General features: G+C 61.5%; 55 protein-coding genes, 1 tRNA gene and 2 pseudogenes (2 of these 58 only partly in view). 38 read left to right on the forward strand and 20 right to left on the reverse strand.

Annotation, left to right across the window (positions count from 1 at the left end; translation table 11 throughout):
- From sseA to NKH80_RS10605, 4 genes are all read left to right on the forward strand, one after another.
- Positions 1-838 carry the 3' portion of a 3-mercaptopyruvate sulfurtransferase gene (gene sseA / locus NKH80_RS10590; RefSeq protein ID WP_352751726.1) on the forward strand. 14 nt of this gene lie to the left of the window's left edge, so only the last 838 of its 852 coding nucleotides appear in the window; its start codon lies off the left edge, out of view; it ends in the stop codon at positions 836-838.
- Positions 839-843: 5 nt separating this feature from the next.
- Positions 844-1,407: a GNAT family N-acetyltransferase gene (locus NKH80_RS10595; protein ID WP_292655364.1), complete on the forward strand. Its 564-nt coding sequence runs from the start codon at positions 844-846 to the stop codon at positions 1,405-1,407.
- Between the two features lie 145 nt (positions 1,408-1,552).
- Entirely contained in the window at positions 1,553-2,359 is an 807-nt protein-coding gene (gene dapB / locus NKH80_RS10600; protein WP_352876837.1) for a 4-hydroxy-tetrahydrodipicolinate reductase, read from the forward strand.
- A 77-nt stretch (positions 2,360-2,436) separates the two neighbouring features.
- A complete protein-coding gene (locus NKH80_RS10605) occupies positions 2,437-2,904 on the forward strand; it encodes a DUF1203 domain-containing protein (RefSeq protein ID WP_352876834.1) in 468 nt (155 codons plus the stop codon).
- 218 nt (positions 2,905-3,122) lie between these two features.
- On the opposite strand, the gene NKH80_RS10610 is transcribed toward NKH80_RS10605, so the two are convergent.
- Together NKH80_RS10610 and ald are read right to left on the reverse strand one after the other, a co-directional pair.
- The gene (locus NKH80_RS10610) at positions 3,123-4,424 is read right to left on the reverse strand and encodes an outer membrane protein (RefSeq protein WP_352478814.1); all 1,302 of its coding nucleotides are present in this window, start codon (positions 4,422-4,424) and stop codon (positions 3,123-3,125) included.
- A gap of 197 nt (positions 4,425-4,621) precedes the next feature.
- Positions 4,622-5,737, reverse strand: a complete 1,116-nt coding sequence (gene ald, locus NKH80_RS10615; RefSeq protein ID WP_352645808.1) for an alanine dehydrogenase — start codon at positions 5,735-5,737, stop codon at positions 4,622-4,624.
- Positions 5,738-5,894: 157 nt separating this feature from the next.
- On the opposite strand from ald, the gene NKH80_RS10620 reads away from it, so the two are divergent.
- Positions 5,895-6,368 (forward strand): Lrp/AsnC family transcriptional regulator, encoded by a 474-nt coding sequence (locus tag NKH80_RS10620; protein ID WP_023675099.1) that lies wholly within the window; start codon positions 5,895-5,897, stop codon positions 6,366-6,368.
- A gap of 12 nt (positions 6,369-6,380) precedes the next feature.
- On the opposite strand, the gene NKH80_RS10625 is transcribed toward NKH80_RS10620, so the two are convergent.
- The gene (locus tag NKH80_RS10625; RefSeq protein ID WP_352876830.1) at positions 6,381-7,037 is read right to left on the reverse strand and encodes a 5-formyltetrahydrofolate cyclo-ligase; all 657 of its coding nucleotides are present in this window, start codon (positions 7,035-7,037) and stop codon (positions 6,381-6,383) included.
- Between the two features lie 180 nt (positions 7,038-7,217).
- On the opposite strand from NKH80_RS10625, the gene NKH80_RS10630 reads away from it, so the two are divergent.
- Both NKH80_RS10630 and NKH80_RS10635 read left to right on the forward strand, forming a co-directional pair.
- Complete coding sequence (locus tag NKH80_RS10630) at positions 7,218-8,483, forward strand: NAD(P)/FAD-dependent oxidoreductase (RefSeq protein ID WP_352689290.1); 1,266 nt, start codon at positions 7,218-7,220, stop codon at positions 8,481-8,483.
- Positions 8,484-8,614: 131 nt separating this feature from the next.
- Positions 8,615-10,467: pseudogene (locus tag NKH80_RS10635) on the forward strand (bifunctional 2',3'-cyclic-nucleotide 2'-phosphodiesterase/3'-nucleotidase).
- A gap of 85 nt (positions 10,468-10,552) precedes the next feature.
- Here NKH80_RS10635 and NKH80_RS10640 read toward each other — a convergent pair.
- The gene (locus NKH80_RS10640) at positions 10,553-11,542 is read right to left on the reverse strand and encodes a glycerophosphodiester phosphodiesterase family protein (protein ID WP_352507425.1); all 990 of its coding nucleotides are present in this window, start codon (positions 11,540-11,542) and stop codon (positions 10,553-10,555) included.
- 159 nt (positions 11,543-11,701) lie between these two features.
- On the opposite strand from NKH80_RS10640, the gene NKH80_RS10645 reads away from it, so the two are divergent.
- The 5 genes from NKH80_RS10645 to NKH80_RS10665 all read left to right on the forward strand — a co-directional run bounded on the left by NKH80_RS10645 (position 11,702) and on the right by NKH80_RS10665 (position 14,545).
- Positions 11,702-11,836, forward strand: a complete 135-nt coding sequence (locus NKH80_RS10645; RefSeq protein ID WP_292655342.1) for a hypothetical protein — start codon at positions 11,702-11,704, stop codon at positions 11,834-11,836.
- Between the two features lie 103 nt (positions 11,837-11,939).
- Positions 11,940-12,227: a Dabb family protein gene (locus tag NKH80_RS10650; RefSeq protein ID WP_254817185.1), complete on the forward strand. Its 288-nt coding sequence runs from the start codon at positions 11,940-11,942 to the stop codon at positions 12,225-12,227.
- 97 nt (positions 12,228-12,324) lie between these two features.
- A complete protein-coding gene (locus NKH80_RS10655; protein WP_352991449.1) occupies positions 12,325-13,209 on the forward strand; it encodes a VOC family protein in 885 nt (294 codons plus the stop codon).
- Complete coding sequence (gene kdsA / locus NKH80_RS10660; RefSeq protein WP_352736438.1) at positions 13,206-14,057, forward strand: 3-deoxy-8-phosphooctulonate synthase; 852 nt, start codon at positions 13,206-13,208, stop codon at positions 14,055-14,057. The genes NKH80_RS10655 and kdsA overlap by 4 nt, the downstream gene beginning before the upstream one ends.
- A 122-nt stretch (positions 14,058-14,179) precedes the next feature.
- Entirely contained in the window at positions 14,180-14,545 is a 366-nt protein-coding gene (locus NKH80_RS10665; protein WP_023675091.1) for a PRC-barrel domain-containing protein, read from the forward strand.
- A gap of 78 nt (positions 14,546-14,623) precedes the next feature.
- Here the strand turns inward: NKH80_RS10665 and NKH80_RS10670 are convergent, their stop codons facing one another.
- Positions 14,624-14,746: a hypothetical protein gene (locus tag NKH80_RS10670; RefSeq protein WP_084642452.1), complete on the reverse strand. Its 123-nt coding sequence runs from the start codon at positions 14,744-14,746 to the stop codon at positions 14,624-14,626.
- Positions 14,747-14,959: 213 nt separating this feature from the next.
- On the opposite strand from NKH80_RS10670, the gene eno reads away from it, so the two are divergent.
- The 10 genes from eno to NKH80_RS10720 all read left to right on the forward strand — a co-directional run bounded on the left by eno (position 14,960) and on the right by NKH80_RS10720 (position 24,880).
- The gene (eno, locus tag NKH80_RS10675; RefSeq protein ID WP_352507421.1) at positions 14,960-16,234 is read left to right on the forward strand and encodes a phosphopyruvate hydratase; all 1,275 of its coding nucleotides are present in this window, start codon (positions 14,960-14,962) and stop codon (positions 16,232-16,234) included.
- 134 nt (positions 16,235-16,368) lie between these two features.
- Positions 16,369-16,689: an FtsB family cell division protein gene (locus NKH80_RS10680; protein WP_352507420.1), complete on the forward strand. Its 321-nt coding sequence runs from the start codon at positions 16,369-16,371 to the stop codon at positions 16,687-16,689.
- A gap of 171 nt (positions 16,690-16,860) precedes the next feature.
- Positions 16,861-17,901 (forward strand): pyruvate dehydrogenase (acetyl-transferring) E1 component subunit alpha, encoded by a 1,041-nt coding sequence (gene pdhA / locus NKH80_RS10685; RefSeq protein WP_352507419.1) that lies wholly within the window; start codon positions 16,861-16,863, stop codon positions 17,899-17,901.
- A gap of 15 nt (positions 17,902-17,916) precedes the next feature.
- Complete coding sequence (locus NKH80_RS10690; protein WP_352991453.1) at positions 17,917-19,320, forward strand: pyruvate dehydrogenase complex E1 component subunit beta; 1,404 nt, start codon at positions 17,917-17,919, stop codon at positions 19,318-19,320.
- Positions 19,321-19,337: 17 nt separating this feature from the next.
- On the forward strand, positions 19,338-20,714 hold the full coding sequence (locus tag NKH80_RS10695; RefSeq protein WP_352507417.1) for a pyruvate dehydrogenase complex dihydrolipoamide acetyltransferase: 1,377 nt from the start codon (positions 19,338-19,340) through the stop codon (positions 20,712-20,714).
- Between the two features lie 137 nt (positions 20,715-20,851).
- Positions 20,852-21,490 (forward strand): SGNH/GDSL hydrolase family protein, encoded by a 639-nt coding sequence (locus tag NKH80_RS10700; RefSeq protein ID WP_254817192.1) that lies wholly within the window; start codon positions 20,852-20,854, stop codon positions 21,488-21,490.
- Between the two features lie 11 nt (positions 21,491-21,501).
- Positions 21,502-22,947, forward strand: a complete 1,446-nt coding sequence (lpdA, locus tag NKH80_RS10705) for a dihydrolipoyl dehydrogenase (protein ID WP_352991456.1) — start codon at positions 21,502-21,504, stop codon at positions 22,945-22,947.
- A 98-nt stretch (positions 22,948-23,045) separates the two neighbouring features.
- Positions 23,046-23,303 (forward strand): GlsB/YeaQ/YmgE family stress response membrane protein, encoded by a 258-nt coding sequence (locus NKH80_RS10710; protein ID WP_023675081.1) that lies wholly within the window; start codon positions 23,046-23,048, stop codon positions 23,301-23,303.
- A gap of 137 nt (positions 23,304-23,440) precedes the next feature.
- Positions 23,441-24,406, forward strand: coding sequence for a lipoyl synthase (lipA, locus tag NKH80_RS10715; protein ID WP_254817194.1), 966 nt, complete (start codon positions 23,441-23,443; stop codon positions 24,404-24,406).
- A gap of 12 nt (positions 24,407-24,418) precedes the next feature.
- Positions 24,419-24,880, forward strand: a complete 462-nt coding sequence (locus NKH80_RS10720) for a type II toxin-antitoxin system RatA family toxin (RefSeq protein ID WP_254817195.1) — start codon at positions 24,419-24,421, stop codon at positions 24,878-24,880.
- On the opposite strand, the gene NKH80_RS10725 is transcribed toward NKH80_RS10720, so the two are convergent.
- Both NKH80_RS10725 and NKH80_RS10730 read right to left on the reverse strand, forming a co-directional pair.
- A complete protein-coding gene (locus NKH80_RS10725; protein ID WP_254817196.1) occupies positions 24,856-25,365 on the reverse strand; it encodes a CinA family protein in 510 nt (169 codons plus the stop codon). The genes NKH80_RS10720 and NKH80_RS10725 overlap by 25 nt on opposite strands.
- The gene (locus NKH80_RS10730; protein ID WP_352991461.1) at positions 25,362-26,582 is read right to left on the reverse strand and encodes a bifunctional 2-C-methyl-D-erythritol 4-phosphate cytidylyltransferase/2-C-methyl-D-erythritol 2,4-cyclodiphosphate synthase; all 1,221 of its coding nucleotides are present in this window, start codon (positions 26,580-26,582) and stop codon (positions 25,362-25,364) included. The genes NKH80_RS10725 and NKH80_RS10730 overlap by 4 nt, the downstream gene beginning before the upstream one ends.
- Positions 26,583-26,762: 180 nt before the next feature.
- Here NKH80_RS10730 and dusB point away from each other — a divergent pair, with 180 nt between their 5' ends.
- The 8 genes from dusB (at position 26,763) to hflX (ending at position 36,889) form a co-directional block, all read left to right on the forward strand.
- Positions 26,763-27,791: a tRNA dihydrouridine synthase DusB gene (gene dusB / locus NKH80_RS10735; protein ID WP_352991464.1), complete on the forward strand. Its 1,029-nt coding sequence runs from the start codon at positions 26,763-26,765 to the stop codon at positions 27,789-27,791.
- Positions 27,788-28,930 carry a two-component system sensor histidine kinase NtrB gene (locus NKH80_RS10740; RefSeq protein ID WP_352991467.1) on the forward strand — a complete coding sequence of 381 codons (1,143 nt, stop codon included), beginning with the start codon at positions 27,788-27,790 and terminating at the stop codon, positions 28,928-28,930. Before dusB ends, NKH80_RS10740 begins: the two co-directional genes overlap by 4 nt.
- Complete coding sequence (gene ntrC, locus NKH80_RS10745) at positions 28,927-30,387, forward strand: nitrogen regulation protein NR(I) (protein ID WP_254817199.1); 1,461 nt, start codon at positions 28,927-28,929, stop codon at positions 30,385-30,387. Before NKH80_RS10740 ends, ntrC begins: the two co-directional genes overlap by 4 nt.
- A gap of 128 nt (positions 30,388-30,515) precedes the next feature.
- A complete protein-coding gene (locus tag NKH80_RS10750) occupies positions 30,516-32,801 on the forward strand; it encodes a sensor histidine kinase NtrY-like (RefSeq protein ID WP_352991470.1) in 2,286 nt (761 codons plus the stop codon).
- On the forward strand, positions 32,791-34,152 hold the full coding sequence (ntrX, locus tag NKH80_RS10755; protein ID WP_254817201.1) for a nitrogen assimilation response regulator NtrX: 1,362 nt from the start codon (positions 32,791-32,793) through the stop codon (positions 34,150-34,152). The genes NKH80_RS10750 and ntrX overlap by 11 nt, the downstream gene beginning before the upstream one ends.
- A 90-nt stretch (positions 34,153-34,242) precedes the next feature.
- Positions 34,243-35,106: a D-amino-acid transaminase gene (locus NKH80_RS10760; RefSeq protein ID WP_352991473.1), complete on the forward strand. Its 864-nt coding sequence runs from the start codon at positions 34,243-34,245 to the stop codon at positions 35,104-35,106.
- Positions 35,107-35,251: 145 nt separating this feature from the next.
- Complete coding sequence (hfq, locus tag NKH80_RS10765; protein WP_006202172.1) at positions 35,252-35,497, forward strand: RNA chaperone Hfq; 246 nt, start codon at positions 35,252-35,254, stop codon at positions 35,495-35,497.
- On the forward strand, positions 35,498-36,889 hold the full coding sequence (gene hflX, locus NKH80_RS10770; RefSeq protein ID WP_352991476.1) for a GTPase HflX: 1,392 nt from the start codon (positions 35,498-35,500) through the stop codon (positions 36,887-36,889).
- Between the two features lie 5 nt (positions 36,890-36,894).
- On the opposite strand, the gene mazG is transcribed toward hflX, so the two are convergent.
- A complete protein-coding gene (mazG, locus tag NKH80_RS10775; protein ID WP_352991479.1) occupies positions 36,895-37,719 on the reverse strand; it encodes a nucleoside triphosphate pyrophosphohydrolase in 825 nt (274 codons plus the stop codon).
- Between the two features lie 136 nt (positions 37,720-37,855).
- Positions 37,856-39,040, reverse strand: coding sequence for an amino acid aminotransferase (locus tag NKH80_RS10780; protein ID WP_352991482.1), 1,185 nt, complete (start codon positions 39,038-39,040; stop codon positions 37,856-37,858).
- 209 nt (positions 39,041-39,249) lie between these two features.
- Here NKH80_RS10780 and NKH80_RS10785 point away from each other — a divergent pair, with 209 nt between their 5' ends.
- The 4 genes from NKH80_RS10785 to NKH80_RS10800 are packed head-to-tail and all read left to right on the forward strand — an operon-like array spanning position 39,250 to position 41,872.
- Positions 39,250-39,780, forward strand: a complete 531-nt coding sequence (locus NKH80_RS10785) for a sigma-70 family RNA polymerase sigma factor (protein ID WP_502900934.1) — start codon at positions 39,250-39,252, stop codon at positions 39,778-39,780.
- Positions 39,780-40,553 carry an anti-sigma factor family protein gene (locus NKH80_RS10790; protein ID WP_352703972.1) on the forward strand — a complete coding sequence of 258 codons (774 nt, stop codon included), beginning with the start codon at positions 39,780-39,782 and terminating at the stop codon, positions 40,551-40,553. Before NKH80_RS10785 ends, NKH80_RS10790 begins: the two co-directional genes overlap by 1 nt.
- Positions 40,554-40,577: 24 nt before the next feature.
- Positions 40,578-41,285, forward strand: coding sequence for a Bax inhibitor-1/YccA family protein (locus NKH80_RS10795; protein ID WP_254817208.1), 708 nt, complete (start codon positions 40,578-40,580; stop codon positions 41,283-41,285).
- Between the two features lie 32 nt (positions 41,286-41,317).
- Positions 41,318-41,872, forward strand: a complete 555-nt coding sequence (locus tag NKH80_RS10800; RefSeq protein ID WP_352876794.1) for a DUF2076 domain-containing protein — start codon at positions 41,318-41,320, stop codon at positions 41,870-41,872.
- Positions 41,873-41,974: 102 nt separating this feature from the next.
- Here the strand turns inward: NKH80_RS10800 and NKH80_RS10805 are convergent, their stop codons facing one another.
- The 9 genes from NKH80_RS10805 to NKH80_RS10845 all read right to left on the reverse strand — a co-directional run bounded on the left by NKH80_RS10805 (position 41,975) and on the right by NKH80_RS10845 (position 51,541).
- Complete coding sequence (locus tag NKH80_RS10805) at positions 41,975-42,565, reverse strand: hypothetical protein (RefSeq protein WP_352703968.1); 591 nt, start codon at positions 42,563-42,565, stop codon at positions 41,975-41,977.
- A gap of 216 nt (positions 42,566-42,781) precedes the next feature.
- Positions 42,782-43,600 carry an MBL fold metallo-hydrolase gene (locus tag NKH80_RS10810; RefSeq protein ID WP_352801542.1) on the reverse strand — a complete coding sequence of 273 codons (819 nt, stop codon included), beginning with the start codon at positions 43,598-43,600 and terminating at the stop codon, positions 42,782-42,784.
- A 3-nt stretch (positions 43,601-43,603) separates the two neighbouring features.
- On the reverse strand, positions 43,604-44,398 hold the full coding sequence (locus NKH80_RS10815; protein ID WP_352991489.1) for a TatD family hydrolase: 795 nt from the start codon (positions 44,396-44,398) through the stop codon (positions 43,604-43,606).
- Positions 44,398-45,984 (reverse strand): methionine--tRNA ligase, encoded by a 1,587-nt coding sequence (metG, locus tag NKH80_RS10820; protein ID WP_352991602.1) that lies wholly within the window; start codon positions 45,982-45,984, stop codon positions 44,398-44,400. Before metG ends, NKH80_RS10815 begins: the two co-directional genes overlap by 1 nt.
- Before the next feature lie 122 nt (positions 45,985-46,106).
- The gene (locus NKH80_RS10825; protein ID WP_352991492.1) at positions 46,107-47,162 is read right to left on the reverse strand and encodes a DNA polymerase III subunit delta'; all 1,056 of its coding nucleotides are present in this window, start codon (positions 47,160-47,162) and stop codon (positions 46,107-46,109) included.
- The gene (gene tmk, locus NKH80_RS10830) at positions 47,159-47,833 is read right to left on the reverse strand and encodes a dTMP kinase (protein ID WP_352991495.1); all 675 of its coding nucleotides are present in this window, start codon (positions 47,831-47,833) and stop codon (positions 47,159-47,161) included. The genes NKH80_RS10825 and tmk overlap by 4 nt, the downstream gene beginning before the upstream one ends.
- A 64-nt stretch (positions 47,834-47,897) precedes the next feature.
- A complete protein-coding gene (locus NKH80_RS10835; RefSeq protein ID WP_352991604.1) occupies positions 47,898-49,031 on the reverse strand; it encodes a D-alanyl-D-alanine carboxypeptidase family protein in 1,134 nt (377 codons plus the stop codon).
- Positions 49,032-49,161: 130 nt separating this feature from the next.
- A complete protein-coding gene (locus NKH80_RS10840; protein WP_352689315.1) occupies positions 49,162-50,385 on the reverse strand; it encodes a septal ring lytic transglycosylase RlpA family protein in 1,224 nt (407 codons plus the stop codon).
- Between the two features lie 271 nt (positions 50,386-50,656).
- Positions 50,657-51,541, reverse strand: a complete 885-nt coding sequence (locus NKH80_RS10845) for a GNAT family N-acetyltransferase (protein WP_254817218.1) — start codon at positions 51,539-51,541, stop codon at positions 50,657-50,659.
- Positions 51,542-51,848: 307 nt separating this feature from the next.
- Between NKH80_RS10845 and NKH80_RS10850 the strand changes: the two genes are divergently transcribed.
- The 4 genes and pseudogenes from NKH80_RS10850 (at position 51,849) to rimO (ending at position 54,556) form a co-directional block, all read left to right on the forward strand.
- Positions 51,849-51,938, forward strand: a tRNA-Ser gene (locus tag NKH80_RS10850).
- Positions 51,939-52,106: 168 nt separating this feature from the next.
- Positions 52,107-52,262, forward strand: a pseudogene (locus NKH80_RS10855) (DUF930 domain-containing protein); the annotation flags it as partial.
- A 171-nt stretch (positions 52,263-52,433) separates the two neighbouring features.
- Complete coding sequence (locus tag NKH80_RS10860) at positions 52,434-53,093, forward strand: TerC family protein (RefSeq protein WP_352689318.1); 660 nt, start codon at positions 52,434-52,436, stop codon at positions 53,091-53,093.
- A 149-nt stretch (positions 53,094-53,242) separates the two neighbouring features.
- The gene (gene rimO / locus NKH80_RS10865; protein ID WP_352508442.1) at positions 53,243-54,556 is read left to right on the forward strand and encodes a 30S ribosomal protein S12 methylthiotransferase RimO; all 1,314 of its coding nucleotides are present in this window, start codon (positions 53,243-53,245) and stop codon (positions 54,554-54,556) included.
- A gap of 61 nt (positions 54,557-54,617) precedes the next feature.
- On the opposite strand, the gene NKH80_RS10870 is transcribed toward rimO, so the two are convergent.
- Together NKH80_RS10870 and NKH80_RS10875 are read right to left on the reverse strand one after the other, a co-directional pair.
- A complete protein-coding gene (locus NKH80_RS10870; RefSeq protein ID WP_352508441.1) occupies positions 54,618-55,685 on the reverse strand; it encodes a BMP family ABC transporter substrate-binding protein in 1,068 nt (355 codons plus the stop codon).
- Between the two features lie 47 nt (positions 55,686-55,732).
- A protein-coding gene (locus NKH80_RS10875) for an ABC transporter permease (protein WP_352508440.1) crosses the window boundary here: on the reverse strand, positions 55,733-55,961 show its end. The gene runs 692 nt beyond the window's last position; only the last 229 of its 921 coding nucleotides appear in the window; its start codon lies beyond the right edge, outside the window — the gene reads right to left on this strand; its stop codon occupies positions 55,733-55,735.

Below are 55,961 nucleotides of genomic sequence, written 5' to 3' on the forward strand. Positions count from 1 at the left end.
TCCTTTCACCATCGATGCCGATTGGTTGCAGAAGCGGCTCGGCAAGCCCGGCCTGACGATTGTCGACGCGTCCTGGTATCTGCCGGCACAAAAGCGCGACGCGCGCGCCGAGTATGGCGCAGCGCATATTCCAGGCGCCCGCTTCCTTGACCAGGATGCGGTTTCGGACCCCGACGCGGCTCTGCCGCACACGCTGCCGTCGCCGCAGCATTTCGCGCAATATGTCGGCGCGATGGGTATTTCGGCCGATGACACGATTGTTGTCTATGACGGGCCAGGGTTCTTTTCTGCACCGCGCGTCTGGTGGTTGTTTCGCGTCATGGGCGTATTCCAGGTCTATGTTCTCGACGGCGGCTTCGACCGTTGGAAAGCCGCCGGACGGCCGGTGACGGCGGAGCCGACGAAGATCGCCCCTTGCGTGTTTTATGCCAACTTTGATGCCGCCCGCGTCGCCAGCCTTGCCGACATGCGCCGGATCGTCGAGACGGGGGAGAGCCAGATCGCCGACGCGCGCTCGCCTGGCCGTTTTGCCGGCACCGAGCCGGAGCCGCGCCCCGGCATCCGCTCCGGTCATATGCCGGGCGCGCACAACGTGCCGTTTTCGGCGCTTTCGGAAAACGGCGAATTGTTGCCAAAGGACAGGCTACGCAACGTGATCGAAGGAGCGGGCATCGACCTGTCGAAGCCGGTCGTCACCTCCTGCGGCTCGGGCGTCACCGCGGCAGCCATCACGCTAGCTTTGGAGACGCTTGGCCATACCGACAACAGGCTTTATGACGGTTCGTGGACCGAATGGGGCGGGCTTTCCGACACGCCCGTCGTGACGGGCAAGGACTGACGGGAATGGAAGACGGATCGCTGGAAGACATCGACGTCACCGTGACGTTTCTCGAAATGCATGTGCCGCCTGCCTATTCGCCCCCTCTGCCGTACAACCGCCAGATCGCGCTGCTCAAGACCAAAGACATTCCGCTGCATTTCTACCGCTATTTGATGGATCGGGTCGGCCGCAAATGGCACTGGGTCAATGTGCTGAGGCTGAGCGACGAGGAGCTTGCGGCGGGCATTCACCGCGAGGACCGCGACATCAGGGTGCTTTATCTGGATGGTGCGCCGGCCGGCTTCTTCGACCTCAAACCGCATTTGCCGGAGGAAGTGGAACTCGCTTATTTCGGAATGATGGAGCACGCGACCGGGCAAGGCATCGGCCGCTGGTTCCTCGGTGCGGCAATCGCCGCGGCGTGGTCGCACGGGCCAAGGCGGGTAACCGTGCAAACCTGTACCCTCGATCACCCGGCAGCACTGCCGCTCTATCAAAAACTAGGCTTTACGCCAGTGGCGCAAAAAAAAGAGGTCGTACATCCGATGTCTTTCGCCGAGCGCGCGGCCAGCGTCATGCGGCCGTGATTTCAGGCCCGTTCATCCAGGCTTCAGCTTGTCGTTGCCACGCCCAGGGTCTGGATCAACACTCAAAGGTGTGTCCGACTTGTATGAGCCTGGCACTTTCCATATCGCTGTCGTCTAAAAACCGATGGTGATGGAGGATCGCACGATGACAATACGGGTGGTAATGGCCGGCGCGACGGGCTGGGTCGGCAAGGCGCTGGTTCCGGCGATCGGGGCGCAAGGCGACATGGCGCTGGCCGGGGCCGTGTCACGTAGCGGCGCTGGGCAGGATTCCGGTCTGCTGGTTGGCATGCCGGCTAATGGTATTGTCGTTTCGGCTTCGCTGGCCGAGGCGCTGGAGGCGCCGTCGGACGTACTGGTCGACTTCACCAAGCCGCATGTCGTGAAAGACCATGTGCTGCTCGCCATCGACAAGGGACGGCACGCTGTGATCGGCACATCGGGACTGGGTGCTGCCGACTATGCCGACATCGATGCCGCGGCGCGCGCCAACGGCGTCGGCGTCGTTGCCGCCGGCAACTTTTCCATCACCGCGACGCTGATGAAGCGGTTTGCACTTATGGCGGCAAAATACGTGCCGGATGTCGAGGTCATCGATTATGCCGGTGCAAAGAAACCCGACGCGCCCTCCGGTACAGCACGGGAGCTTGCTGAGGCGCTGGCCGACATCCGCAAGGCCTCAACGGCAAAGCCGGTCTCCGAGGTCTCTGGCGTGCCGGCTACACGCGGCGGTGCGGTCGGCGCAGGCGAGGGGGTGCAAGTGCACGCGCTTCGCCTGCCGTCCTACATCCTGTCCTGCGAGGCGCTGTTCGGCCTGCCAGACGAGCGGCTGACCATCCGCCATGACGCCGGCTCGTCCGCGGCGCCTTACGTGGCGGGCACCCTGCTCGCCATCAGGCGGGTACAGCAGATCAAGGGTCTGGTTCGCGGTCTCGACGCGCTGATGGACTGACCCATTTCGGCAGGAATCGGGTGGGAAGCTCTGTCTTGCGAGCATAATTTCCGCTCAACGACACCGGAGATTTTGCCATGACGATAAGATTCAAGGCCTTGCCAACCGACGCGGTCCGGGCACTTCAGCGCGGCGGGGCGGATGCTTATGGCCTGAAGCCAGAGCGGCAGATTTCGGACGGCGACGGCGTGCCTTGCCGTCATTGCTTGAAGAATGTTGCTGCGGGGGAAGCCTATCTTGTTCTGGCCTATCGGCCTTTTCCGGAGCTGCAGCCTTATGCCGAAACCGGGCCGATCTTTCTGCATGCGGAAGAATGCGAACGCGCTGCCGAGGTTGAGTTGCTTCCCGAAATGCTCGAAAGCAGCGATTACATCGTGCGCGGTTATGGCAAGGACGACCGTATTGTTTACGGTAGCGGCGGCGTCATTCCGACCGACGCCATTGCCGCACGGGCAGAGACGTTGTTCAGACGCGACGACATTGACTACGTCCACATCCGCTCGGCCCGCAACAATTGCTATCAGTGCCGGATCGACCGCGCGTAACCGAACAGGCTGCACCGGCTTGGGCCTGTCGCACTCCCGTCGCATACAAGCGGTAGAAAGAGACTGTCGATCGATTTGCCGACCGCGGATGAACCGGCGGAAATCTCGATAACCGAGGAAGCGGGGCTTTGGCTCCGCTTTTTTGTGCCTGCATTGTTCGCAAAACAAAAAACCCGCCGGGATTAGCCGGCGGGCTTGAACGATTTGCCTGGAGGGCCTTAGTTGAACTTATACTTCGCACCGATACGGACGGTGTGGAAAGAAGGAGTGGTGGTGAGGACATCGCTCGGCCCTCCAAACTCCTCCAGAATATCCTTCTCGGCAAACTGCGAATAACGATATTCGAGACCGACAGTTACGTTGTTGGTCACGGCCGCTTCCAAACCACCACCGACCGAGAAGCCGCTCGAGCCCCAATCGATGATGTCGCCGATGGGTGAAGATGCGTTCAGATCGAAATGTTGCCAGCTGTAACCGCCAAGCACATAGGCGAGGGTTGATTCGTTGACCTTCAAACCGACCCGGCCCAGCACATCGAAACCATAGTCGGTGTCCAGATTAATGGACCCGCCGGGCACTTCCAGCTCCGAGGTCATGCCGGAGTAGCGAGCATCAACCATAACGCCGGCAACCCAGCTGCCGAAGTCATGATCGTAGCCGGCGTTCAATTCGCCAAACACGCCTTCGCCGCCGATACCGTTGAACTCCAGGTCGCCAAGCGGCGGAACATTGATCTGATGCACCGACGCACCCGCGCCGCCCGCACCGCCGATATAGAAGCCGGTCCAGTTGTAGGTAGGTGCCTCAAAGGAAGAGACACCGCCATTCTGGGCGCCAAAACGATAATTGGCTGCTACCTGGAACGTGTGACGCGATGTATCGAGGTTGATTGCGCCATCCGGTACACCGAACTCGGAAAGGACATCATCGTTGGTGCTGAATTGCGTAAAACGATATTCGGTTTTGATGGTCCAGTTGCTGTTGATGGCCGTCTCGACGCCGGCTCCGACGAAGTAGCCGCTCTGGTCCCAGTCGAAGTCAAAACCTGCGCTCGTGTCAAATTTGTATTTCTGCCATGAATAGCCACCAAGGACATAGCCCAAAGTGTTTGGCGTGAAGAGGTAGCCTGCCCGCAAGCCAGCGTCGAAACCATAGGTCTCTTTGACCGATGCGTCGAATCCAGCAACGTCGAGGGAGGTTTCGATGTTGCCGGCATGAGCGTCCAGAAGTCCGCCGATCAGGAACCGCGGCGCCACCATATAGTCATACCCAACGGTGAGTTCACCGTACAGGCCTTCGCCACCAATACCGTTGAACGACACCCCAGGAATGAAGTCGCTGCTCAACTCGTGGACGTTCGCCCCGGCGCCAACGCCAAAGCCGACGTAGATGCCACTCCAGTTGAAGCCCGCCGTCTCTACGACCGGTTCGACAACGTCGGCGGCATGAGAGACCGACCCAAGCGCCAGAACAGAAACTGCGCCGAGAAGAAGAGATTTCGTGAATTTTCTGCTGATCATTACCCTGCCCCTGGTGAACCCGGCATCTACGTAGCATCGGCTCATTGTGGCGGCTGTAACAAAAAAGCCACAGAAAGAGCACATTGCATCAAACGGGCACCAGATGCGGGCAAGACCGGCTGTAGACCGAGAAAATTGCCTGTGAACAAGCAGCCGCCGACAGCATCGGCGACTCATCAGGAACAAACGGTTGGAAATCAGGCCGCGAGAACGGCCTTCGGCTCGACCAGTTCGTAACCGAGCGCTTCGGCCACCGCGCGATTCGTTATCTTGCCCTTGTGGACGTTCAGTCCGTTGCGCAGATGGTGGTCGTCTACCAGCGCCTTGAGGCCCTTGTCGGCGAGCTGCAGGCCATAGTGCAGCGTAGCATTGTTGAGCGCGTGGGCCGAGGTGACCGGCACCGCACCCGGCATGTTGGCGACGCAATAATGGATGATGCCGTCGACTTCATAGGTCGGCTCGGCATGGGTGGTGGCGTGCGAGGTCTCGAAACAGCCGCCCTGGTCGATGGCGACGTCGACCAGCACGGCACCTTTCTTCATGCCCGACAGCATTTCGCGCGTCACCAGCTTGGGCGCTGCTGCCCCCGGGATCAGCACGGCGCCGACGACTATGTCAGCCGAAAAACATTCTTCCTCCAGCGCCTCGACGGTCGAGTAGCGGGTGTGAACGCGGCCGCCAAAGATGTCGTCGAGCTGACGCAGGCGCGGGATCGAGCGGTCGATAATAGTGACGTCGGCGCCGAGGCCGGCCGCCATCCGTGCGGCATGCAGGCCGACAACGCCGCCGCCGAGCACGGTGACCTTGCCGGGGAGCACGCCGGGCACGCCGCCAAGTAGCACGCCGCGGCCGCCATTGGCCTTTTGCAGCGCCGTGGCGCCCGCCTGGATCGACAGGCGGCCGGCAACTTCCGACATCGGCGCCAAGAGCGGCAGGCCGCCGCGCTCGTCGGTGACCGTCTCGTAAGCTATCGCGGTCACGCCGGAGGCCAACAGGCCCTTGGTTTGCTCCGGATCCGGGGCAAGATGTAGATAGGTATAGAGGATCTGGCCGTCGCGGAGCTGAACCCATTCGTTGGGCTGCGGCTCCTTGACCTTCACGATCATGTCGGACTTGGCAAACACGTCGGCTGCCGTCTTGGCGATCGTGGCGCCGGCAGCGCGATACGCGTTGTCATCGGCGCCGATGCCTGCACCGGCGCCGGTCTCGACCAGCACTTCATGGCCATGCGCGACATATTCGCGGACCGAGCCCGGTGTCAGGCCGACGCGGTATTCGTGATTCTTGATTTCCCGGGGGCAACCGACGCGCATCTTTTTTCTCCTGATCCGGCCCTTTGGGGCTCGTTCCCTGTCTAGAAATAGTGAACCACGAATCGCTCGATAAGTGTTTGCGAATGCGCTTGCCTGAGAGGCGACTCTTCGATAATCGTTGCGCAAAACATTGCAATTGTCGCAGGAACTCGCAAAAATGCCGCTCGACAGGATTGATATTGCCATTCTTGAGACGTTGCAGAAGGATGGGCGGATACCCAATGCAGCGCTCGCCGAGAAGGTCGGCCTATCGCAGTCGGCCTGTTCGCGGCGGCTGGACAATCTGGAGAAATCCGGAACCATCCGCGGCTATCACGCCCGGCTGTCCAACGCTGCACTTGGGCACCAGATGACGGCGATCGTGCATATATCGCTGTCCGGGCAATTCGAGAAGACGTTGTCGGATTTCGAGGCGGCGATAAAGCGCTGCCCGAACGTCCTATCCTGCCATTTGATGTCGGGCGAATATGACTACATCCTGCGCATAGCGGCAAAGGATCTCGTCGACTACGAACGTATCCACAAGGAGTGGCTGTCGGCAATGCCGCATGTGACGAAGATCAATTCGTCTTTTGCCTTGCGCGAAATCGTCGATCGCACGGCGGTGGGAATGAAACCTGAACTCGCCTAGGCCCGAACTCGCCTAGGTGTTGACTGCCTCGGTCACGACACGGTCCATCGGAATGTCGTGTGGCTGCGGGTAGATGGTGACGATGCGCTGCAGTTCGTAGCCGACGCCGATGACCAGCGGCTTGAAGGGCATCGCGGCAAGCGTACGATCGAAGAAGCCGCCGCCATAGCCCAGGCGAAACTGCTCAGGATCGATGCCGACAATCGGCGAAATGACTATGTCGGGTAACACCGGATCGCCGTCAGCCGGTATCGGGATATTCCAGACGCCCTTCTCTAGCCGGTCTCCGTGGGTATAGGCGCGAAAGACAAGCGGCCGGTCTTTCTCGACGACGACGGGCAACGCCGTGCGCCCGCCCCGCGCGTTGACGGTTTCCATCCACGGGCGCAGGTCCGGCTCGCCGCGAAACGGCCAATAGAGGCTGACCACGCGGCCGGCGACGTCACCGATCACCGCGTCGAGCCCTTCGGCAATGCGCTGCGACATGGCTGCGCGCGTGTCGGCTGAAACGGCAAGGCGGGATGCGATCAATCGCTGGCGCTCGGCCTTGCGCCAGCGCCTTACGTCGGTCCAGTCGGATAGCGGAGCTTGGAACTCCGGGTCGAGCTCGTGCATAAAACAAGGCGGCGAGGCGTACTGCGCTGAGCCTTCGTCTTCATCCCTAGCCATGCTTCACCTGCAATATACAGTTCCAACCAAGTCGTATCGTGGACGCAGGCTATATCTGGGAACGAGTCTGCAGCATGCGTATTCACGACATCAAGAGACGACTCCCAGTTAGTTGCAGCGCAGGCATTGCTGCACTGCACAAGGACACTTACATCAGCCTTGGCGAGAGGGATGAGCGAGATGAACACAACCAACCATCACGTCGTCGTCGTGGGCGCCGGATTCGGCGGTCTCGAATTCACCCGCGCACTTGCCGGCGCGCCGGCGCGCATCACCATGATCGACAGGCGTAATCATCACCTCTTTCAGCCACTACTCTACCAGGTGGCGACGACGGCGCTGGCCACCTCCGAAGTGGCCTGGCCGATCCGCCATCTCCTGCGCAAGCGCGATGATGTGACGACGCTGCTCGCCACCGTTACCGGCATCGACCGCACCGGCAAGCGCGTGCTGCTGCAGGACGGTGGCACGGTCGCTTACGACACGCTTGTGCTGGCGACCGGCGCGCGGCACGCCTATTTCGGCCATGACGAGTGGGAACCGTTCGCCCCGGGCCTGAAGACGCTGGAGGACGCCACCACCATTCGACGGCGTATTCTTTTGGCTTTCGAGCGGGCCGAACGGGAAACCGATCCCGCCAAGCGTCAGGCATTGCTGACGCTGGCGATCGTCGGCGGCGGGCCGACCGGCGTGGAACTGGCCGGCACCATTGCTGAGCTGGCGCACGACACGCTGCGCGGTGAGTTCCGCAACATCGACACGCGGCAGACGCGTGTGGTGCTGATTGAGGCCGGCGACCGCATCCTCTCCAATTTCGCTCCCGAACTCTCCGGTTATGCAACGAAGGCGCTCGAAAGGCTCGGCGTGACCGTCGAACTCGGCCGGGCGGTTACGCGCTGCGATGCCGAGGGTGTCGTCTTCGGCGACACACACTTGCCGGCCAGGACAATCCTGTGGGCGGCGGGCGTCGCCGCTTCGCCGGCCGCCGAATGGCTCGGCGCGGCAGCGGACCGCGCGGGCAGGGTGCTTGTCGAGCCCGACCTGAGTGTGCCGGGAAACCCGGAGATTTTCGTCATCGGTGACGCAGCGCACGTCCTGCGGCCGGATGGCCGGCTGGTGCCGGGCGTCGCGCCCGCCGCCAAGCAGCAGGGACGGCACGTCGCCGCGACGATCAAGGCAAGGCTTGCCGGTGACGCGACACCGCGTCCTTTCAGCTACAGGCATGACGGCGATCTGGCGACGATCGGCAAGCGCGCCGCGGCCATCGATTTCGGCTGGATCAAGCTCACCGGCCGGCTTGCCTGGTGGCTGTGGGGCTTGGCGCATATCTACTTCCTGATCGGCTTTCGTAACCGGCTTGCGGTTTCCCTGAGCTGGCTATGGATCTACTTCACCGGTCAGCGCAGCGCGCGGTTGATCACCCAGGGCGACGACGATAAGGGCTGATTGTTCGCTGCCGGACATTCATCGGCGCGTCACCTCCTCTTGATGGAATCGGCTTCTGGACTCGGCTGGATTTCGGCGCGAAGCTTTGCTTCGGGCAGGACTTGTCACGTCGTGGAAGAAAGAGAAAACGAATGTCCCAACTGCGCCACCTCGTCTCACGCCGCGATTTCCTCGCCGGCGTTGCCGCCAGCGGAGCGCTGATCATGCTGCACCCGTTCTCCGCCCGGGCTCAAGCCAATCAGGCGCATCTGAGGATTATGGAGACGACCGACATCCACGTGAATGTGCTGCCTTACGATTACTACGCCGACAAAGCCAACGACACGATGGGGCTGTCGCGAACGGCATCGTTGATTGAAGCCGTGCGCAAGGAAGCAACCAACGCGATGCTGGTCGATAATGGCGACCTTCTACAAGGCAACCCGATGGGCGACTACATCGCCTACGAGAGAGGGATGAAGGATGGCGATCTGCATCCGGTCATGAAGGGCATGAACCTGCTCGGCTACGAATGCTCGACGCTCGGCAACCACGAGTTCAACTATGGCCTGTCGTTCATGGACAAGGTGCTGGCCGGTGCCAATTTTCCGTTCGTCTGCGCGAACCTGATCCGCGGCACCGAGCTCGCCGCGAACCCGCGCGACGACAAGCTCTATCTCAAGCCGTATGTCATCCTCGACAGGAAGATCAAAGACGGATCGGGCGCCGAGCAACCGATCAGGATCGGCATCATTGGCTTCGTGCCGCCGCAGATCATGGTCTGGGACCTGAAAAATCTCGAAGGCAGTGTCAAGACGCGCGACATCGTCGAGGCGGCCAAGGCGTGGGTGCCGCAAATGAAGGAAGAAGGCGCCGACATCGTCATTGCGCTCTCCCATTCCGGCATCGACGTGAAGCAAAGCGACATGATGGAGAATGCCTCCGTCTTCGTGGCAGGTGTCGAAGGCATCGATGCGGTGTTCACCGGCCACCAGCACCTCGTCTTCCCTGGCAAGAAGGACTTTCAGTTGCTGGAAGCCGTCGATCCGGCGAAAGGCACGCTGCAAGGCAAGCCCGCCGTTATGGCCGGCTTCTGGGGCTCGCATATGGGGCTGATCGATCTGTTGCTGGAGCGCGACGGATCGACATGGAAAATCGTCTCGGCGACCTCTGAGGCCAGGCCGATCTTTGAGCGGGTCGACAAGACGAACAAGCCGACCGTCGCGGACGACCAGCGCATCGTCGACGCGCTCAAACAGGATCACGAGGCGACGCTCGCCTATGTGCGCCGGCCTGTCGGCAAAACCTCGGCGCCGCTCTATTCCTATTTTGCGCTGGTCGCCGACGATCCATCGGTCCAGATCGTCAGTCAGGCGCAGACCTGGTACTTGAAGGACATCCTGAAGAACACCGAGTGGAAGGATATGCCGCTGCTGTCGGCAGCGGCACCTTCAAGGCGGGTGGGCGCAACGGCGCCGACTACTACACCGACGTGCCGGTGGGCGATATCGCCATCAAGAACGTCGCCGACCTCTACCTCTATCCAAACACGGTGCGCGCCGTCGAAATCACCGGAGCGGAGGTGAAGGAATGGCTGGAAATGTCGGCCGGCATCTTCAACCGGATCGAACCGGGCAAAGCCGACCAGGCGCTCATTGACTTGATGTTCAACGGCAATCCAATTGATCCCAAGCGGAAATTCGTCGTCGCCACCAACAACTACCGAGCCGGCGGCGGAGGCAATTTCCCGCAGATCAATGCCTCGAAGATCATCTACGAAGCGCCCGACACCAACCGCGATGTGATCGTGCGTTATATCGTCAGCAAAGGCACCATCAATCCGTCGGCGGACGCCAACTGGTCGTTTGCGCCACTACCGGGAACCAGCGTCGTATTCCAGACCGGCGCCAGGGCAAAGGATTTCATTGCGCAAGTGACGTCGCTGAAGATCGAGCCGGCGGGCGAGGGCGAAGCAGGGTTTGCCAAGTACCGCATCACTCTCTAGGTGAGGATTTGAGCGTCGACTCGAAACTGTCTCAGCGCTAAGATACTGTCCGGTATGGCAAACCTTTTTCCAGCAGATGGCCTTGTCACCCACGTGGTGCGAAACGCCGCTTGATGGCAGGCATGACCAGATCCAGTGCGTCCGTCGAAATCCCACCGGAATAATCGTCCGGCAGTTGGTCGATCGAGGCTGGGTCGTCGAGGCCTTGTGAAAAGCCGCCGCCGGAATAGGGACCGAGCAGGTAGACATGGCTGCCGACACCGTCCATACGGTCGAGAAAACGGTCCGGCCAGCCCCACATCCACTTTGCGATATTGACGGGGATGAGCAAAGTGCCCTGGCGGCAGGCATCAGGAACGTAGCCGCTCCAGCCGAGCGCAGTGTAGCGAAGAATGCAGCGCGTCAGGGATGCGCGGCTCAGCGTGTGCGTATCCGGCAACGCTGCCTTGACCGCGTCCATAGGCCTGTCGCCGCCATAGACCGTCAGATTGGCGCGCTCGGCCGGCGTCAATGTGGCGAGCCAGGCAGCCAGCATCTCGCCTTCCTTGGGATCGTTGCTTTTGACGTTGATGTTGAAGCGTCGGTTCGGGAAGCGCTGCAAGACTTCATCCAGCGACGGCATCATGCCGACACCCTTGCCGCGAAACGGAAAGGTCTTGCCGCCATCGGCAGTGTAGCCATAACCAATATCGAGCGCCTTCAATTCGGACATTGCATGGCTGCGCGTTTGACCCTTGCCGTCGGTGCGACAATCCAGCGTCCAATCGTGGAAGACGGCGAACTTGCCGTCCGTGGTAGGATGGACATCAAGTTCGAGCGCGTCCGCACCGAGCGCGAAGGCGGCTTCCATCGACGGTATCGTGTTCTCGAGGAGGGAATGGCGCGGCGTCAGCATGCGAGCGGCCGTGCATGTTTCCGATCCGAGGTTCGTACGGTCGAAATCCTGAGCCAGGCCGCGATGCGCAAGCACCGAAGGGGTGCCGGCCGGCCGGCTCGAAAGCAGCGAGGTGTTGTTGAGCCAGATACCGCCTGCAGCGACAAGAATTGCAACGAGGGAGATCGTCCGTCTGCGCATGATATGATTTCCCATTGGCCGTTATGGCCGCATCCTGCGTCACGATCGGACTTTTTGACGGCCGGGCAGATCAAACGGTCGCTAAAGATTCCCGGGGAGGGTCCCCAGCAGCGTTGGAATCGTTATGGTTGCAACCGTCCATATGCGCTAGTTTTAGTCATGCGTTATGTCATCGTCATCACGACCGTCACCTTTTTCCTGATCTGGGACGGCATTTACAACCAAGGCCGCTACCTCGACAGGACGGTCAGGGAGGTAACCCGCATCGTGCACTATGTGACCAGCATGGTGTAGTTTCTCTTCGCTGCTACGGTTCGCAGACGCGACAAACCTGCCGATTGACGGCACGCTGCCGCTGACACAAAAGAACGCCGGTCCAACGGTCGAGGAGGCTGGGTTGATCCGGCATATCGTTTTCTTCAGCGCACGGCATAAAGCGGATGTCGAGGCAGTGCGCACGGGCCTCCTTGCGCTTGGCAAGATACCTCATTCGCGTCACTTCGAGGTAACGCTCAACACCAAGGTCGACCCGCTCTCGGATGAGATCGATGTGGTCGTCTACGCCGAGTTCGAGGACGAAGCGGCGCTCGCCGCCTACAAGGCGCATCCGCTCTATGCAGAGACGACCAGCCGGGTCAAACCGCTACGCGAATTGCGTTATTCGGCCGACATCGTTGCAAGTTGACGAGCCGCCGTCCCCTAGGCGCTGATAGTGGTCTTGCCGCTGAGGCGTCGGCCAAGCCCTTGAACCATTTTCAGGAATGAGGCACACCGCGCGGGACATGACCGAGAACACCTCCGCAAGGCCTCATCCGCTCGATCATCTGGTGCTGCCGACCGCGAGCCTCGATGTTGCGCGGGCGCGCTTGACCCTGCTTGGCTTTACCGTTGCGCCGACAGGTATCCACCCTTTCGGAACGGAAAACTGCTGTGTCTTCCTCACCGACGGCACCTATCTCGAGCCGCTCGTGGTCGCCGACAGACAGGCCGTGGCAAAGGCGATCGCGAACCGCAATGTCTTTGTCGCGCGTGATCGCACCTATCGCGAAGAAAACGGCGATGAAGGATTTTCTGCCGTGGCGCTGGGCACCGAAAGCGCCGCCGCGGACTACGCGCGCTACATGGAAGCCGGTCTGTCGGCGGGAGACGCGCTAAGCTTTTCGCGCGCCTTCACCGATGCGACGGGAAAGAGCGACACCGCATCGTTCAAACTGGCCTTCGCGGCTACAGGCAAGGCAACGGACGCTTTTCTCTTCGCCTGCGAGCGGATCAATGCGCCGAACGTCGACCGCACTGCGTTGCAGGTCCACGCTAATGGCGCAACCGGCATTGTCGAAGTCGTAGCAGTCACTGGCGAACCTTTCGAACAAGGCCGCTTGATTTCGATCGCAGCCGGAATCGAGGCGCAGGGCGGCACTGTCTATGAGCTGCCGAATGCCGTTGTAACCATTCTGGATCCTGCAGCCTATTCGGCACGCTTCGGCATTCCTGCCGGCGCGCCATCTGAACTCCGCTTTGCTGGGATCGTCTTTTCGATTAGGCACGCCGACGCCGTCGCCAAGCTGCTTGCAGCCAATTCCGTCGAACACCACACGCGCGGCGGTGATATCATCGTGCCGCCGGCGCCAGGGCAGGGCGCCGCCTTCATTTTCCGGGAGATCGCATGAACAAGCTCAATCCACTGATGCCGAACTCTTCCGTTGCGGTCGGCAAAGTCATTTTCGGCAACAGCGCGCCCTTATCGCTGATCGCCGGTCCATGTCAGCTGGAATCGCGGCAGCACGCTTTCGACATGGCCGGTGCGCTAAAGGAATTGACTGAAAGGCTGGGCATTGGGCTCGTCTACAAGACCAGCTACGACAAGGCCAATCGCACCTCGCTTGGCGGCACGCGCGGCGCGGGGCTTGAAGCGGCAATGCCTATCTTCGACGACTTGCGCAAGAATTTTGTGCTGCCGATCCTGACTGACGTCCACACTGAGGAACAATGCGCGATCGTCGCTCCGCATGCCGATATCCTGCAGATTCCTGCCTTCCTCAGCCGCCAGACCGATTTGCTGATTGCTGCGGCAAGAACCGGCAAGGTGGTCAATGTGAAGAAGGGCCAATTCCTCGCGCCGTGGGACATGAAAAACGTCGTCGCCAAGATCATCGGCTCCGGCAACGCCAATGTCTTGGTGACCGAGCGCGGCGCATCCTTCGGTTACAACACCCTGGTGTCCGACATGCGGGCGCTGCCGATCATGGCCGAGATCGGTGCGCCGGTGATTTTCGATGCCACCCATTCCGTGCAGCAGCCGGGTGGGCAGGGCGGTTCGTCTGGAGGCGACCGGCGCTTTGTCGAGACGCTGGCGCGCGCGGCCGTCGCGGTTGGCGTCGCCGGCGTCTTCATCGAGACGCACCAGGACCCCGACAACGCGCCTTCCGACGGTCCCAACATGGTGCCGCTAAAGGATCTTCCCGCATTGCTTGAACGACTGATGGCCTTCGATCGCATCGCCAAGAGCGTGGGTTGAACCAGCAGTTGCGCCACAGCAGCGTCGTCAGGAAAACTTTGAAGAATTTCGAACCCGCCTGGAACCTTAGCCCGCGGCCCTCATTGTCAAAATCTAATGTCAACGACGACGAGGAGAATACCATGACGACCCAGACGGGACACACCGAAGCCATCGCCGCTTCGCGGGTTATCGGCACATCGGTCTACAACACGGAAGGCACTCATATCGGCGACATCGAGGACGTCATGCTCGACAAATTGTCGAACGGAATCATGTTTGCCGTCATCGGTTTTGGCGGATTTCTCGGCATTGGCGAGAAATACCACGCCATTCCGTGGGCGAGCCTTGATTATGACGAGAACAAGGGTGGCTATGTCGTGCCGTTCACCAAAGACCAGCTGATGGCCGCTCCTTCTTACTCGATCAACGAGCTGACCGGCGCCGACGGCGAGGCCGCACGTGACGCCTCATACAACTACTACAAGGTCGAGCCTTACTGGCATTGACCTTACTGGCACTGACTAAGTCTCCTGGAATCAAAAAAGGCCCCCGGGAAATCGGGGGCCTTTCGATGTGGCGGGTTGCTACTGCGCAATCTGCAGGGCCGGCAAAGGCGACGATCCCTGCGGGGGTTGCTGATTGTCGCACGACGTCAGGAACGCAGCCGCGATCAGGAACAAACTCACAATACCGCTCAACTGGGACATGGCGAAACTCCTCCTGTTTCGCCCCGCGCGACAACAGCCATAAACCAGAAACCGGCATGCGGCCTATGACAAATGATGACAGTGTTTTGTGCTTCGTGAGTCCCAAGAGCGGCAATGGGCGCGGGGCAATGTTTGCAACTGCCCCGATTGCGTTTTGCGGCGCTTTGGCTAAGAGGTGCGCGACGCTTCAATCGATCAATCGGGGACATCGCAATGACGGCCATCATCGACATTGTCGGGCGTGAAATCCTGGACAGCCGCGGAAATCCGACCGTCGAGGTCGACGTCGTGCTCGAAGATGGCTCGATGGGTCGCGCCGCGGTGCCGTCCGGTGCCTCTACCGGCGCGCATGAGGCGGTCGAACTGCGCGATGGCGGCCCCCGCTATCTCGGCAAGGGCGTGCTCACGGCGGTCGAGGCGGTGAACGGCGAGCTGTTCGAGGCGATCGGCGGCATGGAGGCAGAGAATCAGATCCATATCGACCAGACCATGATCGAGCTCGATGGTACGGCCAACAAGAGCCGGCTCGGCGCCAATGCCATCCTCGGCGTGTCGCTGGCGGTGGCCAAGGCCGCGGCCGAAGCGGCCGACCTGCCGCTCTACCGTTATGTCGGCGGTACCAAGGCCCATGTGCTGCCGGTGCCTATGATGAATATCATCAATGGCGGCGCGCATGCCGACAACCCGATCGATTTCCAGGAATTCATGATCCTGCCGATCGGCGCGCCGACGCTGCGCGACGGCGTGCGCTGGGGCTCGGAGATCTTTCATACGCTGCGAAAGAAGCTGAAGGACGCCGGCCATAACACCAACGTCGGCGACGAGGGCGGCTTTGCTCCCAACCTGAAGAGTGCGCCGGCCGCGCTCGACTTTATCATGGAATCGATCGAGCAGGCTGGCTTCAAGCCTGGCGAGGAGGTTGCGCTAGGTCTCGACTGCGCGGCGACCGAATTCTTCAAGGATGGCAACTACGTCTATGAAGGCGAGAGGAAAACCCGCGACCCGAAGGCACAGGCCAGATATCTGGCCAAACTTGCTGCCGACTACCCGATCATCACCATTGAGGACGGCCTGGCGGAGGATGACTGGGACGGTTGGAAAATACTGACCGATCTCATCGGCAAGCAAACGCAGCTGGTTGGCGACGATCTGTTCGTCACCAACACGGCGCGGCTGCGCGACGGCATCCGCATGGGTGTCGCCAATTCGATCCTGGTCAAGGTCAACCAGATCGGCTCGCTTACCGAAACGCTCGACGCCGTCGAGACCGCGCACAAGGCCGGCTATACCGCGGTGATGTCGCACCGCTCGGGCGAGACCGAGGATTCGACCATCGCCGACCTCGCCGTTGCCACCAATTGCGGGCAGATCAAGACGGGCTCGCTGTCGCGCTCGGATCGCATGGCCAAGTACAACCAGCTCATCCGCATTGAGGAGGAGCTCGGCAAGCAGGCGCAATATGCCGGCAAGTCGATCGTGAAAAGCTGATTTCGAGAGAAAATCCGTGGCGGCGAGGGCGGGGACATTCCCGCCCTTTTTTGCTTCCTGGCTCTGAATCCAACAGGCTGTAACCGTCCATTAAGCACAATCGGGCGACAAAGGCGGCGTAGAGGATTCGGACCATGTGGACACGCCAGCACAAGCAAAGAAACACCGGCCGGCTGATCATCCCCTCGCTCTGCGTGGTGTTCCTGACTTATTTCGGTTTCCATGCCTATCATGGCGAGTTCGGCATCTATTCCAAGTATCAGCTCGAAGCTGAGACTGCCGAATTGCAGGGCAGGCTCGATACCGTCAAGGCACGTCGGATCGATCTCGAGCGCCGCGTTCAGCTGATGCATGAGGGCACGCTGGAGAAGGACATGCTGGACGAGCAAGCGCGCAAGGCGCTTAATCTGTCTCACGCCGACGAGATCACCATCATGTTGCCGGTCGCAAGATAACCCGATTTCAGTTAATCGGCGATATTTGCAATGATTTTAATTGCTTAGATGCATGACAGCCATGCGTTTTCGGCATGGCGAAAGCCTTCCCTGCATGTTAGCCTGCCTCAAATCGGTGGGAGAACTGATCTCCCTCGCTGTCCGCCAAGAGACGCCAACAGGGAGTGATGCATGGCCACCGCCACCAGAAAAGCGCCTGCCAAATCCAAATCAGACGGTAAAACGCCGGGCCTTTCCACCCCGAAGCCTGTTGAATTCACCAAAGACCAGGAGCTTGCCGCCTACCGGCACATGCTGCTCATCCGCCGCTTCGAGGAAAAGGCCGGCCAGCTTTACGGCATGGGCTTCATCGGCGGTTTCTGCCACCTCTACATCGGCCAGGAAGCGGTCGTTACCGGCATGAAGATGGCGCTGATCGATGGCGACCAGATGATCACCGCCTATCGCGACCATGGTCATATGCTGGCCATGGAGTTGTCACCGCGCGGCGTCATGGCCGAACTGACCGGGCGCCGTAGCGGCCTGTCGAGAGGCAAGGGCGGCTCCATGCACATGTTCTCCAAGGAGAAGCATTTTTACGGCGGCCACGGCATCGTCGGCGCGCAAGTGTCGCTCGGCACCGGCATTGCCTTCGCCAACCGCTATCGCGGCAACAACAATGTGACGCTGACCTATTTCGGCGATGGCGCCGCGAACCAGGGCCAGGTCTACGAAAGCTTCAACATGGCCTCGCTGTGGAAGCTTCCGGTGATCTACATCATCGAGAACAACCGCTACGCCATGGGCACCTCGGTCTCGCGCTCTTCGGCCGAGACGGATTTCTCGCACCGCGGCGCCTCCTTCAAGATTCCAGGCATCCAGGTCGACGGCATGGATGTGCGCGCCGTTAAGGCCGCCGGCGACCTCGCCGCCGAATGGTGCCGCGCCGGCAACGGGCCGCTCATTCTCGAAATGCAGACCTATCGTTACCGCGGCCATTCGATGTCGGATCCGGCAAAATACCGCTCCAAGGAAGAAGTGCAGAAAATGCGCTCCGAACGTGACCCGATCGAGCAGGTCAAGGCGCGGCTGCTCGACAAGAAATGGGCAAGCGAGGACGAACTCAAGGCCATCGACAAGGAAGTCCGCGACGTCGTCGCCGACGCCGCGGAATTTGCCCAGAACGACGCGGAGCCGGATCCGTCCGAGCTCTGGACCGACATCGTACTTTAACGAGAGGGCAAGGACATGCCGATCGAAATTCTCATGCCCGCCCTCTCGCCGACCATGGAAGAGGGTAATGTTTCCAAGTGGTTGAAGAAAGAGGGCGACAAGGTCGCGGCGGGTGACGCCATTGCCGAGATTGAGACCGACAAGGCAACGATGGAAGTCGAAGCCGTGGACGACGGCACGCTTGCCAAGATCGTGGTTCCTGCCGGCACCGAGGGGGTCAAAGTCAACACACTGATCGCTGTGCTGGCCGTCGATGGCGAAGACGTCGACGAGGCAGGCGAAGGTATCGGCGAGGAGGCCATTGAGTCGCAAGCGGAAGCGCCCGCGGCTGCTCCGCCCCCCGCGGCCGCTCCGCCCAAGAACGAAGCGGCAGCCCCTGTTGCCGCCTCGCCCAAGCCGGAAATTGCCGCCGATCCCGACGTCCCGGCCGGCACCGAAATGGTCTCGACCACGGTGCGCGAAGCCTTGCGCGATGCAATGGCGGAGGAAATGCGCCGCGACGGCGATGTCTTTGTCATGGGCGAGGAGGTTGCCGAGTACCAGGGCGCTTACAAGATCACGCAAGGCCTGTTGCAGGAATTCGGTCCGCGGCGCGTGGTCGACACGCCGATCACCGAGCACGGCTTTGCCGGCGTTGGTGTTGGCGCGGCGATGGCCGGCTTGAAGCCGATCGTCGAATTCATGACCTTCAACTTCGCCATGCAGGCGATCGACCAGATCATCAATTCTGCCGCCAAGACGCTCTACATGTCTGGCGGCCAGATGGGTGCCCCGATCGTCTTTCGCGGCCCGAACGGGGCGGCTGCCCGCGTCGCCGCGCAGCATTCGCAATGCTATGCCGCCTGGTACAGCCATATTCCCGGCTTGAAAGTGGTGATGCCTTATACCGCCGCCGACGCCAAGGGTCTGCTTAAGGCGGCGATCCGCGACCCGAACCCGGTCATCTTCCTCGAGAACGAAATCCTTTACGGCCACTCCTTCGACGTGCCGAAGATGGACGATTTCGTGCTGCCGATCGGCAAGGCGCGCATTCACAAATCCGGCAAGGACGTGACCATCGTCTCGTTCGGCATCGGCATGACCTACGCGATTAAGGCCGAGGCGGAGTTGCGTGGCATGGGCATCGATGCCGAGATAATCGACTTGCGCACCATCCGCCCGCTCGACTTCGACACGATCATCGCCTCGGTCAAAAAGACCAATCGCCTGGTGGTGGTCGAGGAAGGCTTTCCGCAGAACTCGGTCGGCGACCATATCGCCAATCAGGTCTCGCAGCGCGCCTTCGATTTCCTCGACGCACCGGTCATCACCATTGCCGGCAAGGACGTGCCGATGCCCTATGCAGCGAACCTCGAAAAGCTGGCGCTGCCCAATGTCGGCGAGGTCGTCGAGGCGGTCAAAGCCGTCACATATCGCTGAGCAGGGCGGAGGACAAAATGCCTATCAACATCACCATGCCGGCGCTGTCGCCCACAATGGAAGAGGGCAACCTTTCCAAGTGGCTGGTCAAGGAAGGCGACAAGGTCTCGCCGGGAGACGTGATTGCCGAGATCGAGACCGACAAGGCAACGATGGAAGTCGAAGCCGTCGACGAAGGCACGGTCGCCAAGCTGGTGGTTCCGGCGGGCACTGAAGGCGTCAAGGTCAATGCGCTGATCGCGGTGCTGGCGGCTGAGGGGGAGGATGCGGCGGCCGCCGCGAAAAGCGGTGACGGCGCTGCGCCGGCAAAGGCTGAGGCTCCGAAAGCGGACGCCTCCAAAGCTGAAACACCAAAGCCCGAAGCGCCGAAGCAGGAGCCTGCCGCACCTGCAGCTAAGGCGGAAGCGGCGCCGGCCGCCAACGGCCATGCAAACGGTGAGCGCATCTTCGCCTCGCCGCTGGCCCGGCGCATTGCCAGCGAAGCTGGTATAGATGTCGCGGCGCTGACCGGCTCCGGCCCTCACGGCCGCGTGGTAAAGGCCGACGTCGATGCCGCGATTTCCAGTGGCGGCGCCAAGGCGGCACCAGCAGCAAAAGCGGCGCCCGCCGGCGCTGCGGCACCTGCGACCGCAGCACCCAAGGCGATGCCGGACGAGCAGGTGCTCAAACTGTTTGCCGAAGGCTCCTACGAGCTGATCCCGCACGACAATATGCGCAAGACCATTGCGCGGCGGCTGGTCGAGGCCAAGACCACCATTCCGCATTTCTATCTGACGCTCGACTGCGAACTCGATGCACTTCTGGCCCTGCGCACACAGATCAATGCGGCCGCCCCGGTGAAGAAGACCGAGAAGGGCGAAACGCCGGCCTACAAGCTGTCGGTCAACGACATGGTCATCAAGGCTCTGGCCATGGCGCTGATGGCGGTTCCGGATGCCAATGCGTCGTGGACAGAAAACGCCATGATCAAGCACAAGCACGCCGATGTCGGCGTTGCCGTATCGATCCCCGGCGGCCTGATCACCCCGATCATCCGGCGTGCTGACGAAAAGACGATGTCCGTTATCTCCAACGAGATGAAGGACCTTGCCGGCCGCGCCCGCAGCCGCAAGCTCAAGCCGGAAGAATATCAGGGCGGCACCACGGCGGTGTCCAATCTCGGCATGTTCGGCGTCAAGGATTTTTCTGCCGTCATCAACCCGCCGCATGCGACGATCCTGGCGGTCGGCGCCGGCGAGCAACGCGCGGTGGTGAAGAACGGCGAGATTAAGATCGCAACAATCATGTCGGTGACGCTGTCGACCGATCACCGCGCAGTCGACGGTGCGCTCGGCGCCGAGCTGCTCGTCGCCTTCAAGCGCATGATCGAAAATCCGATGGGCATGCTGGTCTAAGCAGGGAACAGGGCGGTGCGGAAATTCTACACCAGCCTTTTCGCCTCCATCCAATCCGGCTCGTAAACGATTATCGTACATTGGCTGTTCGGGCGGTAGCGATTGCGGATAGGTCTTTGTTGGAGGGGGGAAAACGCATGAAAACGGTCCTCTGCTATGGCGATTCGCTGACCTGGGGCTATGACGCGGCAAGCCTCGGCCGGCACCCGCTGGAAGATCGCTGGCCGAGCGTGCTGCAGGCGGCATTGGGCAGCGGCGTCGAGGTCGTTGCCGAAGGCCTGAATGGCCGAACCACCGCCTTCGACGATCACTTGGCCGGGGCGGACCGCAATGGCGCAAGGCTGTTGCCAACAATCCTAACGACGCACGCACCGATCGACTTGATCATCATCATGCTCGGCGCCAACGATATGAAGCCGTGGATTCATGGTAATCCGGTCGCGGCCAAGCAAGGCATGCAACGCCTGATCGATATCGTGCGCGGTCACGATTACCCGTTCAATTGGCCGGCGCCGCAGATCCTGATCGTCGCGCCGCCCGTAGTCAGCCGCACGGAAAACGCCGAGTTCAAGGAAATGTTCGCCGGCGGCGATGACGCGTCAAAGCGGCTGGCGCCGCAATATTCCGCCCTTGCCGACGAGGCCGGCTGCGGCTTCTTCGATGCCGGCACGGTGGCCAAAACGACGCCGCTCGACGGCGTCCACCTCGACGCAGAAAACACCCGGAACGTCGGGCAAGCGCTGGCGCCGTTCGTGCGCCTTATGTTGGAATTGTGAAGGAGAAAGCCGTGGCTGAGAACTACGACGTCATCATCATCGGCTCCGGCCCCGGCGGCTATGTCACTGCAGTGCGTTCGGCGCAGCTTGGCTTCAAGACGGCGATCGTCGAGCGCGAGCACTTGGGCGGCATCTGCCTCAACTGGGGCTGCATTCCAACGAAAGCGTTGCTGCGCTCCGCCGAGATCATGCACCATTCGGATCATCTGAAGGACTACGGCCTGAAGAACGATGGCAAGATCAGCGTCGACACAGCCGCCGTCGTCGATCGGTCACGAAAGGTCTCGCTGCGGCTCAACGGCGGCGTCGGCTTCCTGATGAAGAAGAACAAGGTCGACGTCATCTGGGGCGAAGCCAAACTGACCAAACCTGGCGAGATCGTCGTGTCGAAATCGTCGAAGAAGCCGATGGAGCCGCAGCCGCCGGCGCCCAAGGGCGTCAAGGGCGAGGGCACCTATAGCGCCAAGCACATCATTCTGGCGACCGGCGCCAGGCCGCGCGCGCTGCCCGGCATCGAGCCTGACGGCAAGTTGATCTGGACCTATTTCGAGGCGATGGTGCCGAAAGAGATGCCAAAATCGCTGCTGGTGATGGGCTCGGGCGCCATCGGCATCGAGTTCGCCTCGTTCTACCGCACCATGGGCGCCGAGGTGACGGTGGTCGAACTGCTGCCAGCCGTGATGCCGGTCGAGGACGCCGAAGTGTCGAAGTTTGCGCAAAAGCAGTTCGAGAAGCAGGGCATGAAGATCATCCTCGAAGCCAAGGTAACCAAGGTCGAGAAGGGCGCCAGTTCGGTCACCGCGCATGTCGAGATGAAGGACGGCAAGGTCGAGAAGATCACCGCCGATCGTATGATCTCGGCCGTCGGCGTACAGGGTAACATCGAAAACCTCGGCCTCGAGACGCTCGGCGTGAAGACCGACCGCGGTTGCGTCGTCGTCGACGGCTACGGCAAGACCAACGTGCCGGGCATCTACGCCATCGGCGACGTTGCCGGACCGCCGATGCTCGCCCACAAGGCCGAGCATGAGGGCGTGGTCTGTGTGGAAAAGATCGCCAATTTCCCCGGCGTGCATGCCACCGACAAGCTGAAGATCCCGGGCTGCACCTATTGCAATCCGCAAGTCGCCTCGGTCGGACTGACGGAAGCCAAAGCGAAAGCCGACGGAAAGGACATCCGTGTCGGCCGCTTTCAGTTCGCGGCAAACGGCAAAGCGATTGCGCTCGGCGAGGACCAAGGCTTCGTCAAGACCATTTTCGACAAGAAGACCGGCCAGTTGCTGGGTGCCCACATGGTCGGCGCAGAAGTAACCGAACTGATCCAGGGCTTCGTCGTGGCGATGAATCTGGAGACCACCGAGGAAGAGCTGATGCACACGATCTTCCCGCACCCGACGCTGTCAGAGATGATGAAGGAGAGTGTACTCGACGCCTATGGTCGCGCACTGAATGCATGATAAATTAGTTGGGCGAGTCTCACAGGGAAGACACAAAGGAACTCGACGGCAGAGCAATTCGTTTCGCAGGCATCATCCATCATACAAGGAGAGGGCATATGGAAATGAACGGCGTGGGCTGGGTAGCAGCCATCATCATCGGTGGCCTGGCGGGATGGCTCGCCGAGATGGTCATGAAGAGCAATACCGGCATCCTCATGAACATCGTTCTCGGCATTGTCGGCGCAATCGTGTTGAACGCCATCTTGCAGGCCCTGAACATTGGCATCTTCGGCGTCGGCTGGATCGCCTATCTGATCACCGGCTTCATCGGCGCCTGCATTCTGATTGCGGTCGGACGACTGGTGCGCCGCTAACCTCTGTCGGCACTTGCTATGCGAAAAAGGCCACCGCGGCATGCGTGATCGCGGCCTTTTTCTTTTCGCCGAAAAGTCCTAGATGACGTGGGTAGAGCGAGCGCTGGACAAGCGCTTGCCAATGAGCCGGGTTTCACATGGTCACCGTCCTTGACACGATTGCCAATGCGCCGCGCCTGCGGCATCCCGAAAAGGCGCACAAGCCGGATCAGGACGTACTGCGCAAGCCTGACTGGATCCGCGTCAAGGCGCCGATGTCGAAAGGCTATGCCGAGACGCGCGAAATCGTGAAGTCTCACAAGCTGGTGACGGTTTGCGAAGAGGCGGGCTGCCCCAATATCGGCGAGTGCTGGGAGAAGAAGCACGCCACCTTCATGATCATGGGCGAGATCTGCACGCGGGCCTGCGCCTTTTGCAATGTCGCCACCGGCATCCCGACCGCACTCGATCCCGACGAGCCGGCGCGTGTCGCGCATGCGGTCAAGCAGATGGGCTTGAGCCATGTCGTCATTACCTCCGTCGATCGCGACGATCTCGCCGATGGCGGGGCCCAGCATTTTGCCGATGTCATCCGTGCGATCAGGGCAGCAACCCCGTCGACGACGATCGAAATCCTGACGCCCGATTTCCTGCGCAAGGACGGTGCGCTGGAGATTGTCGTGGCGGCCAAGCCGGATGTTTTCAACCATAATCTCGAGACCGTGCCGTCTAACTATCTGACGGTTCGGCCGGGCGCGCGCTATTTCCACTCGATCAGGCTCTTGCAGCGGGTCAAGGAGCTTGACCCCTCGATCTTCACCAAGTCTGGCATCATGGTTGGCCTTGGCGAGGAGCGGAACGAAATCCTGCAACTGATGGACGACCTGCGTTCGGCCAATGTCGACTTCATGACCATCGGCCAATATCTGCAGCCGTCGAAGAAACACCATCCGGTGATCCGCTTCGTCACGCCTGAGGAATTCAAGTCCTTCGAGACGATCGGCAAGACCAAGGGCTTCCTGCTGGTGGCGTCAAGCCCGCTGACGCGCTCGTCGCACCATGCCGGCGACGATTTCGCCAGACTACGCGCGGCGCGTGAAGCGTTTCTCAGGAAGTCCGCCTAACAAACTGGTTTCATGCCACAATTCGAAGCCCATCGCCGCGTCGCGCATACGCCGGAGCAGATGTTCGCCCTGGTCGCCGATGTCGAATCCTATCCGCAATTCCTGCCGCTTTGCGAGGCACTGACGGTTCGCTCACGCAAGGAACGCGACGGACGCACCTTGCTCATCGCCGACATGAGCATCGGCTACAAGGCGATCCGCGAGACCTTTACCACGCAGGTGCTGCTGAAGCCGGACGAGAACGCCATCGATGTCAAATACATTGACGGCCCTTTCAAATATCTGAGCAATGTCTGGCGCTTCGACCCGGCGGACGGCAGCGGTTGCAACGTCTGCTTCTTTATCGACTACGAGTTCAAGAGCCGCATTTTGGGTGCGTTGATGGGAACCATGTTCGACCGTGCCTTCCGCATGTTCTCCGAGGCGTTCGAGAAAAGGGCCGAAATCATCTACGGCGCGCCATCGGCAGCCTGATCCGCAGCGAGCGCGCGCAGACCCAGCTCAAGCGCATGCCGGACCGTCTCCCGGCGGATGAAATCACGGCCCTTGTCGGCGAAAAGCTGGCATTCGCTGACTACCGGCCGGCCAGCCACGGCGACGCCGAACCAGACCAGGCCGACAGGTTTTTCCGCCGAGCCGCCGGCCGGACCGGCGATGCCAGTTACCGCCAGTGCAAGCCCGGCCGGCGAATGGGCCAAGGCTCCGGCCGCCATCTCCACTGCGGTCTCGCGCGAGACCGCGCCGTGCGCCTCGAGCGTAGCGGCCGAGACGCCGAGCATCTCGGTCTTGGCCTGGTTGGAATAGGTGATGAAGCCGCGATCGACCACCGCGGAAGAACCGGCGATGTCGGTCAGGGCGGCGATGATCATGCCGCCGGTGCAGCTCTCGGCCGTCGCCAGCGTGATGCCGCGCTGCTGGCAGGCCTGAAGCAGGGCATCTGCGAGATCGCTATTGCTCACTCGGGGACATTCCCTGGAAACACGACGCTGGCGGTCGCGATGGCCGCTATGCCTTCCTCACGGCCGACGAAGCCGAGCTTCTCATTGGTTGTCGCCTTGATCGAAATGCGATCCAGCGAAATTCGCAGGATTGCGGAAAGCGCTTCGGTCATGGCCTCGCGATGCGGGCCGACGCGCGGCGCCTCGCAGATCAGGGTGATATCGACGTTGGCGATGCGCCCGCCGCGCGCGCGCACCAGCTTGGCCGCGTGTTCGACGAAGATGCGTGAAGCGGCCCCTTTCCACTGTGGGTCGGAGGGCGGGAAATGCGTGCCGATGTCACCGGCGCCGCAGGTGGCGAGCAGGGCGTCGGTCAAGGCGTGGAGACCGACATCGGCATCCGAATGGCCGGACAATTTCCTGTCGTGTGGAATGGCGACGCCGCACAGGGTGACATGGTCGCCGGGCTCGAACGCATGGACGTCATAGCCATTGCCCGTTCGGATGTCGGGAAAACGTGGGGCGCTAGAAAGCCGCTGATCCGCCATTGCAATATCCCGTGCCCAGGTCAGTTTGACGTTGTCCGGCGAGCCGGGAACGATCTTCACCGGAATATGCGCCCATTCGGCGATTGCCGCATCGTCGGTGAAATCCGCTTTGCCCAGATGATGAGCCTTTTCGTGCGCAGCCAGGATCGGCCAGAACGGAAAGCCTTGCGGTGTCTGTGCGGCATGAAGCCCAGCCCTGGACACGGTTTCGCCGATCATGCCTTCGGCCGTTTCGCGCTTGAGCGTATCGGCAACCGGCAAAGCAGGCAGTGCCCCCTGGCGCTCGCCAATGGCGGCGATCGTGCGGTCTATCAGTTCCGCATCGACAAACGGCCGGGCCGCATCATGGATCAGGACCCGGCCCGGCGCATTGCTTCTCAACGCCAGCAGTCCAAGGCGGACGGACTCCTGCCGTGACGTACCGCCGGTCACAGCGACGACACGGTCGGCGTTCGCACCGGCCGCACGGCGGAAAAGCGCGCCGTCGTCGGCATGGATAGCAACGACGACAGGTCCAATCTTCGGATGCATCAGAAAGGCACCGAGCGTGCGTGCAATAACGGCGCCGCCGCCAATTTGCTGGTACTGCTTCGGCCCATTGGCCTGTCCGGCGCGCGCGCCGCGGCCGGCAGCAACGATGACCACGGCGACCTTGTCGTCCGCAGCTTGCTTTTCGCTCACATCTCTCATGCCGAGACGCTTAACGCATGATCCCGAAAAGTGGTATCGCTTTTGAAAGACCCAGGATTGATGCGGTGCGGCGATCCGTTTTTTCCCAAATGCGCCTTAATGTCACGACATTGCGCGTTGCACATTGCCGTCGTTCTGGCTAGAGAATGTGCAGCAACCGAAGGTGCTTGGTTTTTGTGCATGCCTGATGTGACCAAATTGGCTTCGCCGCTAGATGTGGGTGGCGTGAGAATCCGCAATCGCGTGTTTCTCGCGCCGATGTCGGGCATTACCGACGAACCGTTCCGGCAACGCGCGCATGCGCATGGGGCCGGGCTGGTCGTATCGGAAATGGTGGCGAGCGGTGAGCTTGCAAAGGGCAGGGCTGGTTCCGGCCTGCGCATCCGTCATTCCGGGCTGCCTGTCCACATGGTCCAGCTTGCCGGCCACGAGGCAATGCACATGGCCGAAGGCGCGCGAATCGCGGTCGGCGAAGGCGCCGACATCATCGACATCAACATGGGCTGTCCGGCCAAAAAGGTGACGGGCGGCTATGCCGGTTCGGCACTGATGCGAGACCTCGACCACGCGTTGTCGCTGATCGAAGCGGTAGTCGGCGCGATCGCGGTGCCAGTCACGGTCAAGATGCGGCTCGGGTGGGACGAAGGCGCGCTCAACGCGCCGATGCTGGCGCGACGCGCCGAGCAGGCCGGGGTGAAGATGGTGACGGTGCACGGCCGCACGCGTTGCCAGTTCTATCAGGGCAAGGCCGACTGGCGTGCCATCGCACGCGTCAAGCAGGCGGTCTCGATCCCGGTCGTTGCCAATGGCGATGTCGGCTCGCCGGCAGAGGCCGCGTCGATCCTCGAGCAGTCTGGCGCCGACGCGGTGATGGCCGGCCGCGCGCACTATGGCGCGCCGTGGACGGCCGGCAGCATTGTAGCGGCCGCGCTGGCCGAGCCGGTATCCAGCATGCCGGAAAGCCCGCAAGCGCTGGCCGACTACGTCATTGCCCATTACGAAGACATGCTGGCGCTCTATGGCGTGGAAAGCGGAGTGCGCCAGGCGCGCAAGCATCTCGGCTGGTATCTCGACCGCCACGCCGGCGGCACAAGCGACGACCGGCGCAAGACCATACTCACGTCTTTCGAGCCTGGGCGTGTCATTGCGTTGCTGCGCGACATGTTTTCAACCGCTCCCGAAGCGGCGAACCTGCGGAGTGCGGCATGAACGCCACCGTCACACAGAGCACGGATATGGCGGACGCCGCGCATATTGTGCTCAACACCATTCGCCGGCCGGTAATCATGGTCGATCCGCAAGGTTTCATCACCTTCGCCAATGCCGATGCCGAGGATTTTTTCCGGTCGAGCGCCACGATGCTCGCCCGCAACACGCTGCACAAGCTCATTCCTTTCGGCAGCCCGCTGCTGACGCTTGTCGACCAGGTGCGCGAGCGCCGGGCGCCGGTCAACGAATACCGGGTCGACGTGTCGTCGCCACGCCTCGGCATCGAGAAGGTGGTCGACCTCTACGTCGCACCAGTGACGGAATTTCCAGGCTCGGTCGTGGTGATGTTCCAGGAACGCTCAATGGCCGACAAGATCGACCGGCAGATGACGCATCGCGGTGCGGCACGCTCGGTCACCGGCCTCGCCGCGATGCTTGCCCATGAGATCAAGAACCCGCTGTCCGGCATTCGTGGTGCTGCGCAGTTGCTAGAGCTGTCGGCGTCCGACGAGGATCGCGCACTGACCAGGCTGATCACCGACGAGACCGACCGCATTGTCTCGCTGGTCGACCGCATGGAGGTGTTTTCCGACGAGCGGCCGATCGACCGCTACCCCGTCAACATCCATGTCGTGCTCGACCATGTCAAGGCAATCGCCAAGAACGGTTTTGCCAAGCGAATCAAGATATTGGAGGACTATGATCCATCATTGCCTCCGGTTTTTGCCAATCGCGACCAGCTCATCCAGGTGTTTCTCAATCTGGTAAAAAATGCCGCCGAGGCGATCGGCAGTGATCCGCAGGGCGAGATCATGCTATCGACCGCCTTCCGTCCGGGCATCCGTGTTTCCGTACCCGGGACCCAGGACCGCGTATCGCTGCCATTGGAATTCTGCGTGCGTGACAACGGTTCGGGTGTTTCCGAAGACATCCTGCCGATCCTCTTCGATCCTTTCATCACCACCAAGCCGAACGGCTCCGGTCTCGGTCTGGCGCTGGTCGCAAAGATCGTCGGCGAGCATGGCGGCATCATTGAATGCGAATCGATCCCGCGCGGCACCACTTTCCGCATCCTGATGCCGGCGTGGAAAGAAACCCAGTTTGGCACCGACGACGACGGTGAAGGAGACCGCAAATGACCGTTCGCGGCAATATTCTCGTCGCCGACGACGATGCGGCCATCCGCACTGTCCTCAACCAGGCGCTTTCGCGCGTCGGCCACGACGTGCGTGTCACCTCCAACGCTTCGACGCTGTGGCGCTGGGTTGCGGCGGGCGAGGGCGATCTGGTTATCACCGACGTTGTCATGCCTGACGAGAACGCCTTCGACATGCTGCCGCGCATCAAGAAGGCGCGACCGGAACTGCCGGTCATCGTCATGAGTGCGCAGAACACGTTCATGACAGCAATTCGTGCCTCCGAAACCGGGGCCTACGAGTATCTGCCGAAACCGTTCGACCTGACCGAGCTGCTCAACATCGTCAACCGCGCTCTTTCCGAGCCGCGGCGGCCGAAGATCGATACGCGGGCCGACGAGCCGCCGGAAACGATGCCGCTGGTCGGCCGCTCGGCTGCCATGCAGGACATCTACCGCATGCTGGCGCGCATGATGCAGACCGACCTGACGGTCATGATCAGCGGAGAGTCGGGTACCGGCAAGGAACTGGTGGCGCGCGCGCTGCATGAGTACGGCCGCCGCCGAGGCGGTCCGTTCGTCGCTATCAACATGGCGGCGATCCCGCGCGACCTGATCGAATCGGAGTTGTTCGGGCACGAGAAGGGCGCCTTTACCGGCGCGCAGAACCGCTCCACCGGCCGTTTCGAGCAGGCCGAAGGCGGCACGCTCTTCCTCGACGAGATCGGTGATATGCCGATGGAAGCGCAGACACGGCTGCTGCGTGTGTTGCAGCAGGGCGAATACACCACGGTCGGCGGCCGCACGCCAATCAAGACCGACGTGCGCATCGTCGCTGCCACCAACAAGGACCTGCGCACACTGATCAATCAGGGGCTTTTCCGCGAGGACCTGTTCTACCGCTTGAACGTTGTGCCGCTCAGGTTGCCGGCGCTGCGCGAGCGGTCGGAAGACATTCCGGACCTCGTCCGCCACTTCTTCAAGCTCGGCGTCAGTGAAGGCTTGCAGACCAAGCGCATTTCCACCGGCGGCATCGAGCTGATGAAGCGCTACCCATGGCCCGGCAATGTGCGCGAACTCGAAAACCTCATCCGCAGGCTGGCCGCACTGTATTCGCAGGACGAGATTTCCGCCGAGATCATCGAGGCGGAGTTGAAGACCGGCGAAAGGCCTGTCGTTCCAGGTGGCGGCAACCTCATTCCCGATGACCTTTCCATCGGCCAGGCAGTGGAGCATTTCCTGCAACGCTATTTTGCCTCGTTTGCCGGCGACCTGCCCCCGGCCGGGCTCTATCAGCGAATCCTCTCCGAGGTCGAATATCCGCTGGTCCTCGCCTCGATGACCGCAACGCGCGGTAACCAGATCAAGGCTGCCGAATTGCTGGGGCTCAACCGCAACACGCTGCGCAAGAAGATTCGCGAACTCGGCGTCAACGTCTACAAATCGTCCAGGCAGGTCTAGACGAATCCCTTTACGAGCGCTTTCCAGGGGATCGATTGCCGAAAGATTTCCGTCTCGGCCACACTTGTTGCATAATCGCCACAATGCGTTGCATACATCCGACGCAATCACTGGCTCTAGACGGCGACATGGCCCTGCACGCACCGACACTGAGCAAATCGCTTTTCAGCAATACGGGCGCGCGAGACGGTCGCCGGCTGCTTGCGCTGCCGGGCGTGATCGCCATTGCCGGTGCGCTGGTGACGGCGGCGATCTCCTTCGCCATTCTGGTCGGCGCGACGCCGATCACGCCCGACGCGAGGACGACGCTGGCACTGATTGCGCTTAATGCGGCGTTCGTCCTGTTTCTGATCTTGCTGGTCGGCCGCGAGGTGCATCGCATCCTGATGGCACGACGGCATGGCAAGGCTGCGTCGCGCCTGCATGTGCGCATAGTGGCAATGTTTGCGCTGGTCGCCGCCATCCCCGCCATCATGGTGGCGATCATCGCGTCGATCACGCTCGACATCGGCCTCGACCGCTGGTTCGAGATCCGCACCAAGACGATCGTCAATTCGTCGTTGTCGATCGCTGACGCCTACGTGCAGGAAAACGCGCGAAATCTTCAGGGCACGACGTTGTCAATGGCTTACGACCTCGACGCTTCGCGCACGCTTTACGGCCTCGATCGTACCGGTTTCCTCGACCTCATGAACAAGGAGGCGGTGGGTCGCTCGCTGGCGCACGCGGCACTCATCAAGCCCGATGGTTCCTTCGTCATGAGCGCCAAAACCAACGCGGACTTTGCCATGCCGGAGCCGCCTGAGGGCGCCGTGGCAAGCGCTGCCGACGGCAAGCCGGTGCTGATAGAACCGCGCACCCGCAACATCATGGGTGCCATCGTCAAGCTGCGCGAGATCGACGGCCTCTATCTCTACACCATCCGCCTCGTCGATCCCGAGGTGATCAAGGCACGGCAGATCGTCAAATCCAACACCGCCGAATATCGCGGTCTCGAAGACAACCGCCGCACCTCGCAAGTGGCTTTCGCGCTTCCCTATCTGTCGCTGACGCTGATCATCATCCTGTCCGCCATCTGGACCGGCATTGCGGTGGCCGACCGCCTGGTGCGGCCGATTCGTCAGCTCATCGGCGCGGCGGACGAGGTCGCTACCGGCAATCTCGACGTAGCCGTGCCTGTCCGCCCCTCCGACGGCGACGTCGCCTCGCTCGGCGACACCTTCAACAAGATGCTGATGGAGCTGAAATCGCAGCGCAACGAGATCCTGTCGGCCAAGGATTTGATCGACGAGCGGCGGCGCTTTTCGGAGGCGGTGCTTGCCGGCGTCACCGCCGGGGTCATCGGCGTCGATCCATATGGCATCGTCACCATCGTCAACCGTTCGGCCGAAACGATGCTGGCCATATCCGCTCCGGCAGCGCTTGGGCAGAACCTTTCCGCGGTGCTGCCGCATGTCGGCCGCGTCTTCGAGATCGGCCGCAAATCGGGCAAGCCGGTCTATCGCGAACAGGTCACCTTCTATCGTGCCGGCACCGAACGGACCTTCAACGTGCAGATCACGATTGAAGCCGGCGACGACGGTTCGGAGGATAAGTCCTACGTCGTGACAGTCGACGACATTACCGATCTGGTCCAGGCACAGCGTTCCTCTGCATGGGCTGACGTGGCGCGGCGCATCGCCCACGAGATCAAGAACCCGCTGACGCCGATCCAGCTTTCGGCCGAGCGCATCAAGCGCCGTTACGGCAAGGTCATCACCGAGGACCGTGAGGTTTTCGATCAATGCACCGACACCATCATCCGGCAAGTGGAGGACATCGGCCGCATGGTCGACGAGTTCTCGGCGTTCGCCCGCATGCCGAAACCGGAAATGAAGGCAATCGATCTGCGCGATTCGTTGCGCGAGGCCTCGTTCCTGGTCGAAGTAAGCCGCGCCGACATCACCTTCGAGCGCGTCTTCGGCAATGAGCCGCTCAAAGGCACGTTCGACAGCCGCCTGATGGCGCAGGCGTTCGGCAACGTCATCAAGAATGCTGCCGAAGCCATCGACGGACTTGATGCAGAGGATCGTCCGCACGGCATAATCCGGATTCAAGCCGGGCGTCAGAATGGCGCGATTCGAATCGACGTCATCGACAACGGCAGGGGCTTGCCGCGCGAAAACCGGCAGCGCTTGCTCGAGCCTTACATGACGACACGCGAGAAAGGCACCGGGCTTGGCCTCGCTATCGTCAAGAAGATCGTGGAGGACCATGGCGGGCGACTCGAATTGCACGATGCACCAGCGGACTTCCACGGTGGGCGGGGTGCAATGATCAGCATCATCCTGCCGGTTGCCGCCACAGTTCCGATACGCGGCGAGGGCAAGACGGAACACGAAAAAGAAACTGAAAAGGTCGGTAATGGCGTCTGATATTCTCATCGTCGATGACGAGGAAGACATCCGCGAACTCGTCGCCGGTATCCTGAGCGACGAAGGTCACGAAACACGCACGGCGTTTGACGCGGACAGCGCGCTGGCGGCGGTCGCCGACCGAGCACCCCGGCTGATCTTCCTCGACATCTGGCTGCAGGGTTCGCGGCTCGATGGCCTCGCTCTGCTGGACGAGATCAAGACGATGCACCCGAACCTGCCGGTGGTGATGATCTCGGGCCACGGCAATATCGAAACGGCGGTCTCGGCCATCCGCCGCGGCGCCTATGATTTTATCGAAAAGCCGTTCAAGGCCGACAGGCTGATCCTTATTGCCGAACGGGCGCTTGAAACGTCCAAATTGAGACGCGAGGTTTCGGATCTCAAGTTGCGCAGCGGCGAGACTTTCGACCTCATCGGCATGTCGTCGGCAATGAGCCAATTGCGCCAGACCATCGAGCGCGTCGCGCCGACCAACAGCCGCGTCATGATTATCGGCCCCTCCGGCTCGGGCAAGGAACTGGCGGCGCGCGCCATCCACGCATTGTCGGCGCGCAAGAGTGCACCTTTTGTGACGCTGAGCGCCGCCAACATCACGCCTGAGCGTATGGAGATCGAGCTGTTCGGCACCGAATCGAACGGCGTCGAACGCAAGGTCGGCGCGCTGGAGGAAGCCCATCGCGGCATTCTCTACATCGATGAAGTGGCCGACATGCCGCGCGAGACGCAAAACAAGATCCTGCGCGTGCTGGTCGAACAGCAGTTCGAGCGGGTAGGGGGCACCAAGCGGGTCAAGGTCGACGTGCGCATCATCTCGTCGACCTCGCAGAACCTCGAAGCCATGATCGCCGACGGCCGTTTCCGTGAGGACCTTTATCATCGCCTGGCCGTGGTTCCGGTCATGGTGCCGGGACTGGCCGAGCGTCGCGAGGACATTCCTTATCTGGTCGACAATTTCATGAAGCAGATCGCTCGCCAGGCCGGCATCAAGCCGCGTCGCATCGGCGACGACGCGCTGGCGGTGCTGCAGGCGCACAACTGGCCGGGCAACGTTCGGCAGTTGCGAAACAATGTCGAGCGTCTGATGATCCTGGCGCGTGGTGACGATGTCGATGCGCCGATCACCGCCGACCTCTTGCCTGCCGAGATCGGCGACGTCATGCCGCGCACTCCAAACAAGTCCGATCAGCACATAATGGCGCTGCCGCTGCGTGAAGCACGCGAACAATTCGAAAAGGATTATCTGATCGCCCAGATCAACCGTTTTGGCGGCAACATCTCGAAGACGGCAGAGTTTATCGGCATGGAACGCTCTGCATTGCACCGCAAGCTGAAGTCGCTGGGCGTCTGACAGCCAAACCAGTCGTGGCCCACGCAATTATCGGTTACTGCGGCCCCTGGAATCGCATAAGAAAGCTGGGACTTCCTCCAGGGATTAGCCATGCCGCGCATTGCCTATGTGAACGGGCGCTATGTCGCTCACGCCGAAGCTTCCGTGCATATCGAAGACCGTGGCTATCAATTCGCCGATGGCGTCTACGAGGTCTGCGAGGTGGCACGAGGCTTCATCGTCGACATGCCGCGCCATCTCGCTCGATTGAACCGCTCGCTTACCGAACTCTCGATCGATTGGCCGATCACGCGCGGCGTGCTGCCGCTCGTCATGCGCGAGGTGGTCCGCCGCAACCATGTCGTCGACGGTCTGGTCTACGTCCAGGTGACACGCGGCGTCGCCAGCCGCGAGTTTTTCTTCCCGCCGGCAGGCACGAAGCCGTCACTGGTGGTGATCGCGAAAAAAGCCGATCCTGCAGTTACCGCGAAGCGGGCCGAGAGCGGGATCCGGGTCATCACGGTGCCGGAGAACCGATGGGATCGGGTCGATATCAAGTCGGTCGGCCTGCTGCCGAACGTGCTGGCCAAGCAGAAAGCCAAGGAAGCCGGCGCTCAGGAGGCCTGGTTCGTTGATGTTGATGGTACCGTCAAGGAAGGTGGATCGTCGAACGCGTGGATCATCACCAGGGACGGCGTGCTGGTAACACGGCCCGCCGAGCACGGCATCCTGCGCGGCATCACTCGCACGACGCTGTTCGATGTCGCCGCCAAGCTCGGCCTGAAGATTGAGGAGCGCGGTTTTTCGGTTGCCGAAGCCAAGGCCGCGCGCGAGGTTTTCATCAGCTCTGCAACCACGATTGCCATGCCGGTGGTGGCGATCGATGGCGCTCCCGTCGCCAACGGCCACCCGGGCTCGATAACAGTTTCATTACGGCAGGCCTTTTTTGACGTTGCGGAAAAAAGTCCAGCCTGATAACCGCACAGATGGAATGAACATCAATATATCTCGTTCTGCTTGTCGTTACTGACGGCAAGATGGTGTTTGCGTGCTTGACATGTGCCGGCTAATTTGGCGCATTGGCCTGCAAACCGAAGGGGATCGGCGAAAGACAAGAACAATGGCGGAACGATCGCAAAATCTTCAGGACCTGTTCCTGAATTCAGTTCGCAAGAGCAAAAACCCACTCACCATCTTTCTCATCAACGGCGTGAAGCTGACCGGCGTGGTCACTTCGTTCGATAATTTCTGCGTTCTGCTGCGTCGCGACGGCCATTCCCAGCTTGTCTACAAGCACGCTATTTCCACGATCATGCCGAGCCAGCCGGTTCAGATGTTCGATGGTGAGGAAAGCCAGGGCGCCTGATTGGCACGTGAAAAAGACGCGGACCGCAGCGTTCGCGGAAAACCAGCACATCAGACCGGGACAGAGGCCAACGGTCGGACCCGGGCGGTGGTCATCGTGCCGGTGCTTACCCGGCAGCCGCGTGGCGACGACGATACCAATCGTCCGCGCCTGACCCGTTCCGCCGAGGCCCGTCGCGACGAGGCGGTCGGCCTCGCCAGCGCCATCGACCTTGACTTGGTCCACACGGCGGTGGTGACCGTCAACGATCCACGTCCGGCGACCCTGCTCGGCAGCGGCAAGGTCGCGGAGTTCGCCGAGATCGTCAAAGAGGGCCACGCGGAGGTGGTCATTGTCGATCATCCGCTGACCCCGGTACAGCAGCGCAACCTCGAAAAAGAGTTGAACGCCAAGGTGCTCGACCGCACCGGGCTGATCCTGGAGATTTTCGGCGAGCGCGCCCGCACCAAGGAAGGCACGCTGCAGGTCGACCTTGCCCATCTCAACTACCAGAAGGGCCGCCTTGTCCGAAGCTGGACCCACCTCGAGCGCCAGCGCGGCGGCGCCGGCTTTCTCGGCGGTCCTGGCGAGACCCAGATCGAGTCGGATCGGCGTGTGCTGCAGGACAAGATCACCAAGCTGAAGCACGAGCTCGAAACCGTGCGCCGCACCCGCGACCTGCACCGCGCCAAGCGCAAGAAGGTGCCATTTCCGGTGGTGGCGATCGTCGGCTACACCAATGCCGGCAAGTCGACGCTGTTCAACAGGCTGACCGGAGCAGGGGTGCTGGCCGAAGACATGCTGTTTGCCACGCTCGACCCGACGCTGCGCCGCGTGCGCCTGCCGCACGGTACGCCGATCATCCTTTCCGATACGGTCGGCTTCATTTCCGACCTGCCAACGCATCTGGTCGCGGCCTTCAGGGCGACGCTGGAGGAAGTGGTCGAGGCAGACCTCGTCATTCATCTGCGCGACATCTCCGATCCCGATACGGCCGCGCAAGCCGAAGATGTCGAGCGCATCCTTGCCGATCTCGGCGTCGATGCCCGCGATAGCAAGCGCGTCATCGAAGTATGGAACAAGATCGACCGGCTCGACGAGGGCAACCGGGCGCGGCTGCTAGCTGATGGTGCTGACGGCAAGAAGGCACCGCCAATCGCCATATCGGCGGTGACCGGCGAGGGCATCGATGCGCTGAAGGCGATCATCGAGACGATGATGTCGGGCGAACTGGAGACGTTCACCGTCACGCTCAAGCCCGACCAACTCGCCGTCGTCGACTGGCTTTACCGCAACGGCGACATCGTCTTGCGTGATGACAATGAGGATGGCAGCGTGACCATCGCGCTCAAGGCCACGCACAGCGCCCGGCAGGAGATCGAAAGCCGATTGCGCCGTCAAAACAACGGGTAGGGGCGTTACTTCGCGCTTTTCGCTTGCTGCCAGAGCGCTTCCATCTCGTCCAGCGTCGCTTCTTCGAGGCTGTTTCCCGACGCTTGCAGCGTCCGCTCGACATAGTGGAAGCGCGATCGGAATTTTTCGTTGGTGCCGCTGAGTGCCGCTTCGGAATCAATTTTGAGGTGCCGGCCGAGATTGACGACCGCAAACAGCATGTCGCCGAACTCATCCTTGATCGGCGCGCTGTCGCCTTTGGCCAGCGCTTCGCGCAATTCGCCGATCTCCTCCTCTATCTTTTCGAGGATCGGTGCCGCCTCGCTCCAGTCGAAGCCGACGCGGGCGGCCTTTTCCTGCAGCTTGAGCGCCCGGGTCAGCGCGGGCAGCGCGACCGGCACGCTGTCGAGAAAGCCCTTGCCATGGTCTTCCGGGTCGAGCCCACGGGTGAGGCGCGCATTGCGCTTCTCCGCCTTTTCCTCTGCCTTGATCTTTTCCCACATGCCCTTGGCCATGCCGGCGCTGCGCGCCTTGTCGTCGCCGAAGACATGGGGATGGCGGCGGATCATTTTTGTGGTGATGGCCTGGACCACATCGCCGAATGAAAATTCGCCGGCCTCCTCGGCCATTTGCGCGTGGTAGACCACTTGCAGCAGGAGATCGCCGAGCTCATCCCGCAGATCGTCGAGGTCGCCGCGCGCAATGGCATCCGCTACTTCGTAGGCCTCCTCGATCGTGTATGGCGCGATTGTCGAAAAATCCTGCTCGATATCCCATGGGCAGCCGGTTTCCGGCGCCCGCAGCGCTGCCATGATCTTGATCAGCCGGGAAATGTCTTTCGAGGGTTTCATCTAGGAAACGCTATCCTGTACACGGCTGTGCGGCCAACGGCTTCAGCCGGTGAGGGCGCCTTGTCCACAGATGGGCCGCCAGACAATGATACGAAAGTGGAAGCCGGTTTCCGGAAGATCCTAGTTAGCAAAAGCATCAGTCGACCACGGAGACGATCGCCTTGGCGAGCGCATCCATGCCGTCCTCGGGCAGGCCAGCAACGTTGATGCGGCTGTCGCCGACCATGTAGATGCCATGCTCGGCGCGCAGCCGCTCGACTTGCGCTTCCGACAGGCCAAGCCGGGAAAACATGCCGCGATGGCTGGCGACGAAATCGAAACGGTCGGAGTTGGACTGCCGCCGCAGCGCCTCGGCGAACTGGACGCGCAGCCGCAGCATGCGCAGCCGCATCTCTTCAAGCTCTGCCTCCCAATCGGAACGCAATGCGGGGTCTTCGAGCACGATGCGCACCGCCGCCGCGCCGTGGTCCGGCGGCATCGAATACATGGCACGTGCCGCCGACAGCATCTGGCCCATCGCCAAATCCGCCTGCGCGCCGTCTTTCGCCATGATCAGCGCTGCACCGACTCGGTCGCGATAGACCGCAAAGTTCTTCGAGCAGCTCGAGGCAACGACCATTTCCGGAACTTTTGCCGCCAGAAGGCGCAAGCCGGCGGCATCCGCATCAAGCCCGTCGCCAAAGCCCTGATAGGCGATGTCGACAAAGGGCAGCAGGCCGCGCTCAACGACAAGATCGGCAATGGCAGCCCATTGCGAGATGTCTAGATTGGCGCCCGTCGGGTTATGGCAACAGCCATGCAACAATACGACGTCGCCAGGATTCGCGGTTCTCAATGCATTCAGCATGTCGTCGAAGCGAACCGCACCAGAAGCAGCGTCGAAATAGGGATATTCGCGTGTCTGCAGGCCAGCGGCGCGCATCACCGGCGTGTGGTTCGGCCATGTCGGATCCGACAGCCAGACCATCGCGTCGGTGCGGGTCCTTTTCAGCAGCTCTGCCACCAGCCGCAGCGCGCCGGAGCCGCCGGGCGCCTGTGCCGCACGAATGCGCGTCATGTCGGCGGCTGGGCCGAACACCAATCTGGCCATCGCCGCGTTGAAGGCGGTATCCCCGGCAAGGCCGAGATAGGTCTTGGTATCCTGGCCGTGCAGCAACCGCTTTTCGGCTTCGCGCACCGCGCGCATCACCGGCGTCTTGCCGTCGCGATCCTTATAGACGCCGACCCCGAGATCGACCTTGTCGGGACGCGGGTCGGCGCGATAGAGGCCGATCAAGGCCAGGATCTTGTCGGCAGGCGCGGGCTGGAGATTTTCGAACATCGATAAGTTTCCGTTGGCGGCGGAGTGATACGCAAACCGGCCATGCTTTGCCAGCAGTTTCATATGCGCCAACTCGGCGTCGGTTTGCCTTGAGGGCGGCCGATACTATCTGCCGGGCGAGGGCAGGCGCAATCTCCCAGAGAGAGCGCGGCGAGCCGAAAATTCGGGCAGAGCGGGATTAAAATTCCGACCTGCTCCGTAAACAGGACATGAAACGGCCGATGCCACGCTTCGACATTCTGGGACAGCTCGGTTCACTGCGCCGCTATGCACGCTCGCTGACACGCGACAGCGCCGATGCAGAGGATCTGGTGCATGATGCGCTGGTGCGTGCCTATGAGCGACGCGGCACCTTCCGCTCCGGCGGAAACCTTCGCGTATGGCTGCTGTCGATCGTCCACAACGCGTTCATCGACGGCTTGCGATCCCGCAAATCCGAAGTAATGCGCATCGAACAGGCCGGCTATCTCGCCGAGGCCAGCGTCCAGGCTGCGCAGGAACATTCGGTCCGTCTGGCACAGGTGCGCGACGCTTTTTTCACATTGCCGGAAGAGCAGCGTTGCGCGCTGCATCTCGTCGCCATCGAGGGGCTCAGCTACAGCGAGGCGGCCGAGGTTAGCGGCGTGCCGCTTGGCACGCTGATGTCGCGCATCGGCAGGGCACGTGCGGCACTCCGCGAGATGGAGGACGCGGCACCGGCACGGGCGAAAGGCCATCTGAAGATCGTCGGAGGTCGATGATGAACCAACTGCGCGATCCCGTAACCGACACCGATCTCGACGCCTATGTCGACGATCAGCTGGACGTGGCGCGTCGCATCGAGGTCGAGGCGTTCCTTTCGGCCCGGCCGGAGGCGGCCGCGCGGGTGATGTCCGACCTGCGGATGCGTGACGAATTGCGCGTAGCGCTTGCCGGATCGAAAGGCATGGCGCGGCCCGCGACGGCCGATGCTGCACGGCGGCTGGAGCGGGGATTGGCGCGCGGCCGCGTCCTTGGTGCTTTGCAGCGAGCGGCGGCAGTCGCTGTCTTCGTCGCCGCCGGCTGGCTTGCGAACGGGCTCATCGGACCGATATCGGTGACGGAAGTCGTCGCTTCGACCCATCCGCCCGCCTATGTGGAGGACGCGGTCCGGGCGCACCGCACGACGCTCGTGCGCGAGGCGATGTCGTCGCAACCCGAAGCGCCCGGCTACAATGCCGACGAAATTCGCGCCGCGACGGCGATCATTATGCCATCGCTGCCAGCGGACTGGACGGTCCGCGACGTGCAGATCTACCCATCGCAGTTCGGCCCGAGCGTCGAGATGGCTGTCAAGACGAAAGAGATGGGGCTGGTCTCGTTGTTCGCAACCAGGCCCGGGACATTCGACGTCGTCAAGCCGACTGTCGTTCCCTCGGGCGACGTTTCCTCAGCTTATTTCCAGATCGGCGAGGTCGCCTACGCGGTCGTCGCACGTAGAGATATCCAAGGCATAGATCTCACGGCCGAAGCGCTCGCCAAGACGCTTTACTGATCGACCTTCAAGAAGGAGAACCAAATGAACAATCTCGGATATATCGGGGCCGGAGCCCGAGCCGGAGCCGTCTACGACGAAGGCCTGCGCCGGCACATGCTGCGCGTCTACAACTACATGGGCCTTGGCCTCGTCGTTACGGGCGTGATCGCGTTCGTGGTGGCTTCCACACCCGCGCTTTACGTGCCGATCTTCTCCACACCGCTGAAATGGGTGGTTATGCTGGCACCACTGGCCTTTGTGCTCTTGTTCTCGTTCCGGATGCAGACGATGTCGGCGGCCGGCGCCCAGGCGATGTTCTGGGCATTCTGCGCGGTCATGGGGCTGTCGCTGGCTTCCGTGTTCCTGGTCTTTACCGGCACCAGCATCGCACGCACCTTCTTCATCGCCGCCACCATGTTCGGCGCGACCAGCCTTTACGGGTACACGACCAAACGCGACCTGACGCAGTTCTCGTCGTTCCTGATCATGGGCCTGATCGGCGTGGTGATCGCCAGCATCGTCAATATCTTCCTGGGCTCGACCGCGCTCCAGTTTGCGATCTCGGTGATCGGCATCGCCGTCTTCATCGGCCTCACCGCCTGGGATACCCAGACTATCAAGGAGCAGTATGCGGAAAACTTCGGTGCGGAATCACAGCAGAAGCTCGCTGTCTTCGGTGCATTCTCGCTCTATCTGAACTTCATCAACATCTTCCAACTGCTGTTGAACTTCACCGGCGAGCGCGAATAGCCGGCGTCGGACCACGACCGGAGGCGGATATCATGGACAGAAACGATCAACAGGCGATCGGACACCTCTTCGAGAAGTTGGCAAATGTCGAGCGCCAGGCGCCGCCGCGCGATGCGGAAGCAGAGCGCTTCATCCAGGATCAGATCGGTCAGCAGCCTGGCGCGCCATATTACATGGCCCAGACGATCGTGGTGCAGGAGCAGGCCTTGAACGCAGCTCAGGCACGCATCGAAGAACTGGAAGAGCAGGCGCAGCAGCCCGCCAGTGGTGGACCGCTCAGCAGCTTCTTCGGCCGCAGCGGCGGCAGGCGCTCAGGCTCGGTTCCGCGGGTAGGGCGCGCCGCCTCCGTTGCAACTGAAGGGTCGCAGGACACGCCACAGCGGGCAGGCGGCGGTTTTCTTGCTGGCGCTGCGCAGACCACGATGGGCGTGGCCGGCGGAGTGCTGCTCGGCAACGCGATCGCCGGCATGTTTGGCGGCAGCGAAGCGAAGGCAGCTGAACAGCCGACGCCGCAGCCCGACGAAGCCGATCAGGCAGGCGATGCCAGCTCCGACAATGGCGGTGACTTCGGTGATATGGAGTTCTGACGAGCGACCCAGACTGTGCCTGTGCCGGCGCTGGTGACGATTGCGGGTCAGCATAGGCGAGATGGCGAGGGCAGCATCCGGGAAGCGAGCCCTCGCCGGCGGCTAATAACCCAGGCGCTTCAGTTCAGTCTTGACCGCTGCGATCGTCTTGAAGCGGAAGTGCTTCGTTGTGCCGTCGCGCCAATGGCAGTCGCATGTGGCGTCGAACTTCCGGGTCGCTTTCAATTGAGTCAGCGCCTTCTGGCCTGGCTTTGGACCGTCGAAGATGCGAACTTCGTAGAGCGTTCCTTCGACATCGTAGTGCATCTGAGCCCAGGAAAGTATCACGATCAGTTCCTTTGCCGGGTCGTGGTCGGCGTTGGCGAGGCCGAGCGCTATGTCCGGTGTGTCGCCCTCTTGTTCACCGATCGTGACCTGGATTGCGCGATATCTGTTGTCAGCTAGCCGTTGCAGCGCGACGAGCGGGCGTTCCGGATAGTCCTCAGCGGTCTGGTAATCGACGAAGAGTGTCTGGAGGCCGCTCCAACTCACGGCTGTGGTGTGCGGATCAGCATTGTCGGCGAACCCAACAACACGTTTGGCGAAAGCCAGGTCGTTCTCGCCTGGCGCACGATCAAGGTCCTGCGCTCGCGCGCCAGTGAGCGCGCAGGCGAGGGTGAGGACGAAACTTGTGAAGAGCCAAAGTCGCTTCATGATTCGCAACCCTAGCATGCCGGTTGCGAATCTTCGCGCCTGGCCGTCGGCAGCGGGATGTGGAACTCCCGCGCGCACCAGTCGCATAAGATAGATTATGGAACTGAAATGGCGGATAAGGATGTGGCGTGGAAGTGGCACCGGCGAGCCGCTGGGCCGCTTTTAGAGCGAGAATTGAGACCCCACTCAGAAACCCAACCGTAAAAACTCGATCCTTCACGCTGATTCGTAAGGGATTTCGATCGTCATGCCATCATAAGCAGGCTCGACGTTGGCCGGCGTCTCGGCCATTACCGTGGCGTAGTCGAGTGGCACATGCATATGCGTCAGCACCGCGTTCTTCGGCGCCAGTCTTTCGATCCAGCCAAGCGCCTGGCCAAGCGACAGATGGCTCGGATGGACGGTGTATTGCAGCGCGTCGATGACCAGCACGTCCAACCCGCGCAAACGCTCGGCGGTCGCGTCCGGAAAGTCGCTGACATCAGGGCAATAAGCCAGCCCGCCGATGCGGAAACCCAGCGAGGTGATGTCGCCATGAAGCTGCAGCAGCGGTTCGAGGGTGAGGGCGCCGCCCTCGCCCTCGATTACCACCGGCCTGTCGTGGTCGATGATATGGGCGTTGACGATCGGCGGATACGAACTGCCTTTCGGCGTTTCGAAACAGTAGCGGAACGCCTCTCGTAAGCGCAGCATGGTGGCCTGATCGGCATGGATGTCGATCCGGTGGCGCTGCTCCAGTACGAAGCCGCGCAAATCGTCGATGCCGTGGATATGGTCGGCATGCGGATGTGTATAGACCACCGCATCGATGCGCCTGACCGATGCCAGCAGCATCTGCTCGCGGAAATCCGGGCCGGTGTCGATGACGACCGTGGTCCGGACGCCATTCGCCGCGATCCGCTCGACGAGCGCTGCGGTGCGCGTGCGCCGGTTCCGGGGGTTCGCGGGATCGCAATTGCCCCAATCGCCGGTGATGCGTGGCGTACCCGGCGATGAGCCGCAGCCGAGGACGGTAAGACGTAACCGGTCGCTCATAGGTCAGGCGCCCGGCGCGCTCGGGCGCGGCATTTTCCTGAACAGCCGGAAGAAATTATCCGTGGTGATATCAGCGATCTCGGCCTCGCTGAAGCCGATCGTCTCGGCCAGCACCTTGGCTGTATGCGCGACGTAGGCGGGCTCGTTACGCTTGCCGCGAAACGGGATCGGCGCCAGGTATGGCGCGTCGGTTTCGACCAGCAGACGGTCGCGCGGCACATCGGCGGCGACGGCGCGCAGCTCGGCCGAGTTCTTGAAGGTCAGGATACCGGAAAACGAAACGTAGCCGCCGAGCGCAACACCGATCTCGGCTAGCCTGCGCCCAGACGAAAAACAGTGCAGTATGAAGGGGAAGGCGCCCTTCCCTGTTTCTTCTTCGAGGATGTCAGCCATGTCGTCGTCGGCGTCGCGCGAATGGATGACCAGCGGAAGACCGGTCACGCGCGCCGCGGAGATGTGGGTGCGAAAGCCCTGAGCCTGTGCGTCGCGCGGCGCATGATCGTAGAAATAGTCGAGCCCGGCCTCGCCGATCGCCACCACTTTGCGATGAGCAGAGAGCCGCACCAGATCATCGACAGTGACGTCAAGCTCTTCCGCCGCATTGTGCGGATGGGTGCCAACCGAGCAATAGACCTCATCGAAAGTCTCTGCAATCTCAAGCACTTGGCTAAATCGCTTCACCCTCGTCGAGATCGTCACTATACGGCCGACGCCGGCCGCGAGGGCGCGGGCGACGATGGTCGCCCGCTCTTCGGCGAAATCCGGAAAGTCGAGATGGCAGTGACTGTCGACCAGCATCAGGCGCTTGTATCCGTTTGCTCGACATAGCGTGGAAATACTGGTTCCGGCGCCGGCAGTGCCGTACCGGATACCAGCGCATGACGTTCGGCGACATGCGCGAAGTCGCGGCTGTCCGCCGGCACTGCCAAAAGATCGAGCAGCTTTGCCGCTGAGCCTGGAATGAAGGGCTGGCACAGCAATCCGACACGCCGGATCACCTCAGCCGTCGTCCACAGCACCGTTTCCATGCGTGCCGGATCGGTCTTCTTCAGCGCCCATGGCTCCTGCCCGGCGAAATAGCGGTTGGCTTCGGCCACCACGCCAAAGATCGCCGCCAGCGCCAAATGGATGCCCTGGTCGGCCATCGTCCTGCGCGCCGTGACAAGGGCGGCATCTGCCTGATCGAGGATCGCCTTGTCGGCGTCGCTCAATTCGCCACGCTTCGGCACCACGCCGCCGCAGTTCTTGGCGATCATCGACAGCGAGCGCTGCGCCAGATTGCCGAGATCGTTGGCAAGGTCGGCATTGGTGCGGCTGACGATCGCATCATGGCTGTAGCTACCGTCCTGACCGAACGGCACTTCGCGCAGGAAGAAATAGCGCACCTGGTCGAGACCGTAGTGCTCGATCATGGCGAACGGGTCGATGACGTTGCCGACCGACTTCGACATTTTCTCGCCGCGGTTGAACAAAAAACCATGCGCGAACACGCGCTTCGGCAATTCGATGCCAGCCGACATCAGGAAAGCCGGCCAGTAGACCGCGTGAAAGCGCACGATATCCTTGCCGATGACATGAACGTTTGCAGGCCAGAAAGACCATCTCTCGCTGGCCGGATCCGGATAACCGGCAGCGGTGATGTAGTTGGTCAGTGCATCGACCCAGACATACATCACATGCTTGTCGTCGCCCGGGACCGGCACGCCCCAGTTAAACGTGGTGCGCGAGATGGACAGATCCCTGAGGCCGGATTTGACGAAGCTGACGATTTCATTGCGCCGCTCCGCCGGCCCGACGAATTCCGGGCTGTTCTCGTACAGTGCGAGCAGCCTGTCCTGATAGGCGGAAAGCCGAAAGAAATAGCTTTCTTCTTCGGTCCATTCGACAGGCGAGCCGAGCGGTTCGCGGCGCACGCCGTCGTCGCCGACCTTGGTTTCGGCCTCGTCGAAATAGGCTTCCTGCCGAACCGAATACCAGCCGCTGTAGCGGTCGAGGTAAATGTCGCCATTCTCAGCCATGCGTGTCCAGATCGCCTGGCAGGCCTTGTAGTGCCGGTCCTCGGTCGTTCGGATAAAAACGTCGTTCGAGCAGCCGGTCGCTTCGAGCATCGAACGGAAGATCGCCGAATTGCGATCGGCAAGCGCCTTCGGCGTCAGGCCTTCGGCGTCCGCCGTCTGCTGCATCTTCAAGCCGTGCTCGTCGGTCCCCGAGACAAAGAAGACGTCCTTGCCGTCGAGCCGCTGGAAGCGGGCAAGCGTGTCGCTGGCGATCACATTGTAGGCATGGCCGATATGCGGCTTTCCGTTCGGATAGAAAATCGGCGTCGTGACGTAGTATTTTTCGCGTGACATGGATGAGCCGTCATGAATGTCTGAATGAAAGATGTCGCGGTGAGATATCGCATCGAAACGGCAATTGCCATCCGACGCCAATGTGGTGGCTTCGAAGTTTCCTGCGATTGATTGGGATCAATGCTCAGGGGCTTCCAAAGCCACGCCAGCGGCCGTCACATTCGCATTGCAGAATTCAGGCGGTCGATCATGGTCAGGGCGTGCTGCTTTTTGTCGAGATTGTAGGTCTCGGTTTCAGATATAGCGTTCAAAGCCTCGTGCCAAGTATCCGACAGCGTTTTGGCCCGCGCGAGATCGCCGGCGAGCGCGGCCTGGCTGGCGCCGGCCGACAGCAGGTCGAGCGCGCGGCGATTGAATATCTCGAATGGGATTGCCTGGTCGCGGCCGGCGACCGCCTCGGCAAGACGGTAGGCGCCTGCGACATCTATCTTTTTGGACATCACCAGGGCATCGAGGGTGGCGGCGATTTCAAGCCCGCCATACTGCGTCAACAGGATCGCGTTGCGCGCGCTGCCCCCTGCCCGCTCCGCCAGCGCCGCGCGCGCCGCAGGATCCTCCGGTGGCGGCGGCTCGATGCCCTCCAGAACCGCCATCAAGCTCTTGGCATCGAGCGGGGCCAATCGCACCAGCTGGCAGCGCGACCGGATCGTCGGCAGCAAACTGCCCGGCGCATGGACGATGAGGATGAACAAGGTGCGCGCGGGTGGCTCTTCAAGATTCTTCAGCAAGGCATTGGCAGCATTGGTGTTCATGTCGTCGGCGGGATCGACGATAACCACCCGGTAGCTGCCGTCGTGCGAGGTCAGCGACAGAAAGCGGCTGACCTTGCGGATTTCGTCGACCGTGACCACTGTCTTGAAGCTCTTGGTCTTGTCATTCGCGGGGCGTGTAAGATGCAGAACCGAAGGATGTGCCCCGGTGGCGATCTGGCGAAACAGCGACGAAGCCGGATCTGGAACGGCAAGGCTTTCCGGCGCCTGCTCGAAGGCCGGGTGCTTCAACAGATGATGCGCCAGATGAAAGGCCAGCGTCGCCTTGCCTATGCCCACCGGTCCGGCAAAGATCAGTGCGTGCGGCAGCTTTCCCGAGCGGTAAGCGGTGGCGAGCATGTTGGCCGCCTGCGGGTGACCGACAAGACGCGGCGTCTCGGATGGCTCGGGCACCCCGTCCAGCGTATCGTGCTGTTCGGGCGCGATGCGTTCGAAAATCATGCCGGCGCCGCCTGCCTTCTTTGCGCCGGCATCATCCTCTCGAGAGCCGCGAAGACGATGGCGGTAACGATATCCTCCACGGTGTCGGGGTCGGCTGACGCATCGACGACGACGCAGCGTTCGGGTTCAGCTGCGGCGATCGCGAGAAACGCCTCGCGCCGGCGTTGGTGGATGGCCAATGTTTCCTTCTCGAAGCGGTCCGGTCCGTCACTGCTCCCCCGCCGGGCGGTAGCGCGCCTCAGGCCCTCGGCGGGGTCGATATCGAAGATCAGCGTCATGTCCGGCACCATGCCGTTGATGGCGACCTTCTCCAATGCGTCCATGAATGCCGGGTCGAGGCCGCCGGTGACGCCCTGGTAGACGCGCGAAGAATCCATGAAACGATCGCAAAGCACGACCGAACCGCGCTCGACCGCCGGCCGGATGACCTGTTCGACATGGTCGGATCGCGCAGCGGCGAAAAGCAACGCTTCCATCTTGGGGCCGAACGGCTCGGCTGCGCCTGAAAGCAGGACATGCCTGACCGCCTCCGCGCCCGGCGAGCCACCCGGCTCACGCGTCACCAGCACATCGTATTTCTTGGCGCGCATCTTCTTGGCCAGCCGCTCGATCTGCGTCGACTTGCCTGCTCCTTCGCCGCCTTCAAAAGTGATGAAAAATCCGCGCGCCAAAGCCTTTGTCCATACTTCGGGGACCGTATAGTCCGGGCGGGAAAAAAGGTCCACCGCGACGGTGCTAACGCAGCCAGCCGACGGCCAGTTCCTTGGCGGCGTCGAGCGCGCGCTGCGGCAGCGAACCGACACCGATCGACTCGGCGGCAAACAGCGGCGTCTCCTGGCTCAGAGTATCGCCGATCCAGACGCGCAGCGTACCGACCGGCTGCCCCTCCTCCACCGGCGCGGCAACCGGTCCGTCATAGACGATCCTGGCGGTGAGCTTGTCGCGGTTGGTGATCGGCAGGAAGATCTGCACCGGTCCTTTTGCCTTTAACGCGACTCCGGATTTGGCGCCGCCAAAGACCTGGGCTTCGCCAACCACTTCGTCCTTGGCGAATACTTCAGTCTTCTCGAAGGAGCGAACGCCCCAGTCGAGCAGCTTTCGCGCTTCCTCAGCACGCTCGCGGTCGTTTGCCAGGCCGCTCATCGCCGCGATCACCCTTGTGCCGTTGTGGCTGGCCGAGCCGACAATGCCGAACCCGGATTGCTCGCTGGCGCCGACCGCGAGCCCGTCGGCGCCTATATCCATGGCCAGCAGCGGATTGCGGTTCCTCTGGGAAATCTTGTTCCAGGTAAAATCCTTCTGGCCGTAATAGCGGTAGAGATCCGGGTAGTTGCGCCAGATATGCAGCGCCAGAAGTGCGAGTTCGCGAACGCTCGTTTGCTGCCCATCTGCCGGCAGACCGGTGGAGTTGACGAAGGTCGATTTCTGCAAGCCGATCTGGCGGGCACGCTCGGTCATCTGCGCCGCGAAGTTTGCCTCGGACCCCGCGATTCCTTCAGCGATGACGATACAGCCGTCATTGGCCGCCTGCACGGTCACGCCCTGGATCAGGTCTTCAAGCCGGATCGTCGACTTGAGTTTCGCGAACATAGTCGATGTCCCCGAAGGAGCGCCGCCCTTGCGCCAGGCGTTTTCGCTCACCACGAAGGTGTCATCGAGCGTCATGCGCCCCGATTTGATGGCGTTGAAGACCACTTCCATCGTCATCAGCTTGGCCAACGAGGCCGGCGGGATCAACCTGTCGGCGTCCTTGGAAAACAGCACGGTTCCGGTTTCGGCATCGATCATGAAGGCCTGCGCGGCCTTGGTCTCGAAAAGCTGTGCTGAGGCCGGCGCAAGCGAGAGCAGCAGCAGCAGGCCGAGCGCCATAAGCCCAGTGAAAGGGTGAAAAAATTTCATCAGATTCGACCAGTGAGCCGGCGCTCTTGCACGTTGGCAGAAGCTATCAGGCTTTTGCCTGGCGGATCAATCGCGCACGAAAAACCAGGCAGCCCCGAGCTCAATTGCGTACAGCAAGCGCATCCGGCGCACCGTGCGACCACGCTGCCTGCAGCATCTCGTCCAGGCTGCCACGGCCGTCGGCATAGAGGTTGACCGAGTACCAGTCCTTTCCTTCAAGTTCCGAGCGCTGGATTTCGGTCTTGCCGAAGCTGGAAAGCTGGGTCGCCACCTGCTCGGCTTCGGCGGCATCCTCGAACGAACCCGCCGCGACATAGTCCGTGGGCGACTGGATTGGAGGAGCTTGCCGCTTCCACGATTGAAGAAGCTCGGCGGGCGACATGCCGGTGTCGTCCAGCTCGGCAAACGCGTTGGAGGCGCGCTGCACGCGCTCGTCGGCGTAAGACAGCGACGCCATGGTGAATGGAGATTGCGCCGGCAGGTTGATCTCCGGACGCTCCGGCACGATCGGGCCGAAATCGGGCAGTACAATGTCTCCCGAAGCAGACGCTTGCACCGCTATGACAGGCCCTGCATCGGATCCCTGCCCGGTATTCGTCAGCTGACCGGGGAACGGCACGGCTGCAGCGCTCACCGCCAGGCTTGGCGACGGCCCATTCATGGCGACCATGACACCGCTGGGCAGACCGTCCGACGGATCCGGCGCCCTGTTGCCTGGACGATACGAAGCCATAAGATACTGCCCGTCATTGCCTTCGAGCGGCGCACGGCCGACATATTCGACCTTCACCTCGGCCGTACCGATATTGGCATAATCGAGCATTTCAGCAGCGCGCTTCGACACATCGATGATGCGTCCATCATGATAGGGTCCGCGATCGTTGACGCGCACGATCACCGAGCTGCCGGTCTTCATGTTGGTGACCCGCGCATAGCTCGGGAGCGGCATAGTCGGATGCGCCGCCGTCAGATCTGCCATGTCGTAGACTTCGCCATTGGCGGTCAACCGGCCGTGGAACGCCTCACCATACCAGGACGCTAGGCCAACCTTGGCGTAACGTTTGTCTTCCTTCGGATAATACCACTTGCCGCGCACCTGATAGGGCTTGCCGAGCTGGTCGCGCCCCCGAGACGTCTTGAACATCACGCGCGGGCTGGCTTTCACGCCATATTCGGCTTCGGAAAAATATTCCTTGGAGCGAGGTTTCTTGTTGACCATCGCCTTTTGCTGCGGCGCGGCACATGCCGCAAGAAACGCTGCCGACAAGGCCAACAGCGCGAAAGCGAAAGCGCGACGAAGACGCGGGCGCGCCGTGGTCTGCATATTTTGATTGCCCCTATAGCATCGACGAAGGCACCGCAGCATAAACGTCAGCGATGCCAAAGCACCCACTCCAGAAACGCCGGCAACGCCCTACCCCAATGCTTTTTGTGCGCAGGAATTGTTTATCACCGTATTAACCGATTGTGGTCGGAACCGGGCGAGATTGTGGCGCGGACCGTCTCGCCGGTCGGGATGAAGCCATCGCTTAGATCAGCAAAACGCCGTTCGTGGCGGGCTTTGAACCTCGCCTGGCGTGTCTGCGAGCGCAGACTCAGGGACCGAAGATCACGAGCTCGGTGAACGTCAGATCTCCAGGTGTGGGTGGTCTGGGACCCTTGAAGTATTTCAGCCCCTTGTTGGGGCGGTACCATCCCACCAAACCTGGAATCGGCTCCTTGGCGTCGACAAAGCAAACCAGGATTCCGCTTCGCAAGAGAAAGCGCCCCATGGCACCGGCGCAGCGGCTCAAATCCGCGAGCGAGCGGCAATAGATGACCTGATGGCAGCGGATAAGACCGTGCAAAATCCGGCGCGGCATCAACACCAGGGGGAACGCTGCTCCGTCGCAGATGCAGATCAACGACAGGCACCCCAGCGCGGCGTGTTCCGAGAGTATGTATCTCTCACTCTCGGGAAGCATCGCCAGTTCCGGAAGATCGGGACGCACTTCGACCACGCGACATGGCCGCGGCGCCGAACTTAAAGCCGGCAAGAAGGTAAATTGTCCGCTGGAGAAGAGCCGAAAGCCGAGCGCCCGGTTGGCTTTCAATGTCGCTTGCGCCGGCGAAATGTTCGTGTAGGTCACGTCCTTCCGCTTGAGAACCGCCGCAACCAACATGGCGCCATAGGAACGGAATTCTGCGTCGACTGACCAGCTCGAAAGATTGCAGCGGATTTCCTCGCTCTCCGACCCCTGGTAGCGCGCATAAAGGGTGAGCACAACGCCGACGATCCGATCGGCATGCTCCAAAGCAAAGCCATATTGTGGGAACTCGGCAACCGCAGGCCGCTTTGACAAACGCGTCAGAGCCCGGATCCAGTAACTTCGGTTACGCGCCGGAAAGCCCCTGCACAGACAATCGACCACTCCCTCCCAGTCGGTTTCACGAATTGGTCTGCAGCGAAGACCGGGCGGGAGAGCGCCAAGTACGGCCAAAATTCAACTCCAGAAGACGATTTTACTTACATGTGCCTAATGCGCCCAACATATCAGCGCGCAACGATTAATAGTCCGTGCGGGTTTTAAAAACGATTTTCCACACTCAGCACAAACAGCTCGCCATGACGCTGCTCACCGTCCTGGATCGCGCCGAAAGGTGCGGCCGCCACGGTTGACTTGGCGTTGAATGCGGCTTTACAGGAATGGAGCGCGAACCGATCGGGGACCGTCCTGGTGCCAATCCGGTACCGACAGCTCGAACCCGCTCCTCTCGCGATATCCTAAGTGATTGAAAAATCACCCTGGAGGGATGGCCGAGCGGTTTAAGGCACCGGTCTTGAAAACCGGCGTGGGTGCAAGCCCACCGTGGGTTCGAATCCCACTCCCTCCGCCAGTGACGCTCTTTATCCCGAAAGCAATCTCCCGGGCTTGCATCGAGATGACCGGGACGCGAGCGAGCCCCCGATCGGATTGATTTTTGCGCCGAAATATGGTGCTTCTCCCGCCCATGAATAGGTTATTTTTTGCGCTCCTCGCATGGATGGCGCTGCCTTGGCCGGCCAGCACGGGTGCTGCGTTTCGCAGCAAACGACAATGGTACCGGTTGAAATTCAAATGCGAGACAGCGCCGGACCATATGGAAGTCCTGCAGCTCCGCTACCGGATCGGTGATAAAATTCCGGAAAGCGACTGGCCCAAATACAATCTCTATAACTAGGCATTCGCGACCTGTGGCCGCATTTTGCCGGTGTTTCGGGCCGATCGTCGCAAACTCTGTATATTGCCGACCTTGTTCCAACCAGTCCCTTGACGCGCGGGAACCATACACGTTAGGCCCTCCAGGCATTCGACGCGAACGGTCGGCCAACCAGCAAGGGACTTCCAGTCGATGGAAATTTTCACTGCCGCGGGCTTCTCTGCCCTGCTCCAGGTCATCGCCATCGACCTCGTGCTTGCAGGCGATAACGCCATCGTCATCGGCCTGGCCGCAGCGGGCTTGCCGGTCGAGCAGCGCAAGAGAGCGATTCTCATCGGCGTGGTGGCGGCAACGGTGCTGCGCATCGGTTTTGCCGCGATCACCGTCACCCTGCTGCAGATTGTCGGCCTGCTGCTGGCCGGCGGCATCTTGCTGCTGTGGGTGTGCTGGAAGATGTATCGCGAGCTGCGCACGTCGCATGCCGACGAGATGGAGGCGACCGAAGCGCTGTCCAATTCCGATATCAACAGCGATGACATGGTGGCCGGCAAGGCGCGCAAGAAGACCTTGGGTCAGGCGGCATTGCAGATCGTCATCGCCGACGTTTCGATGTCGCTCGACAACGTACTGGCGGTCGCCGGCGCGGCGCGCGATCACTTCCAGGTGCTGGTGATCGGCCTCGTCCTGTCGATCGCGCTGATGGGCCTTGCCGCGAGCTTCATCGCCAAGCTGCTGCACCGCCATCGCTGGATCGCCTATATCGGCCTTTTGATCATCTTCTATGTCGCACTCGATATGATCTATCGAGGCGCGGTGGAAGTCTTCCCGCATGTCAGCAGTGCGGTGAGCTGACGCATCGACTCGAATTCGCATCGGCCGCGACTTCGATTTCGGCGAGCCTTCGGCGATGCCGGCGGTTGCGTTTCGCCGCAGCCGCTGCCCATACCAATGCGGCAACAACTGTGGTACTGCGCCGCCAATCCTGAATCCGGAAAAGCTTGATGTCCGCCCCTCGCGTCAGTTTCGTCAGCCTTGGATGCCCGAAAGCCCTTGTGGATTCCGAGCGCATCATCACGCGCTTGCGGGCTGAAGGCTACGAGATCGCCCGCAAGCACGACGGTGCCGACCTTGTCGTCGTCAACACCTGTGGCTTTCTCGATTCGGCCCGCGACGAATCGCTCAGCGCTATCGGCTCGGCACTTTCGGAGAACGGCAGGGTTATCGTCACCGGCTGCCTCGGCGCCGAGCCGGACGTCATTCGTGAAAGACACCCCAACGTCCTCGCCATCACTGGTCCACAAGCCTATGAAAGCGTTATGGCGGCAGTGCATGAGGCAGCACCGCCGAGCCACGATCCCTACGTCGACCTTTTGCCGCCGCAAGGGGTCAAGCTCACGCCGCGCCACTATGCGTATCTCAAGATTTCGGAAGGCTGCAACAACCGCTGCACCTTCTGCATCATCCCGGCGCTGCGTGGCGACCTCGTATCGCGGCCGGCCGCCGACGTGTTGCGCGAAGCCGAGAAGCTGGCCAAGGCCGGGGTCAAGGAGATCCTCGTCATCTCGCAGGATACCAGCGCCTACGGCATCGATATCAAATACCAGACCAGCATGTTCGGCGACCGCGAAGTGCGGGCGAAGTTCCTCGATCTATCGGAAGAACTGGGCAAGCTCGGTGTCTGGGTGCGCATGCACTATGTCTATCCCTACCCGCATGTCGCAGACGTCATCCCCCTGATGGCCGAAGGTAAGATTCTTCCCTATCTCGACATTCCGTTCCAGCATGCCTCGCCGCAGGTGCTGAAGAACATGCGCCGGCCCGCTCATGGCGAAAAGACGCTCGAGCGCATTCGCAGCTGGCGCGACGTCTGCCCGGACCTTGCCATCCGCTCCACCTTCATCGTCGGGTTCCCCGGCGAGACGGACGACGATTTCGAGATGCTGCTCGACTGGCTGGACGAGGCGAAGATCGACCGCGCCGGCTGTTTCAAATACGAGCCGGTCAGAGGCGCCCGCTCCAACGAGCTCGGCCTCGAGCAGGTGCCGCAGGAGATCAAGGAAGCCCGCTGGCACCGCTTCATGCAGCGCCAGCAGAAGATTTCGGCAACGCAGCTCACCAGGAAAATTGGCAAGCGACTGCCGGTCCTGATCGACGAGGCGCATGGCAATTCGGCCAAGGGCCGGACCAAATACGACGCGCCCGAAATCGACGGCTCGGTCCATATCCAGTCGCGGCGGCCACTGCGCGCCGGCGACATCGTCACGGTCAAGATCGATCGCGCCGACGCTTACGACCTCTACGGCTCGGCCGTCTGATTCAGTCCGAAATGAAAGGGCGCCTCGCGGCGCGCTTTCGTTACGATGTGCTTCCGGTTGCTTATTGCGGCAGCTTGTCGTCGACGCCCTTCACGTAGAAATTCATGCCGAGCAACGTGGCGTCGTCGGCGACCTCGCCCTCCTTCAGCCAAGGTGTGCCGTCCTGCTTGGCGATCGGCCCGGTAAAGGGGTTCCAGCCGTCGGCGATCTTCTTGGTGGTGGCTTCGGCCATCGCCTTGACGTCGTCGGGCATGTTGGTGAACGGCGCCAGCTTGACGGCGCCGTCCTTGATGCCGAGCCATACATTGTCGGGCTTCCAGGTGCCGTCGAGTGCCGCCTGGACCCGGCTGATGTAGTACGGGCCCCATTCGTCGGTCAGTGCGGTCAGCTGCGCGTGCGGTGCGAACTTGATCATATCGGAGGACTGGCCGAAGCCGTGCAGCTTGCGCTCCTCCGCCACCTGCAACGCAGCGGTCGAGTCGGTGTGCTGGACGATGATGTCGGCGCCTTGGTCGAACAATGCCTTGGCGGCGTCGGCTTCTTTGCCCGGATCGAACCAGGAGTTCACCCAGACGATTTTGGCTTTGAAGTTCGGATTGATCGACTGTGCGCCTAGCATGAAGGAATTAATACCCATCACCACTTCCGGGATCGGGAAAGAAACGATGTAGCCGGCGACCCCCGACTTCGATTGCTTGGCGGCGATCTGACCAAGTACGTAACGGCCTTCATAGAAACGCGCATTGTAGATGCCGAGATTTTTGGCGGTCTTGTAGCCAGTGGCGTGCTCGAACATCACCTTGGGGAATTTTTTGGCGATCTTCACTTCCGGGTCCATGAAGCCGAAGGATGTGCCGAAAATGATCTTGCATCCCTCGCGCGCCAGGCGCTCGAAGGCGCGGTCGGCATCGGGGCCTTCGGAGACGTTTTCGAGATAGGCGGTCTCGACCTTGTCGCCGAGTGCCTTTTCCACCTCGAGGCGGCCCTGGTCGTGCTGGTAGGAGTAGCCGAAATCGCCGATCGGGCCGGTATAGACCCAGCATGCCTTCAGCTTGTCCGCCGCCTCAGCTGAGGCCGCCAGCGACAATGCGGCCGTCGTCGCCAGCAGGGCAATAAGCAGTTTTTTCATTTTGTTACCTCTCTGAGTTAAGCCTTGGAGCTTCCGTCTTTTTGTTGTCAACGATCCGGAACGAATGGCTGGCCCAAGGAGGCCGGCGTGTTCATCATCGTCAAACGCTTGTTGCGTGAGATTAGAACGAGAACCACGACGGTTGCCAGATAGGGCAGCGAAGAAAGCAGTTGCGAGGGGACCGGAATGCCGAATGCCTGTGCATGAAGCTGGCCGATCCAGACCGCGCCGAAAATATAGGCGCCGGCCAGCACCCGCCACGGCCGCCAGGAAGCG

The sequence above is a fragment of the Mesorhizobium sp. M0904 genome (genome assembly GCF_040319475.1).
Lineage (GTDB): Bacteria > Pseudomonadota > Alphaproteobacteria > Rhizobiales > Rhizobiaceae > Mesorhizobium.

What these genes read in the sequence shown, in the direction of transcription:
- NKH80_RS10595 (WP_292655364.1), top strand. Translation starts at nt 844, where the DNA reads ATGGAAGACGGATCGCTGGAAGACATCGACGTCACCGTGACGTTTCTC.
- dapB (WP_352876837.1), top strand. Translation starts at nt 1,553, where the DNA reads ATGACAATACGGGTGGTAATGGCCGGCGCGACGGGCTGGGTCGGCAAG.
- NKH80_RS10605 (WP_352876834.1), top strand. Translation starts at nt 2,437, where the DNA reads ATGACGATAAGATTCAAGGCCTTGCCAACCGACGCGGTCCGGGCACTT.
- NKH80_RS10610 (WP_352478814.1), bottom strand. Translation starts at nt 4,424, where the DNA reads ATGATCAGCAGAAAATTCACGAAATCTCTTCTTCTCGGCGCAGTTTCT.
- ald (WP_352645808.1), bottom strand. Translation starts at nt 5,737, where the DNA reads ATGCGCGTCGGTTGCCCCCGGGAAATCAAGAATCACGAATACCGCGTC.
- NKH80_RS10620 (WP_023675099.1), top strand. Translation starts at nt 5,895, where the DNA reads ATGCCGCTCGACAGGATTGATATTGCCATTCTTGAGACGTTGCAGAAG.
- NKH80_RS10625 (WP_352876830.1), bottom strand. Translation starts at nt 7,037, where the DNA reads ATGGCTAGGGATGAAGACGAAGGCTCAGCGCAGTACGCCTCGCCGCCT.
- NKH80_RS10630 (WP_352689290.1), top strand. Translation starts at nt 7,218, where the DNA reads ATGAACACAACCAACCATCACGTCGTCGTCGTGGGCGCCGGATTCGGC.
- NKH80_RS10640 (WP_352507425.1), bottom strand. Translation starts at nt 11,542, where the DNA reads ATGCGCAGACGGACGATCTCCCTCGTTGCAATTCTTGTCGCTGCAGGC.
- NKH80_RS10645 (WP_292655342.1), top strand. Translation starts at nt 11,702, where the DNA reads ATGCGTTATGTCATCGTCATCACGACCGTCACCTTTTTCCTGATCTGG.
- NKH80_RS10655 (WP_352991449.1), top strand. Translation starts at nt 12,325, where the DNA reads ATGACCGAGAACACCTCCGCAAGGCCTCATCCGCTCGATCATCTGGTG.
- kdsA (WP_352736438.1), top strand. Translation starts at nt 13,206, where the DNA reads ATGAACAAGCTCAATCCACTGATGCCGAACTCTTCCGTTGCGGTCGGC.
- NKH80_RS10665 (WP_023675091.1), top strand. Translation starts at nt 14,180, where the DNA reads ATGACGACCCAGACGGGACACACCGAAGCCATCGCCGCTTCGCGGGTT.
- NKH80_RS10670 (WP_084642452.1), bottom strand. Translation starts at nt 14,746, where the DNA reads ATGTCCCAGTTGAGCGGTATTGTGAGTTTGTTCCTGATCGCGGCTGCG.
- eno (WP_352507421.1), top strand. Translation starts at nt 14,960, where the DNA reads ATGACGGCCATCATCGACATTGTCGGGCGTGAAATCCTGGACAGCCGC.
- NKH80_RS10680 (WP_352507420.1), top strand. Translation starts at nt 16,369, where the DNA reads ATGTGGACACGCCAGCACAAGCAAAGAAACACCGGCCGGCTGATCATC.
- pdhA (WP_352507419.1), top strand. Translation starts at nt 16,861, where the DNA reads ATGGCCACCGCCACCAGAAAAGCGCCTGCCAAATCCAAATCAGACGGT.
- NKH80_RS10690 (WP_352991453.1), top strand. Translation starts at nt 17,917, where the DNA reads ATGCCGATCGAAATTCTCATGCCCGCCCTCTCGCCGACCATGGAAGAG.
- NKH80_RS10695 (WP_352507417.1), top strand. Translation starts at nt 19,338, where the DNA reads ATGCCTATCAACATCACCATGCCGGCGCTGTCGCCCACAATGGAAGAG.
- NKH80_RS10700 (WP_254817192.1), top strand. Translation starts at nt 20,852, where the DNA reads ATGAAAACGGTCCTCTGCTATGGCGATTCGCTGACCTGGGGCTATGAC.
- NKH80_RS10710 (WP_023675081.1), top strand. Translation starts at nt 23,046, where the DNA reads ATGGAAATGAACGGCGTGGGCTGGGTAGCAGCCATCATCATCGGTGGC.
- lipA (WP_254817194.1), top strand. Translation starts at nt 23,441, where the DNA reads ATGGTCACCGTCCTTGACACGATTGCCAATGCGCCGCGCCTGCGGCAT.
- NKH80_RS10720 (WP_254817195.1), top strand. Translation starts at nt 24,419, where the DNA reads ATGCCACAATTCGAAGCCCATCGCCGCGTCGCGCATACGCCGGAGCAG.
- NKH80_RS10730 (WP_352991461.1), bottom strand. Translation starts at nt 26,582, where the DNA reads ATGAGAGATGTGAGCGAAAAGCAAGCTGCGGACGACAAGGTCGCCGTG.
- dusB (WP_352991464.1), top strand. Translation starts at nt 26,763, where the DNA reads ATGCCTGATGTGACCAAATTGGCTTCGCCGCTAGATGTGGGTGGCGTG.
- NKH80_RS10740 (WP_352991467.1), top strand. Translation starts at nt 27,788, where the DNA reads ATGAACGCCACCGTCACACAGAGCACGGATATGGCGGACGCCGCGCAT.
- ntrC (WP_254817199.1), top strand. Translation starts at nt 28,927, where the DNA reads ATGACCGTTCGCGGCAATATTCTCGTCGCCGACGACGATGCGGCCATC.
- NKH80_RS10750 (WP_352991470.1), top strand. Translation starts at nt 30,516, where the DNA reads ATGGCCCTGCACGCACCGACACTGAGCAAATCGCTTTTCAGCAATACG.
- ntrX (WP_254817201.1), top strand. Translation starts at nt 32,791, where the DNA reads ATGGCGTCTGATATTCTCATCGTCGATGACGAGGAAGACATCCGCGAA.
- NKH80_RS10760 (WP_352991473.1), top strand. Translation starts at nt 34,243, where the DNA reads ATGCCGCGCATTGCCTATGTGAACGGGCGCTATGTCGCTCACGCCGAA.
- hfq (WP_006202172.1), top strand. Translation starts at nt 35,252, where the DNA reads ATGGCGGAACGATCGCAAAATCTTCAGGACCTGTTCCTGAATTCAGTT.
- mazG (WP_352991479.1), bottom strand. Translation starts at nt 37,719, where the DNA reads ATGAAACCCTCGAAAGACATTTCCCGGCTGATCAAGATCATGGCAGCG.
- NKH80_RS10780 (WP_352991482.1), bottom strand. Translation starts at nt 39,040, where the DNA reads ATGTTCGAAAATCTCCAGCCCGCGCCTGCCGACAAGATCCTGGCCTTG.
- NKH80_RS10785 (WP_502900934.1), top strand. Translation starts at nt 39,250, where the DNA reads ATGAAACGGCCGATGCCACGCTTCGACATTCTGGGACAGCTCGGTTCA.
- NKH80_RS10790 (WP_352703972.1), top strand. Translation starts at nt 39,780, where the DNA reads ATGAACCAACTGCGCGATCCCGTAACCGACACCGATCTCGACGCCTAT.
- NKH80_RS10795 (WP_254817208.1), top strand. Translation starts at nt 40,578, where the DNA reads ATGAACAATCTCGGATATATCGGGGCCGGAGCCCGAGCCGGAGCCGTC.
- NKH80_RS10800 (WP_352876794.1), top strand. Translation starts at nt 41,318, where the DNA reads ATGGACAGAAACGATCAACAGGCGATCGGACACCTCTTCGAGAAGTTG.
- NKH80_RS10805 (WP_352703968.1), bottom strand. Translation starts at nt 42,565, where the DNA reads ATGAAGCGACTTTGGCTCTTCACAAGTTTCGTCCTCACCCTCGCCTGC.
- NKH80_RS10810 (WP_352801542.1), bottom strand. Translation starts at nt 43,600, where the DNA reads ATGAGCGACCGGTTACGTCTTACCGTCCTCGGCTGCGGCTCATCGCCG.
- NKH80_RS10815 (WP_352991489.1), bottom strand. Translation starts at nt 44,398, where the DNA reads ATGCTGGTCGACAGTCACTGCCATCTCGACTTTCCGGATTTCGCCGAA.
- NKH80_RS10825 (WP_352991492.1), bottom strand. Translation starts at nt 47,162, where the DNA reads ATGATTTTCGAACGCATCGCGCCCGAACAGCACGATACGCTGGACGGG.
- NKH80_RS10835 (WP_352991604.1), bottom strand. Translation starts at nt 49,031, where the DNA reads ATGGCGCTCGGCCTGCTGCTGCTGCTCTCGCTTGCGCCGGCCTCAGCA.
- NKH80_RS10840 (WP_352689315.1), bottom strand. Translation starts at nt 50,385, where the DNA reads ATGCAGACCACGGCGCGCCCGCGTCTTCGTCGCGCTTTCGCTTTCGCG.
- NKH80_RS10860 (WP_352689318.1), top strand. Translation starts at nt 52,434, where the DNA reads ATGGAAATTTTCACTGCCGCGGGCTTCTCTGCCCTGCTCCAGGTCATC.
- rimO (WP_352508442.1), top strand. Translation starts at nt 53,243, where the DNA reads ATGTCCGCCCCTCGCGTCAGTTTCGTCAGCCTTGGATGCCCGAAAGCC.
- NKH80_RS10870 (WP_352508441.1), bottom strand. Translation starts at nt 55,685, where the DNA reads ATGAAAAAACTGCTTATTGCCCTGCTGGCGACGACGGCCGCATTGTCG.